The organism is Mycobacterium sp. DL99, from assembly GCF_004762045.1.
Classification (GTDB): domain Bacteria; phylum Actinomycetota; class Actinomycetes; order Mycobacteriales; family Mycobacteriaceae; genus Mycobacterium.
This window is the reverse complement of sequence record NZ_SJOM01000007.1, coordinates 5073798-5129675: the sequence shown is the minus strand read 5'-3', so window position 1 is coordinate 5129675 and position 55878 is coordinate 5073798. Positions and strand designations below refer to the sequence as shown.

54 protein-coding genes and 1 pseudogene (1 of these 55 cut by a window edge) are annotated in these 55878 nt (G+C 65.8%); 27 read left to right on the top strand and 28 right to left on the bottom strand.

What is annotated here, in order from left to right; genetic code table 11:
- The 9 genes and pseudogenes from EYZ64_RS25030 to EYZ64_RS24985 all read right to left on the bottom strand — a co-directional run.
- Nucleotides 1-122: the start of a hypothetical protein gene (locus EYZ64_RS25030; protein WP_135457701.1), read on the bottom strand. 892 nt of this gene lie to the left of the window's left edge; the window shows 122 of its 1014 coding nt (coding positions 1-122); its start codon is at nucleotides 120-122; its stop codon lies beyond the left edge, outside the window.
- A gap of 8 nt (nucleotides 123-130) precedes the next feature.
- Nucleotides 131-1456 carry a Dyp-type peroxidase gene (locus tag EYZ64_RS25025; RefSeq protein WP_135457700.1) on the bottom strand — a complete coding sequence of 442 codons (1326 nt, stop codon included), beginning with the start codon at nucleotides 1454-1456 and terminating at the stop codon, nucleotides 131-133.
- Nucleotides 1453-2016, bottom strand: coding sequence for a hypothetical protein (locus tag EYZ64_RS25020; protein WP_135457697.1), 564 nt, complete (start codon nucleotides 2014-2016; stop codon nucleotides 1453-1455). Before EYZ64_RS25020 ends, EYZ64_RS25025 begins: the two co-directional genes overlap by 4 nt.
- Before the next feature lie 127 nt (nucleotides 2017-2143).
- A complete protein-coding gene (locus EYZ64_RS25015; protein ID WP_135457695.1) occupies nucleotides 2144-3385 on the bottom strand; it encodes a YeeE/YedE thiosulfate transporter family protein in 1242 nt (413 codons plus the stop codon).
- Nucleotides 3386-3441: 56 nt separating this feature from the next.
- Nucleotides 3442-3732, bottom strand: a complete 291-nt coding sequence (locus tag EYZ64_RS25010; protein ID WP_135457693.1) for a cupin domain-containing protein — start codon at nucleotides 3730-3732, stop codon at nucleotides 3442-3444.
- Nucleotides 3733-3779: 47 nt separating this feature from the next.
- On the bottom strand, nucleotides 3780-4112 hold the full coding sequence (locus EYZ64_RS25005; RefSeq protein ID WP_135457691.1) for a hypothetical protein: 333 nt from the start codon (nucleotides 4110-4112) through the stop codon (nucleotides 3780-3782).
- A gap of 36 nt (nucleotides 4113-4148) precedes the next feature.
- Entirely contained in the window at nucleotides 4149-4571 is a 423-nt protein-coding gene (locus tag EYZ64_RS25000) for a YybH family protein (RefSeq protein ID WP_135457689.1), read from the bottom strand.
- Nucleotides 4572-4613: 42 nt separating this feature from the next.
- A pseudogene (gene arsB, locus EYZ64_RS24990) lies at nucleotides 4614-6136 on the bottom strand (ACR3 family arsenite efflux transporter).
- Complete coding sequence (locus EYZ64_RS24985) at nucleotides 6109-6561, bottom strand: ArsI/CadI family heavy metal resistance metalloenzyme (protein WP_135457684.1); 453 nt, start codon at nucleotides 6559-6561, stop codon at nucleotides 6109-6111. Before EYZ64_RS24985 ends, arsB begins: the two are co-directional and overlap by 28 nt.
- A gap of 100 nt (nucleotides 6562-6661) precedes the next feature.
- On the opposite strand from EYZ64_RS24985, the gene EYZ64_RS24980 reads away from it, so the two are divergent.
- Nucleotides 6662-7021: an Rv2640c family ArsR-like transcriptional regulator gene (locus tag EYZ64_RS24980; RefSeq protein WP_044519995.1), complete on the top strand. Its 360-nt coding sequence runs from the start codon at nucleotides 6662-6664 to the stop codon at nucleotides 7019-7021.
- A 36-nt stretch (nucleotides 7022-7057) separates the two neighbouring features.
- Here EYZ64_RS24980 and EYZ64_RS24975 read toward each other — a convergent pair whose 3' ends face one another.
- Entirely contained in the window at nucleotides 7058-7351 is a 294-nt protein-coding gene (locus tag EYZ64_RS24975; RefSeq protein ID WP_135457682.1) for a DUF4193 domain-containing protein, read from the bottom strand.
- A 137-nt stretch (nucleotides 7352-7488) separates the two neighbouring features.
- Here EYZ64_RS24975 and EYZ64_RS24970 point away from each other — a divergent pair, with 137 nt between their 5' ends.
- Nucleotides 7489-7824 (top strand): hypothetical protein, encoded by a 336-nt coding sequence (locus tag EYZ64_RS24970; RefSeq protein WP_135457680.1) that lies wholly within the window; start codon nucleotides 7489-7491, stop codon nucleotides 7822-7824.
- 72 nt (nucleotides 7825-7896) lie between these two features.
- A complete protein-coding gene (locus EYZ64_RS24965; protein WP_135457678.1) occupies nucleotides 7897-8826 on the top strand; it encodes a TauD/TfdA dioxygenase family protein in 930 nt (309 codons plus the stop codon).
- A gap of 10 nt (nucleotides 8827-8836) precedes the next feature.
- Here the strand turns inward: EYZ64_RS24965 and EYZ64_RS24960 are convergent, their stop codons facing one another.
- Nucleotides 8837-9130: a hypothetical protein gene (locus tag EYZ64_RS24960; protein WP_135457676.1), complete on the bottom strand. Its 294-nt coding sequence runs from the start codon at nucleotides 9128-9130 to the stop codon at nucleotides 8837-8839.
- Nucleotides 9131-10067: 937 nt separating this feature from the next.
- Here EYZ64_RS24960 and EYZ64_RS24955 point away from each other — a divergent pair.
- On the top strand, nucleotides 10068-11483 hold the full coding sequence (locus EYZ64_RS24955; protein ID WP_135460235.1) for an amino acid ABC transporter substrate-binding protein/permease: 1416 nt from the start codon (nucleotides 10068-10070) through the stop codon (nucleotides 11481-11483).
- On the top strand, nucleotides 11480-12253 hold the full coding sequence (locus EYZ64_RS24950) for an amino acid ABC transporter ATP-binding protein (protein ID WP_090427717.1): 774 nt from the start codon (nucleotides 11480-11482) through the stop codon (nucleotides 12251-12253). The genes EYZ64_RS24955 and EYZ64_RS24950 overlap by 4 nt, the downstream gene beginning before the upstream one ends.
- A 3-nt stretch (nucleotides 12254-12256) precedes the next feature.
- Here EYZ64_RS24950 and EYZ64_RS24945 read toward each other — a convergent pair whose 3' ends face one another.
- Nucleotides 12257-12952 (bottom strand): DUF3060 domain-containing protein, encoded by a 696-nt coding sequence (locus EYZ64_RS24945; RefSeq protein ID WP_210115572.1) that lies wholly within the window; start codon nucleotides 12950-12952, stop codon nucleotides 12257-12259.
- Nucleotides 12953-13196: 244 nt separating this feature from the next.
- Between EYZ64_RS24945 and EYZ64_RS24940 the strand changes: the two genes are divergently transcribed.
- Both EYZ64_RS24940 and EYZ64_RS24935 read left to right on the top strand, forming a co-directional pair.
- Complete coding sequence (locus EYZ64_RS24940) at nucleotides 13197-14036, top strand: peptidoglycan recognition protein family protein (protein WP_135457671.1); 840 nt, start codon at nucleotides 13197-13199, stop codon at nucleotides 14034-14036.
- 457 nt (nucleotides 14037-14493) lie between these two features.
- A complete protein-coding gene (locus tag EYZ64_RS24935; RefSeq protein ID WP_286175119.1) occupies nucleotides 14494-15591 on the top strand; it encodes an MmpL3/TtfA transport complex stabilizer in 1098 nt (365 codons plus the stop codon).
- A 1-nt stretch (nucleotide 15592) separates the two neighbouring features.
- On the opposite strand, the gene EYZ64_RS24930 is transcribed toward EYZ64_RS24935, so the two are convergent.
- Both EYZ64_RS24930 and EYZ64_RS24925 read right to left on the bottom strand, forming a co-directional pair.
- Entirely contained in the window at nucleotides 15593-16282 is a 690-nt protein-coding gene (locus EYZ64_RS24930; RefSeq protein WP_135460233.1) for a response regulator, read from the bottom strand.
- 29 nt (nucleotides 16283-16311) lie between these two features.
- Complete coding sequence (locus tag EYZ64_RS24925) at nucleotides 16312-17871, bottom strand: sensor histidine kinase (protein WP_135457669.1); 1560 nt, start codon at nucleotides 17869-17871, stop codon at nucleotides 16312-16314.
- Between the two features lie 205 nt (nucleotides 17872-18076).
- Here EYZ64_RS24925 and EYZ64_RS24920 point away from each other — a divergent pair, with 205 nt between their 5' ends.
- The 3 genes from EYZ64_RS24920 to EYZ64_RS24910 all read left to right on the top strand — a co-directional run bounded on the left by EYZ64_RS24920 (nucleotide 18077) and on the right by EYZ64_RS24910 (nucleotide 20305).
- The gene (locus EYZ64_RS24920; protein WP_286175118.1) at nucleotides 18077-18325 is read left to right on the top strand and encodes a hypothetical protein; all 249 of its coding nucleotides are present in this window, start codon (nucleotides 18077-18079) and stop codon (nucleotides 18323-18325) included.
- A gap of 171 nt (nucleotides 18326-18496) precedes the next feature.
- A complete protein-coding gene (locus EYZ64_RS24915; RefSeq protein ID WP_135457665.1) occupies nucleotides 18497-19858 on the top strand; it encodes a cation:dicarboxylate symporter family transporter in 1362 nt (453 codons plus the stop codon).
- Nucleotides 19859-19990: 132 nt separating this feature from the next.
- Nucleotides 19991-20305, top strand: coding sequence for a hypothetical protein (locus EYZ64_RS24910; protein ID WP_135457663.1), 315 nt, complete (start codon nucleotides 19991-19993; stop codon nucleotides 20303-20305).
- 3 nt (nucleotides 20306-20308) lie between these two features.
- On the opposite strand, the gene EYZ64_RS24905 is transcribed toward EYZ64_RS24910, so the two are convergent.
- Nucleotides 20309-20620, bottom strand: coding sequence for a hypothetical protein (locus EYZ64_RS24905; protein WP_135457661.1), 312 nt, complete (start codon nucleotides 20618-20620; stop codon nucleotides 20309-20311).
- Nucleotides 20621-20727: 107 nt separating this feature from the next.
- On the opposite strand from EYZ64_RS24905, the gene EYZ64_RS24900 reads away from it, so the two are divergent.
- Complete coding sequence (locus EYZ64_RS24900) at nucleotides 20728-22350, top strand: fatty acid--CoA ligase (RefSeq protein ID WP_167857957.1); 1623 nt, start codon at nucleotides 20728-20730, stop codon at nucleotides 22348-22350.
- 31 nt (nucleotides 22351-22381) lie between these two features.
- On the opposite strand, the gene EYZ64_RS24895 is transcribed toward EYZ64_RS24900, so the two are convergent.
- The gene (locus EYZ64_RS24895) at nucleotides 22382-23563 is read right to left on the bottom strand and encodes a PucR family transcriptional regulator (RefSeq protein WP_135457659.1); all 1182 of its coding nucleotides are present in this window, start codon (nucleotides 23561-23563) and stop codon (nucleotides 22382-22384) included.
- Nucleotides 23564-23745: 182 nt separating this feature from the next.
- On the opposite strand from EYZ64_RS24895, the gene EYZ64_RS24890 reads away from it, so the two are divergent.
- Genes EYZ64_RS24890 through EYZ64_RS24870 form a run of 5 tightly spaced genes read left to right on the top strand, consistent with a single transcriptional unit; the run spans nucleotide 23746 to nucleotide 30179 of the window.
- Complete coding sequence (locus EYZ64_RS24890; RefSeq protein ID WP_167857956.1) at nucleotides 23746-24822, top strand: phosphotransferase; 1077 nt, start codon at nucleotides 23746-23748, stop codon at nucleotides 24820-24822.
- Nucleotides 24823-24842: 20 nt separating this feature from the next.
- On the top strand, nucleotides 24843-26171 hold the full coding sequence (locus tag EYZ64_RS24885) for an aspartate aminotransferase family protein (RefSeq protein ID WP_135457654.1): 1329 nt from the start codon (nucleotides 24843-24845) through the stop codon (nucleotides 26169-26171).
- An 8-nt stretch (nucleotides 26172-26179) separates the two neighbouring features.
- On the top strand, nucleotides 26180-27286 hold the full coding sequence (locus tag EYZ64_RS24880; RefSeq protein WP_135457652.1) for a zinc-binding dehydrogenase: 1107 nt from the start codon (nucleotides 26180-26182) through the stop codon (nucleotides 27284-27286).
- A gap of 34 nt (nucleotides 27287-27320) precedes the next feature.
- Nucleotides 27321-28766 carry an APC family permease gene (locus tag EYZ64_RS24875; RefSeq protein ID WP_210115571.1) on the top strand — a complete coding sequence of 482 codons (1446 nt, stop codon included), beginning with the start codon at nucleotides 27321-27323 and terminating at the stop codon, nucleotides 28764-28766.
- Between the two features lie 33 nt (nucleotides 28767-28799).
- Nucleotides 28800-30179, top strand: coding sequence for an NAD-dependent succinate-semialdehyde dehydrogenase (locus EYZ64_RS24870; protein WP_135457650.1), 1380 nt, complete (start codon nucleotides 28800-28802; stop codon nucleotides 30177-30179).
- A 60-nt stretch (nucleotides 30180-30239) separates the two neighbouring features.
- Here the strand turns inward: EYZ64_RS24870 and EYZ64_RS24865 are convergent, their stop codons facing one another.
- From EYZ64_RS24865 to EYZ64_RS24850, 4 genes are all read right to left on the bottom strand, one after another.
- Complete coding sequence (locus tag EYZ64_RS24865; protein ID WP_135457647.1) at nucleotides 30240-32003, bottom strand: hypothetical protein; 1764 nt, start codon at nucleotides 32001-32003, stop codon at nucleotides 30240-30242.
- Nucleotides 32004-32205: 202 nt separating this feature from the next.
- Nucleotides 32206-33396 carry a lipid-transfer protein gene (locus EYZ64_RS24860; RefSeq protein ID WP_090428904.1) on the bottom strand — a complete coding sequence of 397 codons (1191 nt, stop codon included), beginning with the start codon at nucleotides 33394-33396 and terminating at the stop codon, nucleotides 32206-32208.
- Between the two features lie 1104 nt (nucleotides 33397-34500).
- The gene (locus EYZ64_RS24855) at nucleotides 34501-34950 is read right to left on the bottom strand and encodes a hypothetical protein (protein ID WP_135457643.1); all 450 of its coding nucleotides are present in this window, start codon (nucleotides 34948-34950) and stop codon (nucleotides 34501-34503) included.
- A gap of 93 nt (nucleotides 34951-35043) precedes the next feature.
- Nucleotides 35044-35313, bottom strand: coding sequence for a hypothetical protein (locus tag EYZ64_RS24850; RefSeq protein WP_135457641.1), 270 nt, complete (start codon nucleotides 35311-35313; stop codon nucleotides 35044-35046).
- A 372-nt stretch (nucleotides 35314-35685) separates the two neighbouring features.
- Here EYZ64_RS24850 and EYZ64_RS24845 point away from each other — a divergent pair, with 372 nt between their 5' ends.
- Together EYZ64_RS24845 and EYZ64_RS24840 are read left to right on the top strand one after the other, a co-directional pair.
- Nucleotides 35686-36600 carry a trypsin-like serine protease gene (locus EYZ64_RS24845; protein WP_135457639.1) on the top strand — a complete coding sequence of 305 codons (915 nt, stop codon included), beginning with the start codon at nucleotides 35686-35688 and terminating at the stop codon, nucleotides 36598-36600.
- Nucleotides 36601-36677: 77 nt separating this feature from the next.
- Nucleotides 36678-37727, top strand: coding sequence for an NAD(P)H-dependent amine dehydrogenase family protein (locus EYZ64_RS24840; protein ID WP_135457637.1), 1050 nt, complete (start codon nucleotides 36678-36680; stop codon nucleotides 37725-37727).
- A gap of 4 nt (nucleotides 37728-37731) precedes the next feature.
- On the opposite strand, the gene EYZ64_RS24835 is transcribed toward EYZ64_RS24840, so the two are convergent.
- Nucleotides 37732-38787, bottom strand: coding sequence for a zinc-binding dehydrogenase (locus EYZ64_RS24835; protein WP_135457635.1), 1056 nt, complete (start codon nucleotides 38785-38787; stop codon nucleotides 37732-37734).
- Nucleotides 38788-38859: 72 nt separating this feature from the next.
- Here EYZ64_RS24835 and EYZ64_RS24830 point away from each other — a divergent pair, with 72 nt between their 5' ends.
- A complete protein-coding gene (locus EYZ64_RS24830; protein ID WP_135457633.1) occupies nucleotides 38860-39714 on the top strand; it encodes a class II glutamine amidotransferase in 855 nt (284 codons plus the stop codon).
- 35 nt (nucleotides 39715-39749) lie between these two features.
- On the top strand, nucleotides 39750-40607 hold the full coding sequence (locus tag EYZ64_RS24825; RefSeq protein ID WP_135457631.1) for a patatin-like phospholipase family protein: 858 nt from the start codon (nucleotides 39750-39752) through the stop codon (nucleotides 40605-40607).
- Between the two features lie 83 nt (nucleotides 40608-40690).
- Here the strand turns inward: EYZ64_RS24825 and EYZ64_RS24820 are convergent, their stop codons facing one another.
- On the bottom strand, nucleotides 40691-41665 hold the full coding sequence (locus tag EYZ64_RS24820) for a patatin-like phospholipase family protein (protein WP_210115570.1): 975 nt from the start codon (nucleotides 41663-41665) through the stop codon (nucleotides 40691-40693).
- Nucleotides 41666-41731: 66 nt separating this feature from the next.
- On the opposite strand from EYZ64_RS24820, the gene EYZ64_RS24815 reads away from it, so the two are divergent.
- Nucleotides 41732-43441 carry a SulP family inorganic anion transporter gene (locus tag EYZ64_RS24815; protein ID WP_135457627.1) on the top strand — a complete coding sequence of 570 codons (1710 nt, stop codon included), beginning with the start codon at nucleotides 41732-41734 and terminating at the stop codon, nucleotides 43439-43441.
- On the opposite strand, the gene lpqV is transcribed toward EYZ64_RS24815, so the two are convergent.
- Nucleotides 43438-43896: a lipoprotein LpqV gene (gene lpqV, locus EYZ64_RS24810; RefSeq protein ID WP_135457624.1), complete on the bottom strand. Its 459-nt coding sequence runs from the start codon at nucleotides 43894-43896 to the stop codon at nucleotides 43438-43440. The two genes, EYZ64_RS24815 and lpqV, sit on opposite strands and share 4 nt — an antisense overlap.
- Before the next feature lie 118 nt (nucleotides 43897-44014).
- Between lpqV and EYZ64_RS24805 the strand changes: the two genes are divergently transcribed.
- Nucleotides 44015-44539 (top strand): cysteine dioxygenase, encoded by a 525-nt coding sequence (locus EYZ64_RS24805; RefSeq protein ID WP_135457622.1) that lies wholly within the window; start codon nucleotides 44015-44017, stop codon nucleotides 44537-44539.
- Nucleotides 44540-44541: 2 nt separating this feature from the next.
- Nucleotides 44542-44910 carry a rhodanese-like domain-containing protein gene (locus EYZ64_RS24800; protein ID WP_135457620.1) on the top strand — a complete coding sequence of 123 codons (369 nt, stop codon included), beginning with the start codon at nucleotides 44542-44544 and terminating at the stop codon, nucleotides 44908-44910.
- Between the two features lie 11 nt (nucleotides 44911-44921).
- On the opposite strand, the gene EYZ64_RS24795 is transcribed toward EYZ64_RS24800, so the two are convergent.
- The 3 genes from EYZ64_RS24795 to EYZ64_RS24785 form a co-directional block, all read right to left on the bottom strand.
- The gene (locus EYZ64_RS24795; RefSeq protein WP_135460230.1) at nucleotides 44922-46580 is read right to left on the bottom strand and encodes an alpha/beta hydrolase; all 1659 of its coding nucleotides are present in this window, start codon (nucleotides 46578-46580) and stop codon (nucleotides 44922-44924) included.
- An 81-nt stretch (nucleotides 46581-46661) separates the two neighbouring features.
- Nucleotides 46662-47438 (bottom strand): enoyl-CoA hydratase, encoded by a 777-nt coding sequence (locus EYZ64_RS24790; RefSeq protein ID WP_135457617.1) that lies wholly within the window; start codon nucleotides 47436-47438, stop codon nucleotides 46662-46664.
- Complete coding sequence (locus tag EYZ64_RS24785) at nucleotides 47435-48484, bottom strand: enoyl-CoA hydratase/isomerase family protein (protein WP_135457615.1); 1050 nt, start codon at nucleotides 48482-48484, stop codon at nucleotides 47435-47437. The genes EYZ64_RS24790 and EYZ64_RS24785 overlap by 4 nt, the downstream gene beginning before the upstream one ends.
- 176 nt (nucleotides 48485-48660) lie before the next feature.
- Between EYZ64_RS24785 and EYZ64_RS24780 the strand changes: the two genes are divergently transcribed.
- Together EYZ64_RS24780 and EYZ64_RS24775 are read left to right on the top strand one after the other, a co-directional pair.
- Nucleotides 48661-49509 carry a Bax inhibitor-1/YccA family protein gene (locus EYZ64_RS24780; RefSeq protein WP_135457614.1) on the top strand — a complete coding sequence of 283 codons (849 nt, stop codon included), beginning with the start codon at nucleotides 48661-48663 and terminating at the stop codon, nucleotides 49507-49509.
- Nucleotides 49510-49775: 266 nt separating this feature from the next.
- Nucleotides 49776-50630: a hypothetical protein gene (locus EYZ64_RS24775; protein ID WP_286175331.1), complete on the top strand. Its 855-nt coding sequence runs from the start codon at nucleotides 49776-49778 to the stop codon at nucleotides 50628-50630.
- 97 nt (nucleotides 50631-50727) lie between these two features.
- On the opposite strand, the gene EYZ64_RS24770 is transcribed toward EYZ64_RS24775, so the two are convergent.
- Together EYZ64_RS24770 and EYZ64_RS24765 are read right to left on the bottom strand one after the other, a co-directional pair.
- Nucleotides 50728-51945: an acetyl-CoA C-acetyltransferase gene (locus EYZ64_RS24770; protein WP_135457610.1), complete on the bottom strand. Its 1218-nt coding sequence runs from the start codon at nucleotides 51943-51945 to the stop codon at nucleotides 50728-50730.
- A gap of 44 nt (nucleotides 51946-51989) precedes the next feature.
- Nucleotides 51990-52964 carry an SGNH/GDSL hydrolase family protein gene (locus EYZ64_RS24765; RefSeq protein WP_502702988.1) on the bottom strand — a complete coding sequence of 325 codons (975 nt, stop codon included), beginning with the start codon at nucleotides 52962-52964 and terminating at the stop codon, nucleotides 51990-51992.
- 192 nt (nucleotides 52965-53156) lie between these two features.
- On the opposite strand from EYZ64_RS24765, the gene EYZ64_RS24760 reads away from it, so the two are divergent.
- On the top strand, nucleotides 53157-54194 hold the full coding sequence (locus EYZ64_RS24760; RefSeq protein ID WP_135457608.1) for an alpha/beta hydrolase: 1038 nt from the start codon (nucleotides 53157-53159) through the stop codon (nucleotides 54192-54194).
- Nucleotides 54195-54223: 29 nt separating this feature from the next.
- Entirely contained in the window at nucleotides 54224-55618 is a 1395-nt protein-coding gene (locus EYZ64_RS24755; protein WP_135457606.1) for a cystathionine beta-synthase, read from the top strand.
- Nucleotides 55619-55878: the final 260 nt, after the last annotated feature.

Genomic DNA, 55878 nt, shown 5'->3' with positions numbered 1-55878 from the left:
GGGTCGCGCTGGACCTCCCACGGGTAGCTCCACGACCAGTAGATGCTGACGCGTCGTTTGCCGTTGCGCGGCCGGGCGATGTGGGCCTGGTTGTAGGTGCGGGCGTATGACTGTGTAGCCATGGTGTCTCCTAGTGTTTGAGGTCTGTGAGGTAACGCAGTGCGCTCAGGCCGGGCAGGAAGAAGTACGCCCCGCCGCGCAGCGTCGTGAATGCCGGTAACCCCTTGTGTACCTTGCGGATCGGCCGCTTCGGAATCTTGAAGTCCAGCGTGCCGTCCTGCGTGCCGCAGATGGGGTCGTGTTCGTTGCCCAAATCTTGGAACGATGCGTCGTTGATCCAGACGTTCTGGGCGAACTCGAACTGACGGACCAGGCTGGCGCAGATCAGGAACATCCCGATACCGCGTTCGACGCCGTCGTCTGGGACGCCTGCGGGCAACGCCGCCCCGTAGGTACCGCTGCGCCGGATCATCCTGCGCCGATTCGGATTCGGCTCGGTATCGCGTGGGTTCAGCCTGCGGGCATGGGCGCCGATCGGGCAGGCATAGCCGTGCGGATCCATCGTTCCGTAATCGAAATCGTTGTTACGCATCGGATCCGCACCCAGTTCCGGATCGTCATGTTCGGGTGCGAGCACCAACGGTGCACCGCTGCGCCACCGGCCCATGAACTTGGCGGCCAGCAGCTCCTCGCCCTCGGCGCCCTCGGCATTCTGCTTCAGGTAGTCGCGGAAGACCCCGACATGTTCCTCCAGCCGGCGGTACGCCATGAAGCTGCCGTTGCGCGAAAGCACCTCGGGGGTGGGCTGGTTCGCGACCAACCCCTCTTCGTCCGGATAGCCGAGGATGAACTCGCCCGCTGCCAGCGCCCCGCCCGAGCCGGGCAGCAACACCTCACCGGAACCCTTCATCTGCGGCTGGGACACCGGATCGCGGTACCCGAAGTGATCGTGGTCGTACTCGAACGGTGCGGTGGCGGCCAGATCCAGATGCGACAGTGACCGCACCCCCGGGCAGCGGGCCAGCAGTGCGTCGTGTTCGCCGACGCACCGCAGGCGTTCCTCCTCGTCCCGGGCGAACAGGATCACGATCGCGTGCAGATCGTCGCTCGCCAGCTCGCCCACCCAGTGTTCGGGTGCGGCCGCCCCGGTGTCCCCGAGGATGTCGGCCCGCGACGCCATGCCCTCCCGGAACTCGTCCGGGAATGTCGCCAGCGTCTCCTCGTCCAGGCCCAATGCGCGCAACCCGTTCCAGGTGAAGGCCAGGTTGACCCAACGCTTGAACACGTTGACCGTCTCGCGGACATCGGTGGCCGACTGCACGAGGGGCACCATCTCGGCCAGCCAGGCTTGCCCTGCTTCGGGGGTGTCGAAGGACAGGAACTCGTACCGACCGGTCAAGTGGGGTGTCCCGGTCAGCATGATGTGCTGGATATCGTCGAATTCGAGATCGGTCATTGCATTTGGTCCAGCATCTCGGAGAACGCGGCCTTGAGCCGCAACGCCTTCTTGACCTCCTCGGACGTGACGTACGGGTATTCGCCATACTCCAGGAAGCTGGGCACCTGGTGGTTGCGAACGAACATGATGAACGCCTCGGGGTTCGTCTTCCAGTCCTCCGGGAAGCCCTCAAGGTTGACGAAGGCGGTGGTGATGCCCGTCGAGCTGAACAATTTGACGGCGTCCTCGGTGTACTTGTCGAAGTCGGTGTCGAAGATGCCCTGGTACTGGAAATGCAGACCGGAGCCGACGTCGAACAGATTCCACCGCAGGTAATGCAGCTTCAGCGGGGCCAGCACGTCGGGCTGCGCGGCGACCGCCGCTTCGAGCTGCTTGCCGTAGGCGCGGATCGCGTCCTCGCGGCCCTCCTTCACCTTGGCGATGATGTTGAAGCCGTAGCAGGCGGGGGTGCGGGGAAACACCGGGCCATAGCGCCCCCGGGTCAGTTCGAAGTAGCCCTCCTTGGGGATGGCAAGAGCTGCTGGTTGGGTCCAATCATTGTTTCCGTTGTTCGCCATGGCACCGAGATTATGGGCGCGGGGAGCTCACGTCGTCCCCCGATTCGGGGGAACTTCTCCCAGCAGGAGTGGTGCTGTCGGCAAACCCGCAAGAACGCTCGCCGACATCTCGTGATCGAGACGGCCTTTACAGCTCGGGCTTCGCCGGCTCGACCTGCCAGCTGCAATGGCCGTAGACGAAGCGGGCGGTGAGCAGCATCCCACCGAGCAAAGCCGCAGTAAAAAGCCATGCACTGACCGCCAACTGGATACCGCCGCTGAGGGTGTGCCCGCTGGTGCATCCACCGGCCATCCGGGCCCCGAAGATCACGAAAAAGGATCCCGCAAAGCATGCCGCTGCCCGCCTGGCGCGGCTGGGGCCGAATCGGTTGCGCCATGAGGGCGGTACGACGGGGCGGAACGCATTGAAGCGACCCGTGATGAACAGTGCCGAGAACAGAGATCCGAGCAGGACGCCGAGAACCACAAGGGGCTCCCAGCCGATCGTGGCGAAGACCTGTCGGCTGTAGTCGAAGCCCGCCATGAAAAGGTGCCCCACCACCCAGGAGTAGGTGGTCGACATGCCGAAGGGCTGACGAAGGAACAGCGACAGAACCACGAGCGCGGCGACGAACGTGGCCGCCATGGCGGTGGTCCGTGCGAAGAATGTCGTGCTTGGCGCCCGCTGTGAGGCCCGCGGGGAAAGCAGGGTGGTCCAGGCCGGCGCGGTTGCACCTTCGGCGAGGTAGGCGGAGGTATCCGCGGCAAAGGCCCGATCATGTTCATCGACCGGGGCGGTGGTCGTGCGTAGGTGCTGAAAACAACTGTGCCTGCCCCCTGCATATCGCGGCAAGTAATACAACAGCGTCAACGCGGCTGCCGCGTAAGCGATTGCGATTGCGAGCATGGGGATGGGTCGGATATCGGCGATGTTCCCGGTAGCAACCAGGTCACCGAGGTCTGCGGTGTGCACCAGCCAGCGGCCTACATCGGTCTGGTACAGCGCGGTCCACGCGGCGGCGCCGAGAAGTCCGCCGGGCAGCGCTGCCAGGACGTCTCGGCGCCCCTCCCCGAGGGCGATCATTTCAGTGCCGGGAAAGTAGCCGCTCACCGCTGCTCCGGCGCCGAACATGATCCCGCCGACGGTGACGCCGATCAAGTACGTCGGCCTCGGTGAGAAGTGCATCGAGAATCCCAGCGCGTAAAGCCCATACAGCAATACCGAACCGATCGCGGTGACAAACAGAAAGCAGCCGAGGAGGAGCCGATCAACCAGCCTGGCAGTCCGGATGATCGTTTCCGGGTTGCCTATTCCCCAGATCGAGGCGGGCACACTGAATGCGGCACCGATCAGCAGGCCTACCCATAACGGGGCAGTGACGCTGACCATGTGCACCTCCTGCGGCAGCCGGCTTTGCGTACTGGCGATCCGGTATCGCCTCGACGTCAGGCCAGACGTTCCACTTCGACGAAGATGATCGGGTCGCGGTCACCGCGATTCTCGACGGTGTGCTCGGAGCCTGCCGGTCGTGAATAGCTTTGTCCGGCTACGAGTTCCGCGACGATCTCGATGCCGTCGGCAGTGACGACGTGCATGGTGCCGGTGACCACCGGGACAACCACGTACTCGTAGTCGTGCCGGTGCATCGGGATGGCGCCACCCGGATCGATCGTCCACCGAGTCACACGGAACCAGTCATTTTCGAGCTGGATCTCCCAGTGGGATCCGGTTGTCATGTTCGACATCGGAATACCTCCCCACCGGCCGGGCTGATGACCGGCCGTCAGAAGTCGGGCGTGCTCACGTCTTCGAGTGCCTGCTCAGGGCCCGTCGGTGCGACCGGCGCAGTGGGAGTGGCCTGGACCTCTGCCGAACCGCATTCAGTGCCACTGACTCCGGGCGGGCACAGGTTGTTGCTGCTGGGGAGGTTCCGTGAGTTCGGCACCAGGTAGGGCACACAGGTGCCGGTGTAGGTATCGGGGTCCTCGCCGTTCGGGCAGGCCGCCAGCACGCTCGACGGAGCGGGAACTGCGGCGACCGCAGTCGCCGCTGCCACCACGGCGACCGCGGACCAAGCGGAGATGACCAGGTGGCGTGGGGTGATCAGGGTTCTCATGTCCTCATGCTTCCAGTTGATGGCGGTTCGGGGGGATCACGGCGTCAGATTCAGGACAGCCTTGCCGTATTCGAGGTCGGCGGGCACCGAGACATGGTCATGGGTGACCATCCAGACGCCGTCGACGCAACGCAGGCACGCTGTCCACCGCACCCACATGTCGATGTCGCGGCCACTGGACAGGGTGCCGCGGACATGGTTGAGGCTGTGCACGAACGCGAGGTCACCCTCGGTGGTGACGGTCAACTCGTGCACGTCGTAGCCGATCGGGCCGGTGTACGCGGTGAAGACTTCCTGCCAGGCCCGTCGCTTGTTGTCGTCTCCGGCGTAGCGCAGCGGTGCCCCGATGTCGAAGGACACGACGTCGGGTGCATACAGGGCGGTGAGCGTGTCGAGGTCGCGCGCACGGATCGCATTCACACCATCGGCGATGCGCTGTCGAATGGCGGCTTCAGTCATGCTCGTCACGGTAGGCGACCACCGCCGCCGGGCACCGGAGAATCAGTGGGCGGGGCCGAGTCCGAGTTCGACGAGTAGAACGCGAACGCGCCGCTCGATGTCGTCGCGAATCGGACGGACCGCTTCGACCCCGAGGCCGGCCGGATCGGCCAATTCCCAGTTCTCGTAGCGCTTGCCGGGGAAGTACGGGCAGGTATCCCCGCATCCCATCGTGACGACGACGTCGGCCGCCTCGACGATGTCGTCGGTCCATCGCCGAGGTTGTTCGTGTGCGATGTCGATACCGACTTCGGCCATCGCCGCCACGGCCGCCGCGTTGACCTTGTCCGCCGGCTCCGAGCCTCCCGAGAACACGGATGCCCGGTCCCCGGCGAGGTGGGTGAAAAAGCCCATCGCCATCTGGGACCGGCCGGCATTGTGCGTGCAGAGGAACAACACGCTGGGCCGGTGCTGCTGTGAGGTCATCGGCTGCCCGGTATCGGTGCCGGGGTGGCAGTCGCCTGGGTGAACCGGCGTCGCAACGCCAGTGACACGTAGACCAGCGCCACCAAGACGGGCACTTCGATCAGCGGGCCGACCACACCTGCCAGGGCTTGGCCGGATGTTGCGCCGTACGTCGCGATTGCCACCGCGATGGCCAGTTCGAAGTTGTTGCCCGCGGCCGTGAACGCGAGGGTGGTGGTGCGCTCGTAGCCGAGCCCCAGGATTGCTCCCAGTGCGTAGCCGCCACCCCACATGATCGCGAAGTACGCCAGCAGCGGCACCGCGATGCGAGCGACGTCCCACGGGCGGGTGGCGATCTGGTCGCCCTGGAGTGCAAACAGCACGACGATGGTGAACAGCAGGCCGTACAGGGCCCAAGGGCCGATACGCGGCAGGAACGTCGATTCGTACCAGTCCCTGCCCTTTGCGGATTCACCGATGCGGCGCGACAGATAGCCGGCCAGCAGTGGGATACCCAGGAAGATCAGTACCGACTTGGCGATCTGCCACGGCGATGTGTCGATGCGGGCCTGCTCAAGGCCGAGCCAGCCGGGAAGCACCGACAGGTAGAACCAGCCGAGTACGGCGAACATGAGCACTTGAAAGATCGAATTGAGGGCGACCAGCACCGCGGCGGCCTCGCGGTCGCCGCAGGCCAGGTCGTTCCAGATGATGACCATGGCGATGCACCGGGCCAGCCCGACGATGATCAGACCTGTCCGGTACTCGGGCAGATCGGGCAGAAAGAGCCAGGCCAGCGCGAACATCAGGGCGGGACCCAGCACCCAGTTGAGGATCAGCGAGCTGATCAGCAGCTTGCGATCACCGGTCACGCGGTCGAGGCGGTCGTAGCGCACCTTGGCCAGGACCGGGTACATCATGATCAGCAGGCCCAGCGCGATCGGGAGCGAGATGCCGTCGACCTGAACGCGATTCAGAGCGTTGTTGACCCCGGGAACAAGCCTGCCCAGCAGCAGGCCGCCGGCCATCGCCGCGGCGATCCAGACGGGCAGCAGCCGATCCAGGGTGGAAAGTCTGGTTGAAGCGGGTGGGTTCACGCTGATGTCTCGGGTGCGCTCGATGTGCAGCACCCGCTCTCGGCGGCAGCGGCATCGAGTGCAGGCGAGTTGGTGCCGAAGGATTCCGAGTCGGCGAGAACTGTGTAGACCTCCCACTTTTCGCCGGCGGGACCGCTCACCCACACCTTGTCCTGGGTGGCGAAGCAACAGGTGGTGCCGATCTCCTCCTCGGTGAACAGGCCTTCGTCCGTGAGGCGGGCGATCTCTGCGTGCACCTGGTCGCTGGACTCGACCTCGATACCGAGATGGTTGAGTGTTCCGCCGTGTCCGGGGTTTTCGATCAGCACCAACTTCAGCGGGGGAGCGGTGATGGCGAAGTTGGCGTAGCCCGGCTTGACCTTCGCCGGTGCCGTGTTGAACAGCTTCGAGTAGAACGTGATGGCCTCGTCGAGATCGTCGACGTTCAAGGCGAGTTGTGCGCGGGACATGACAGGCTCCCAACCTCTGCGACATATGTCGAATTATTCGGACGGCATTGATGATGCCACCTCTTCGACGTATGTCAATATCCTCTGGCAGAATGGCTGCATGCCCAAGGCGTTGCCGGTGGTCGACACCTCTGAACCGGTCTGCTGCTCACCTGTGGCGGCCGGCCCGATCGATGACGACGGGGCGCTGGAGATTGCGCTGCGGCTGAAAGCGCTGGCCGACCCCGTGCGGGTCAAGCTCGTGTCGCTGTTGTTCAGCGCCGAGGCCGGAGAAGTCTGTGGGTGTGATCTGGCGGCTGCGGTCGGCCTGGCCGAATCAACGGTCAGCCACCACCTGTCACAGTTGCGGCGGGCCGGGATGGTGGAGTCCGAACGGCGCGGCATGAACGTCTACCACCGCCCGCGCCGGGACTCACTCGTCGCGTTGTGCACCGTGCTCGACCCGAACTGCTGTCGCTGAGCGCGACGGCCGTCGGGCCTTGAATCGTCGACTGCGTCAGACGCAGTCGACGCAGAGCTGCTGGTCGCCCTTCTGCAAGGCCATCCGGTTGCGGTGCTGCACCAGGAAACAGCTCGAACAGGTGAACTCGTCAGCCTGCTTGGGGATGACCCGCACGCTCAGTTCCTCGCCGGAGATATCGGCGTCGGGCAGGTCGAAGGAGTCGACCACCTCGTCCTCGTCGATGACTGCCGTGTCGGCTGCGGTGCGCCGCGTGGCCAGCTGTTCCAGCGACTCCTCAGCGGGCTCGTCGGTCTCCTTGACGCGCGGGGCGTCGTAATCGGTAGCCATAAATGATCCTCCTAAGTTCAAGACCAATGTTTCTCGCCAACGCCACAGCGGGACATCTTGTTCCCCGGGCGAATAGCCTGTAAACGTCGGATGCACGTTAGCGGTTCAATCCGCCGGGGTCTGCATCGGTGGACGTGATGCTGAGTACAGTCGTCGGCGTGCATGACGATGTCAGAGGTTCGGACGCCGAGATCTTCGATGACGCCGAGCTTGATGGGTACCTCGATGACGACGATGCGGACCTGGAGGATCTGGACTCCAACGGTCAGCTGATATCGATCCGTCGCGCCAATGGCGAGGAGATCCTCACCATCGTCGCCCAGGACGACGAGTGGAACGTCGACCTGCAGCCCGGGGGCTCCGTGCAGAGCGCGTTCCTCGGTTCGCGACGCGACACCCCGGTGTGGATCAACGCCCTCGACGGACAGATCGAGCGCGACGACGACGGCACCTACGTCATCCGGATCGACTGACCTTCGCGGCTCGTTGCGCTCGTGGTGAGCGCAACTGTGGTGCTCAGGCGCCCTGTTGCCGATGGTGACGGGGTGTCCTCCCTACGTGTAGTGAAGCTAGGTGCCCACATCGGGGCTCGCATCGATGGAATCGACGTCAGCGGCACTCTTGACCCGGCCACGGCGTCGGCGATCAACGATGCCCTTCTCGAGCACAAGGTCATCTTCTTCCGCGGGCAACACCATCTCGACGACGACGGTCAGTTGGCTTTCGCGCGGCTGCTCGGTACCCCGACGAGAGCGCACCCGACCGTCACCTCGCGCGGCGAGCGGATCCTGCCCATCGACTCGCGGTATGACAAGGCCAACAGTTGGCACACCGATGTGACGTTCGTCGACCGCATCCCGAAAGCCTCGTTGCTCAGGGCGGTGACGCTGCCGAACTACGGCGGGACCACGACATGGGCATCGACCGAGGCGGCCTACGACGCGCTGCCCGGGCCGCTCCGCGCGCTGGTCGAGAACCTGTGGGCGGTGCACACCAACCAGTACGACTACGCCACCGGAGACCGGTTCGACGACGAAGGGCGCCCGGTTCTCGCCGACGCCGAGCGGCAATACCGCGAGGAATTCGTGTCGGAGTACTACGAAACCGAGCACCCCGTGGTGCGGGTCCATCCCGAGACCGGTAAGCGGGTACTACTGCTGGGGCACTTCATCAAACAGTTCGTCGGCCTCGGCCCCGCCGAGTCGGCCACCGTGTTCCGGCTACTCCAAGATCGGGTCATCAAGTTGGAGAACACGATTCGTTGGAGCTGGGAGCCCGGAGACCTGGCGATCTGGGACAACCGGGCCACCCAGCACTACGCGGTGGCCGACTACGACGACCAGTACCGCCGGCTGAGCCGGATCACCCTGGCCGGAGATGTCCCGGTCGATGTCCACGGCCGACGCAGCCGGACCATCGCCGGCGACGCGTCGCGGTACTCCGAGGTGGTCGCGCCGGTCGCGCTGGCCGGCTGACCCGGGGCGGTCAGAGTCGATCCATCTCCCGAGCCATCAGGCTGTGCTCGAGATAGCTGCACCGTGGCGGGTAGTAGGTGGCGCGCCGCCGGTTAGCGCGGGCATGCCAGTGTTCTGCCACCGACGACACCGCATGTGACACCATCGCCACGACGTTGTGATGGGTGGGCGTGCCCGCTGCTGCGGCGGTACTGAACAGCACCTGCTGTTCGGTGATGAGCACCGGTTCGTGTGAATGCAGGACCGGTGCGTTCTGTCGTGAGGCTTCGCGCTTGACCACGGAAACCGGATGGAAAACGCTCATGTCGAAACTTCCTCTGGACCAAGCGCCGTACTTTCCAGCGCTCTCATGCAGAAAACATACGGCCGCCCATATCCATTCCTCACGCGTAGTGCACTACCTCTTTATGTGACGTCTCGGACCGAACATCCATTTACAGCCGGGCTTCCCGAGGCTGCGAGGTGGACAGGTTGAGTGATTTGTAAAGGCGGACACGCAGTTTGCCACTGGCTGATGGCGCGACGGGTCGGACCTTTCCTGCGCAACTATCTTGTTCCCGCGCAGTGCAATTGGATGGATCCTCGGGTTGGCGGCGCGCTCACCGATCGGTAAAGCTGTGGTTAACGGGGGATGACAGGGGGGGGCCGATGAGTGCGCAACAACAACAGAAGCGCGACGCGCTTTGTGTGCTCGACAACGCCCTGACCATCAGAATCGCTATGGCGCAAGCGGACTGGGCTGCGGTATCCGCACCGCGGATCGATCAACAGTGAAACGCCGTGTATTCGGCCAGATTTCGGCAAGTGTCAGCGACACAGTGAGGAACGGGCCGACGCTCTGCTGCGATCGCATTACCTGACCCTGAACAATGCGATCCAGGACCCGTCCTTCGTTCGGCTACCGCTCGGCTACCGCTTGCTGAGGATCGCCGGCCCCGTATTACATGCAAGTGACAGCCTGACCACGGCCCAGGGCCACAAGTACCTCCAGACCTGCGCCGGCCGACACCGACCATGCCGAGGAGTTCGCGGTCGTGCCCTCGGCGTCAGTCCCGGCCGACTTCGACTCCAGCGGCTGAGCCGGTGCTGCCTCTCGGACCCTCGGAAATACCGCCCTAATCGGTGTCGCGACGATAGCGTGGGGACTCGTCGTTTCTACCTGGATAGGAGAGTGGACGATGAGAGCCGAATCCGCGTCGGGCGAGGGCATCGCCGGAGTCATCCGGTCCCCGCAACGGCTGATGGCCGCCGTCGTGGCGTTGCTGGTCGGCCTGTTCGGGGCCGCGATGCTGGCCCCGGCCCGCGCCGTCGCCGACGGTGAGACCTATATTGTCGCCACCGACATTACCTTTGCGCCGTTCGAATTCCAGGACGTGGACGGCAAATTCGTCGGCATCGACATCGATCTCATCAACGAGATCGCGGCGAACCAGAAGTTCAACATCACGATCAAACCGCTGGGCTTCGACGCCGCGCTCCAGGCAGTTCAGGCCAATCAGGCCGACGGGGTGATCGCCGGCATGTCGATCACCGATGAGCGCAAGAAGGTCTTCGACTTCTCCGACCCCTATTTCGAATCCGGCGTGCAGATGGCCGTGCTGGCCGGCAACGAGGACATCAAGTCCTACGCCGACCTCAAGGGCAAGCGGGTCGCGGTCAAGAACGGCACCCAGGGCGCCGAGTTCGCCGAGTCGATCAAGGACAAGTACGGATTCCAGATCGTCTCGTTCGCTGATTCCGCGTCGATGTTCGAGGAAGTCAAGACGGGTAACTCCGTGGCCGTCTTCGAGGACTACCCGGTGCTCGCCTACGGCATCCAACAGGGCAACGGGTTCAAGACCGTGACGCCGAAGGAGAAGGGCTCCAGCTACGGCTTCGCGGTGAACAAGGGCCGCAACGCCGAACTGCTGAGCAAGTTCAACGCGGGTCTCAAGGAACTCAAGGATTCCGGGCGCTACGACCAGATCGTCGAGAAGTACCTCGGTGAGGGTGCCGCCGAGGCCGACAACTCGTTCGTCGGTCTGGTCAAGAGCACCTTCCCGTTCCTGATGGCCGGTCTGAAGATGACGATCATCCTGACGGTGGTGTCGATCGCCATCGCCCTGGTACTCGGCGTCATCTTCGGTCTCTTCCGGGTATCGCGGTCGATCGTGCTGCGGGCCATCGGCACCACGTATGTCGACATCTTCCGTGGCACACCACTTCTGGTGCAGGCCTTCTTCATCTACTTCGGTATCCCGACCGCGCTGGGGTTCCAGATGACGGCGCTGACGGCGGGCATCATCACGCTGTCGCTCAACGCCGGCGCCTACATGACCGAGATCGTCCGCGGCGGAATCCAGGCGGTGGACAAGGGGCAGATGGAGGCAGCCCGCAGCCTCGGTATCGGATATCTGCCGACGATGCGCAAAGTCATTCTGCCGCAGGCGGTTCGCACCATGATCCCGTCGTACGTCAACCAGTTCGTCATCACCCTCAAGGACACCTCGATCCTGTCGGTGATCGGCATCGCCGAGTTGACGCAGACCGGACGACTGATCATCGCGCGCAACTACCAGTCGTTCACCATGTGGCTGATCATCGGCATCATCTACTTCATCGTCATCATGGCGCTGACGAAACTCTCCGACCGGCTCGAAAAGAGGATGGTGAAATGACCCAGCTGGTACCGGAAGCCGCGGCCGCCGAGCCCGAGGGCACCGTCAAGATCCGCATTGAGGGCCTCAAGAAGTCATTCGGCGATCTGGTCGTGCTTGACGGCATCGACACCACGGTCAGCAAGGGCGAGGTGGTCTGCGTCATCGGACCGTCGGGGTCCGGTAAGTCCACCTTCCTGCGGTGCCTCAACAAGTTGGAGGACATCACCGCGGGCAAGGTCACCGTCGATGGATTCGACCTCACCGACAGAAAAGTGAACCTGGACAAGGTCCGTCAACACATCGGTATGGTGTTCCAGCACTTCAACCTGTTCCCGCACATGACGGTGATCGACAATGTGACGCTGGCGCCGCTGCTGACCAAGAAGATGGACAAGGCCGCCGCAGAGAAGCGGGCGATGGAGTTGCTGACCCAGGTGGGCCTGGCGGAGAAGGCCAACGTCAAGCCTGCCACATTGTCCGGCGGCCAGAAGCAGCGTGTCGCGATCGCCCGGGCGCTGGCGATGAACCCCTCGATCATGTTGTTCGACGAGGCCACCAGCGCCTTGGATCCAGAGATGGTCGGCGATGTACTGCAGGTGCTGCGGGACCTGGCCGAGGGCGGCATGACGATGGTCGTCGTCACCCACGAGATGGGTTTCGCCCGAGAGGTGGCCTCCCGGGTGATCTTCATGGCAGACGGCAACATCGTCGAGGACGACACTCCGTCCGAGGTGTTCGACAGCCCCAAACACCCTCGGCTGCAAGAGTTTCTGTCGAAGGTGCTGTAGCGGCTAGCCCTGTTCGACCACGTTGGACTCACCGGAGTTCGACACGTCGGGTTGCCCGGTGCGGTAGGTGACCCGGTTGTCGAATCCGGATACCCCGATGGTCTCGACGGATTCGACGGTGATGACGTTCTCGACGCCCGACACGGTCACGGCAATGCAGTGGCCGGTGATCTCCAGCTCGTTCTGGATGCCGCTGACGATCACGGTGTTTTCCCGGCATTCGACGGTCCGGTGCTCGTTGATCCCTGAGACGATCACCGTCTCTCCTGCCGGAACCTGTGTCGGTGCAACGGATCCGGGCAGTGGCACGCCGCTGATCGTGGTCTGCCGGATGGTCGTCGACTGGCTGTCGGTGACCGTGCCGGCGTCGGTGTCTCCTGCGTCGGTCTTATTGACCATGAGATAGGCCGTCACGAGGCCGCCGACCACCAGGGCCAGCACGAATCCGCCGAACACCAGGAACAGGTGCGTGCTGCCCGTGCTGCGCGGCGGTTGCGGCGGTGCCGGATACGGTTCATAGCCCGGCCACGGTGCGGGTGGTCCCTGGGGCGGTGGCGGGAAGCTGTTCGCCTGCGTCCAGGGCTGGGTCGGTGGCGGAGCGGCGGAGGCGCCGGTCCCGAGTTCCGAGGTGCGAGCGGCGTCAGCCAGTGGGCGCTCGAGTTCCCGGATGCGGGCCTCGGGATCGTCCTGCGGGTCCATGCGCAGATGCTCGCACATTCGGGCGCAGATGCGTATGGAAGGCGCCGCCGGCACCGTGAGCGACTATTTGCTGATTGGTGCTTTCGCGAACAGCGCCCGGCATCGGGTTCCAGGTGAGGCGATATCGAGCAAAGTAGTTGATGCATAACCTGTCTCGCCGCCCTCGTGTGTTCGGGACGGTGTCGGTGGTCCCGCGTAGGCTTGTTCTCGCAGGCAGTTTGCTGCGTAGGGAGGACGAATCTCAGTGCCTCAGACAGGGCAATGGACCGGTGACCCCGTTTGGCTGGCCGATGTGCTTCGGGCGGAAGGCATCGACCTCGTCGAGTATCCCGGGTGGCGGACGCGGGGGCACGGCGATTTCAAGGACATCCGCGGGGTGATGGTGCACCACACCGGGTCGGACACGGCAACCGCCGCGTCGATCGCCGGCGGCCGCCCGGATCTTCCCGGCCCGTTGTCGCAGCTGCATATCGCGCGCGACGGCACGGTCACCGTGGTGGCCCTCGGGGTGGCCTGGCACGCCGGTGTCGGCATGTATCCGTGGTTGCCGACGAATATGGGCAATTGGCACATGATCGGCATCGAGTGCGCCAACAGCGGTACCAGCCCCACCGCGCCGCATCGCAAGAACTGGCCTGACGCACAGTATTTCGCGCTGGTGCGGTGCTGCGCCGCGATCAATCGCCGGCTGGCCCAGACTTCTGAGCGCACCATCGGGCACAAGGAGTATGCGGGCCGCGCGCAAGGTAAGTGGGATCCGGGCGCCATCGACATGGACATCCTGCGCGCGGACATCCAGGCGCAGATCGGCGATATCGCGAAACCGGCGCCCACGCCCCGGCCACCGGTACCCGAGGGTCAGTACACCGAGACCCTGCTGTTCCGGCCCATGGAAGGCCCTCAGGTCGCCCACTTGCAGAGCCGGCTCAAGTCGGCCTACTCGGCGTATGCGGGGGACCTCGAGGTCGACGGTGTGTTCGGCCCGCAGACCGAGGCCGCGGTCAGGGAGTTCCAGCGTCGCACGCGCGGGCTCAAGGTCGACGGCATCGTCGGTCCGGCCACCGCCGCCGCGCTGCGGCTCTAACCGGTGTCGGGGGCATTGCTGTGGGCAGCGAACTTACGATCCGGCACGGCTCATCTTTCACAGCCGTAACACATTTCCCGCGTCTCTGCCCGCTTCCGCGAGTTGACGCCCAAGAAAGTTTGCTGGCGTGTCGCGATGTGATCTACCGCTCACTTTTGCCGGTGATGGTAAGAATTGTTATTGACGGCCCCGCTGCTCGTGAAATGCGACACGTCCAGGCGGTGCTGGGAAGTCCCTGGTAACAGGCATTTAATCGAATGCGACCAAAAGGTAACGAGTCGATAACGAAGAATTTCTTAAGCGCATTCTGAGAGAGTGTCGGCGACTGCCGTGTATTCGCTACGAACTCGTCCAGGACCTGTCGGTTTCGTCGCTAGACTCAATGCAAACGCGCCACTCCCGGCGCAGATGGACCTGGAATCTAGAGCCGGTGAAAGCCTTGCCGGCGGAGGTGCCGATGACGATGGCAAACAACTTTCTGCGCGCGCTCGCTGAAGCGATGCGCCCCGGCCGCAATGAACGCGCCATCGACGATACGTCTGCCCGCAGCGTCGCATTCGACGGTGCCCTCGACGACATCGACGTGGCCGGACTGGCCGAGGTCGGACGCGGGCCGATCGGCGACATCGCCGTCGACCCCGACCGGGACACCGTGGTGGTCACCAACACCGCGGCGCAGAGCCTGACCGTGATCAACCCTCAGACCATGGGCGTGGTGGGTTCGGTCCGTCTCGCAGGAGACCCTTTCGCCGTCGTCGTGGCCGATGACCGTGCCTACGTCAGCGTCTCCACCGCCGGGCATGACTCGATCGCGACGGTCGACACCATCACCGGCGCCGTGCTCAACGAGTACCCGCTGGCCTTCAGCGTCACCGCCCTGGCCATCAGCCCGGACGGCAAGCGCGTGTTCGCCGGCCGCGCCGGCCAGGAGCGCATCGACATCGCCGTCATCGACACCACCGCCGAGCGGGTGGGCACGATCGACATCGCCACCGGCGCGGGCGTCAACCTGGACGCCCTGGAGGTCGACTCGACCGGCAAGCGCCTGTACGTCGCCACCTCCGACTTCCGCGGCAGCCGGCTGGTCGTCGTGAACACCGAAACCGCCCAGGCGCAGGCCACGGTGTGGATCGGCGCCCCGATCCGCGACATCGCGATCGGCGACGGCGTCGCCTACGTGCTGACCTCCGATCTTGAACATCGCGGTGTCGTGCACACCGTCGACCTGTCCGCCGGGACCGTGGTGGACGCCGTCGAGGTCGGCGGGGCGCCGACCCAGCTGGTGCTGAGCTCCGACGCCACCCGCGCCTACGTGGTCGACTACGACCGCGTCATCGTGTGGTGCGCGCTGACCAGCCAGATCCAGGGCAGCGTCGACGTCCACGCACAGCCCGCTGCAGTCGCCATGTCCGACAGCGGCACCAGGCTGTACATCGCCGACTACGCCGGCCAGGTCAACGTCTTCGACGTCGCCGAGTCCCTGTACTCGCAGCTGGTCTCGGCGGACGCGGTCGAGATGCACCAGTTGCCCGCCCTCCAGGCGGCCGGCGCCTGATTCAGCGCCACCGATAGCGGGTACGCGGCCGCCCGGCCTTGCCGTACTCCGTCGTGCGGATGACGATGCCGTCATCGGCCAGACGCTCGAGGTAGCGCCACGCCGTCACCCGGGACACTCCGACTTGTTTGGCCGCCTCATCGGCGGTCAACCCGTCAGGCTCGTCGCGCACCGCGGCAGCGATCTCCTCGGTGGTCTGCGGCGCCGCACCTTTGGGCGCGGTGGATTTGTCTGTGGCAATGCGTAATTCGGCCAAGGCCCGGTCGACTTCAGCCTGGCTGGCGGCATCGGTTCCAGACGGCAGCGCCGAACGGTAGCGGCGGTAGCGCTCCAGCCGGTCGCGGAATGCCGCGAACGCGAAGGGCTTGAGCAGATAGGTCAGCGCGCCGTGGGCCACCGCCGCGCGCACCATCTCCAGGTCGCGCTCGGAGGTGATGGCGATGATGTCCGGTGCAGGCCGCAGCCCCGAAAGGCCGGACGCCAACGAGATGCCGCTGGCGTCGGGCAGACCGATGTCCAGCAGCACCAGATCGATGGGTTGCTCGGATGCGGCGGCCGCGGCCGCCGCCCGCATCGCGTCGCGGGCGGTGTGCGCCACCGCCGACACCGAAAACCCTTCGAGGCGGCCGAGATAGGCCTGATGGGCTTCGGCGATCAATGGATCGTCCTCCACGATGAGGACGCTGATCATCTGTTCCCCTGTGCTCTTCGCGTAAGCGTTCATGGCCGCGGCACCGTTGCGGTGACCACTGAACCGTAGGTGACGTCGGCGCGCAGCGTCCCGCCGTGCTTGCGGATCACCTGGGCCACCAGCGCCAGCCCCAGCCCGTGGCCGGCCGTGTCGGCTGATTTCGTGGAATAGCCACGCTGCATGGCCTTTTCGAAGGTGTCCGGGTCCATACCGGGGCCGCTGTCGGCCACCCGGATCAACAACTCTTGATCGTCCTGGGTCACCGTGACCTCGATCCACGGATCCTCACGGTCACAGGCATCCATCGCATTGTCGATCAGATTTCCCAGCACCGTCACCATCTCCTGCCCGGAGAGCACGGTGTCGGTGGACAACTGGGTGTCCTCGGTGACGGTCAGGGTGATCCCGCGTTCGTCGGCCTGAGCGGTCTTGCCGAGGAGCAGGGCCACCAGGGCCGGTTCCCCGACGATCAGTGACAACCGGTCCACGAGCCGCTGCGACAGCTCCAACTCACTGGTGGCGAAGCGGACCGCCTCCTCGGGCCGGCCCATCTCAACCATGGTGACCACGGTGTGCAACTTGTTGGCCGACTCGTGTGCCTGTGCCCGCAGCGAGTCGGCCAGGACCTGTAGTGAGCTGAGTTCGCCCAGGGCGCCCTGTAATTCTGTGCGATCCCGGATCGTGACGACCTCCGAACCGGAGTCCGCGACGCGGGCCCGGCCGACCACCAGCACCCGGTCTGCGGTGACGTGCAGCTCGTCGCGCACCCCGGGATCAGCGCTGCGCAGAAACTCCGGGAGATCCTCCACACGTACCGGTCCGGCCGCCAGGCCCAGCAGCCGGCGCGCTTCATCATTGGCCAGCGCCACGCCGTCACGATCGAGCACGATGAGCCCCTCGGACACCGAATGCAGGATCGCGTCATGGTGGTCGTACATGACCCGTAGTTCATCGGGCCGCAGACCCCGGGTCTGGCGGAGCAGCCGGCGCCGGATGGCCCAACCCCCGATCAGCGAAGCCCCCAGTGCGGCAGCGGTTACCGCAGCGATCACGGGAATCTGCGCGCGCCAGCGCTGGCCCAACGTCTGCTGGGTGATCCCCGCCGACACCAGGCCGACGATGCGCCCGTCGGCGCTACGCACCGGTGCGATCGCGCGCACCGACGGCCCCAGGGTCCCGGTATAGACCTCGCTGAATGTCTCGCCGCGCAACGCGGGTTCGACGGTGCCCAGGTAGTGCCCGCCGATCTGGCTGGGATCGGTGTGGGTGAACCGGACTCCGTCCGGCGCCATGATCGTGATGAACGCGATGTTGGTGCCGGTTCGCACAGCCTCGGTCACCGGCTGTAAAACCTGTGTCGCAGTGCCGGATTCGATGGCCGCCGCAGTCGAGGGGGAATCGGCCAGCGCCGTGGCGATGCCGATCACCTGTTGCCGGGCCGCATCCTCGCCGTCGCGGCGGGCATCGAGCAGGGCCAGCGCCGTGCCGGCCAGCACCACCAGCGCGACCACCAGGACCTGCAGCGCGATAGCCTGTCCGGCCAGCGAGCGCGGCCAGGCCAGCCCCGACAGCCGCCGCCAGTGCGTCACAGCACCTCCGATTGTGAAGGCAATGATCTTTCAACATAGTGGCCCGGATATCCGCTGGTAGCGGGTTCGCGCCGGTGACCCTTGCGACCTTCGCGCCCGTCAATTCGGGGCTGCTGTTCGCGGGGGCTGAGTCGTAGAATCTGACAATAAGCAGGGTCGAGGGTAGATCCAAGGGAGACCTGCGATGAGCTGTGCAATTCATCGCTTGACAACCATCATCATGGCCGCGGGCGCGTCACTGGCAGTGGTGACGGCCATTTCTCCGGCGGTCGGCAACGCCACCGAGTGCGGAGTGGGCACCGTATACGATCCGCCCTCGAACACCTGCGTGGCAGCCCCGTTGCCGCCGCCTCCACCGCCCCCGCCGCCGGCGTGGAACGGCGACATCACGCCCTACTTCTCCGTCGGCATCTGCGCACCGATTCCGTTTGTCTCGCTCTGCGCAGGTATCTGAGCGATCGATTGTTGATCCGGTCCCGAAGTCGCCCGCCTCGGGGCCAGATCGCTGCGTGAACGTAATGAACAAAAACGTGACCTGGCTCACCCTATGGTCGAAGGTACTGGTACAGCGACATCGGCAGATGAACCGAACTGTCGAACCGGACCCGAAACTGGAGGTGGACCGATGACCGTGTCCATAGACCCGCAATCAGAGCCGGCGCCCCCGCAGCGTCGCGACCGCACGCACTGGCTCTACATCGCGGTCATTGCGGCCGTCGTCGTCGGCGTGGTGGTCGGGCTCGTGGCACCCGAGGTGGGCAAGAGCGTCGGTGTGCTCGGCACCATGTTCGTCAACCTGATCAAGATGATGATCGGCCCCATCATCTTCTGCACGATCGTGTTGGGGATCGGCTCGGTACGCAAGGCCGCCACCGTCGGCAAGGTCGGTGGCCTGGCTTTCGGCTACTTCCTGGCGATGTCCACGGTCGCGCTGACCATCGGTCTGGTTGTCGGCAACCTGATCCACCCGGGCAGCGGCATGCACCTGTCGGAGAGCGCGGCGGGCAAGGGCGCCGAACTCGCGGAGAAGGCACATGAGTCCGGCGGACTCATGGACTTCGTCCAGGGCATCATCCCGGAGACGCTGTTCTCCTCGCTGACGGCGGGCAGCGTGCTTCAGGCCTTGTTTGTGGCGCTGTTGGTCGGGTTCGCGCTGCAGGGCATGGGCAGCGCCGGTGAACCGATCCTGCGCGGCATCGAGCACCTGCAGAAACTCGTGTTCAAGGTGCTGATCATGATCCTGTGGCTGGCGCCCATCGGTGCTTTCGGCGCGATCGCCAACGTCGTCGGGCAGACCGGCTGGACCGCCGTCACCCAGCTGCTGACACTGATGCTGGGCTTCTATGTGACGTGCGTAGTGTTCGTGTTCGGCGTGCTCGGCATACTGCTGCGTGCGGTGTCGGGGGTGTCCATCTTCAAGCTGGTGCGGTACCTGGCCCGTGAGTACCTGCTGATCTTCTCGACGTCCTCGTCAGAATCGGCGCTGCCGCGGCTGATCGCCAAGATGGAGCACCTGGGCGTCGAACGCAGCACCGTCGGTGTCGTTGTGCCGACCGGATATTCGTTCAACCTCGACGGCACCGCGATCTACCTGACCATGGCGGCGCTGTTCATCGCCGACGCGCTGAGCGCCCCGATGTCCGTCGGGCAGCAGATCGGTCTGCTGGTCTTCATGATCGTCGCGTCGAAGGGAGCCGCCGGCGTCACCGGCGCCGGATTGGCCACGCTGGCCGGCGGCCTGCAGGCCCATCGCCCCGATCTGCTCGACGGGGTCGGACTGATCGTCGGGATCGACCGGTTCATGTCCGAAGCCCGCGCGGTGACCAACTTCTCGGGCAATGCGGTGGCCACCCTGCTCGTCGGCTCGTGGACACACACCGTGGACAAGGCCAAGGTCGATGCGGTGCTGCGCGGTGACGATCCGTTCGACGAACTCACCATGGTCGACGACCATGCCAACCGCACCGCCGAACCTGCGCACGCCTGACAGGTAGCTACAGGCCCGGCCGGTACCGCCCGGCCGGGCCTCGTCGTGATTGAACCATTACCTATGCCTGGCTCGTAACAAAGGTGAACCGCGCACCGAAAAGGTATGCGAGAGGGTAAGGATGGCACGGCCATGTACGCATCGATCATCATGGTGGCCGCGTCGGGGGCGGCGTTGGGAACTATTTTGGCGCCCGCCGGGACGGCATTTGCCGACTCGGCGATCGAGACCATCGGACTGCTGGAAGCCGAGGGTTTCTACGTCAACATCGATCGGGTAGGCAGCGCCCCACTCGATCAGTGCACCGTCACCAGCATCCGCAACCCACAGACCCAGACCCGGCTCATCCGGGTGGAACGGTTCGGCAAGGACGGCGAGAGGGATTTCGACCTCGTACCCGTGGTGGTGCGACGCACCATCACGGTGTCGCTGAACTGTTCGAGGTAGATCTCAGCGCTGGCAGTTGAGCGACACCGACACGGTCCGGCTGGTGATCGATGGGACCAGGATCCGATCGCCGCCGAGGCCCGGCCCGACGTAAGGCACCAGCTGGGTGACCTGCTGGGGGTTGCGCACGCTGGTGACCGTGCACTGCTCCAGCGGCGCGGTGCCGATCTTGTCGATGGTGACGGTGTACCCCTCGGACTGCAGGCGGCTGATCACCTGCTGAGCGGTTTCCTCGGCCGAAGCCACCGCGGACGATGCGCCGATCACCCCGAACACAGCCATTGCGACTGCCGCCAGGGACCATTTCATGCGCATCGGGCCGTCCTTCCGTCGTTACCAGCTCATCTTCCCTTACGTACATCGTTCGGGAAATTCGATTCGTTCCCGCCGGTGTCGAACGGCAAGCGCATACCATCGCGCCCGTGAAGAGCACGATGCAGAACTGGCCGTTGACGATCACCGCGATCCTGCGACATTCCTGCGGCGTCAACGGCGACCGGACCGTGACCACCGCAGGTGGGCAGGGCCGATACCGCACGATCAGCTATCGCGAGCTGGGCGGGCAGGCGGCCCGACTGGCCCATGCCCTGCGCGGGCTCGGGGTCGATGGTGACCAGCGGGTCGGCACGTTCATGTGGAACAACACCGAACACCTCGCCGCCTATCTGGCCGTGCCTTCGATGGGCGCGGTGCTGCACACCCTGAACATCCGGCTGTCGCCCGAGCAGATCGCCTACATCGCCAACGAGGCCGCCGACAGCGTGGTGATCGCCGACGGATCCCTGGTGCCGTTGCTGGCCCCGGTGCTGCCCCTGCTGGAGACCGTGCACACGGTGATCGTGGTCGGTGACGGCGATACCAGCGCCCTGGCCGGAAAGACCGTGCTGCGCTGGGACGAGCTGCTGGCCGCGCAGCCCGCTGAGTTCGACTGGCCCGAGATCGACGAAAACTCCGCGGCAGCAATGTGTTACACGAGCGGCACCACCGGAAACCCGAAAGGTGTGGTGTACAGCCACCGGTCGAGCTACCTGCATGCGTTGAACACCTGCACGGCCAACGCGCTCGACGTCAGTTGCAGTGACTCGGTGCTGCCGATCGTGCCGATGTTCCACGCCAACGCGTGGGGGTTGCCGTACGCCGCCCTGATGGCCGGCGCCAATCTGGTGATGCCCGACCGGTTCATGGACGGTGCCTCGTTGCTCGACCTGATCGAATCGCAGCGCCCCACGCTGGCCGGTGCCGTGCCGACCATCTGGAACGACGTCATGCATCGGCTGGAAAAGGAACCGGGGCACGACGTTTCATCGCTGCGACTGGTCGCCTGCGGTGGTTCGGCAGTGCCCTTGTCCCTGATGCAGACGTTCCAGGAACGCTACGGCGTGTACATCCAGCAGGCGTGGGGGATGACTGAAACCTCACCTCTGGCCACGGTGGCCAAGCCGCTGCCCGGGGTGTCCGAGGAACGTCAGTGGGAGATGCGGGTCAGCCAGGGCCGGCCGATGTGCGGCGTGGAGGTGCGCGTCGTCGACGACGAGGGTGTACCCCTGCCCGACGACGGCGACGCGGTCGGCGAACTGGAAGTGCGCGGGCCGTGGATCACCGGCTCTTACTACCTGGGCCGCGATGCCGAGAAGTTCGACACCGGGTGGCTGTGCACCGGAGACGTCGGTTCGATCGACCAGCAGGGATATGTGACGCTGACCGACCGGGCCAAGGACGTGATCAAGTCCGGCGGGGAGTGGATCTCCTCGGTGGAGTTGGAGAACCATCTGATCGGCCACCCCGCGGTGTTGGAGGCCGCCGTGGTCGGGGTGCCCGACGAGCGCTGGCAGGAACGCCCGCTGGCTGTCGTAGTGCTGCACGACGGTGCCTCAGCGGAGCCGGCCGAACTGCGGGAATTCCTGGCGGACAAGGTGGTTCGGTGGTGGCTGCCCGAGCGCTGGACGTTCATCGAGCAGGTGCCGCGTACCAGCGTGGGCAAGTACGACAAGAAGACGATCCGGGCGCGCCACGCGGACGGTGCCTACGAGGTCATCACCCTCTAGTTCTCCCGCGAGCAGACGCGCCGTCGAGAGATCAACCCGTCGCCTTCATGTTGGCGTCGATCATGAACGCGATGGTGACGGTGGCGAGGTCATTCGTCTTGGTCAGGTCGAAGCCGGTGAGCTCAGTGAACGCGCGCAGTCGTCCGCGCACGGTGTTCCGGTGCCGATATGTTCGCTCGGCGATGTTGGCGATGGTTCCGCCATTGGCGGTGAGGTCGCCGACCGTCTCGGTCAGACCGTGGCGTTCGCTCTCGCTCAGCCTGTTCAGCGGGCCGAAGACAGCTGAGTGGATCTCCTCGGACAACTCCTGGTTCGCCGCGACGACGGCATGGAGCCAGTTGTCCTGCAGTCGTTCGACTCCGACGTCGGAGCGACCATGGACGGCCATCCGCGCCAGGCGGATGGCGCGTGCCACCGAATCGAGCCCGGCGGCCGTCACTACCGAGCATGTCTGCCCGCTCAACGCTGCCAATTCCCCGGCGATGTCGAAGGAATCGTCGGAGGCGTGGACCACTCCGCGTAGCTCCCGGGCCCACCAGCTGAAGTAGAAAGCCCGGCCAGATGCCTGCAGGGCCGCACTGCATTCAGCCAGGACTTCGGGCCGCGGAATCGGGAAGGAGCCGACGAGGCAGTGGTAACTGCCCTCGGTGGGCAACCCCAGTACGCGAGCCGCATCTTCGACTGCGCTCGGTTCGAGCCCGCCATCCGTGAGCAGCTGATCGAATGCGGCTGAACGAATTTCATCCAGACTGTCCTGGGTGGTCTGATACCCGCGGACGACGTGCTCAGTGTTGAGTTCGACGGCCTCCCACACCATCAGCGACGAGCGTTCGAGGAAGTCGGCCCGCACATCCGCGCCCACCGCGCGACCCTCGTCGATCAGCGCTTCCCACAACGACTTCAGATCGATCCGGAACGCGTGCAACACGCTGGACAGCGGAACACCTTGGCGAGCACGGATTTTGCCGAGCTCCAGCGCGACGGACTCGAGATCGGCCGGGATGTCGTCGCCGGCCAGTCGCGAGAGCGCCAACCGCATCGTCCGATCCATGTGGTACCGGAGGTCCGTTCGACTGACCGGACCGCCGGTGTAGGTGGGCTCGTCCTCGATGGTGCGGGCCACGGTGCGTTCCACGATCTCGTCGAGGTGGACGTCGAGTAGCCGGCGGGCGGTCGTCCTGATCAGCTGCGTGGTGGTGTCCAGCTGTTCCATGGGTCGTTCCCGCTCTCTCGGCGCCTGCGGTCACAGGATCTGAAATGTGCAATGCGCACAGTTTATGGGCGAAATGCGCGCCAATTATGGCATTGACCGCATCGCTTTGAACTCATTGAATGTGTGCTGCCCCACATTCACGTGCTGCGTCCGGCGACACCCGGCCAGCGGAAGGACGATCAATGCCGCAATCGCGAGGTGCACTGCCCGTCACCGATGACTCCTGGGGGTCGACGCTGACAGACCTCCTCGGCGAGGAGTACGGACTGTCGATTGTCGACCTGACGTTTCTGGGCGGCGAATTCGACCGCAACTACCGGGCCACTGCCGATTCCGGCGAGTGCTTTCTGGCGAAGCTGCAGATTCGTGGCGAAGGCCACCTCGAACAGAGCTGGCAGGAAGACATTCTCGTACACATGGCGGGTAGAGACCCCGGAGTCGCGGTTCCCACCATCGTGCCGCCGGCCAGCGGTGGCCGGCACGTCCGACTCGACGGCGGAAACGAAGTGCTGACCGTGTTCAACTGGGTGCACGGCGTCGAATGGGCCAAGGTGGACCGGCATTCGGATGCCCTCCTGGTCCAGTTGGGTGCGACGGCCGCGCGCATCACCGCGGCCCTCGAAGGATTTCCGCCGGAATCTCTGCGCGCCACACATCACTGGGATGTGACCCGGGCCCGGACCGCGATCGCGTCCTGCCTGGCCGATGCCCCCGAGCTCGCCGAGATGGACTATGTGCAAACCGCTTTGCGGTGGTTCGACGATGTCGAACCGACCCTGTCGGCACTGCCGCGCGCGGTAGTGCACAACGACCTGAACGACAACAACGTCCTGGTCGATGTCGAGCGGGACCAAGTCTCGGGGGTACTGGATTTCAACGACGCCCTCTACAGCGTGCGGGTCGCCGAGCCGACGATCGCAGGTGCCTACGCCATGATGCGTCAGGCCGAGCCGCTCCGCGCGCTCGGCCAGGTGATCGGCGGGTACCACTCCGTGACGCCGCTGACCGACGACGAGCTGGCTGTCGTCTATCCGTTGGCGGCTTCCAGATTGTGTGTGCAGGCGCTGACGTGGACCTCGCGAGCGAGCACGAACCCAACTGCCTACGGCAGCATGCGGATGCGGTTCACGTTGCCGACGCTGCACCGCGTTCTGGCCATCAGCCCAGAAGAGGCTGCGGCACAACTGCATTCAGTCTGTGAGAAACCCACCGCCTCCGCGCTGGACGACCGGAAGCCCGGGCAGAGCGGTAACCGATGATGAACCTTCACCGCACTTTCATGGCGAACGCGTTCGACGGCAACGACGAGTCGCTCGAACCTGAGGCCAGAGAACTCATCCGGCGCCGCTCCGCGGTTCTCGCACCCAGCTACCGGCTGTTCTACCGGGCCCCGGTCAGCGTCGTCCGTGCCGACGGCGTCTGGCTCTATGACGCCGAAGGCCGGCGTTACCTCGACGCCTACAACAACGTTCCGGCGGTCGGGCACAGCCATCCGCACGTTCGGCGGCGGGTGGACGAACAGATGCGTGTGCTCAACACCCACACCAGATATCTGACCGAGCCGCTGATCGCCTACTCGGAGCGGCTGCTTGCGCTCTTCCCGCCCGAGTTGTCGAAGATCGTCTACACCTGCACCGGCAGCGAAGCCGTCGACCTGGCGCTGCGGGTGGCCCGGTACGAGACCGGTGCGCGCGGCATCATCTGCACCAGTCACGCCTACCACGGCACGACGGCCGCCGCCGCCGAGATTTCGCCCAGCCTGGGGCCCAACAACCCCATCGGTCCGGAAGTGATCCTGGTCGACGTACCCGACTCGTACCGGGACGATCCCGCGGCAGCCGCCGAGATCTTCGCCGCCCGGGTACAGGCGGCCATCGCGACGCTCGGCCAACGCGGTGTCGGCCTGGCCGCGATGATCGTCGACTCGGTGCTGTCCAGCGATGGTGTGCAGACCGACCCCGCGGGGTGGCTGGCCCCGGCCGCCGATGCCGTGCACGAGGCCGGCGGGATGTGGATTGCCGACGAGGTCCAGCCAGGTTTCGGCCGGCTGGGGACCGGCTGGTGGGGTTTCGCCCGGCATGGGCTGAAACCGGATCTGGTGGTCCTCGGGAAACCGATGGGCAATGGAATCCCCATCGCCGCCGTGGTCGGAACCGACGCCGCGATGGACAGATTCGGTCGAGACATTCGCTATTTCAACACATTTGGTGGAAACCCCGTCAGCATCGCCGCCGCGAACGCGGTGCTCGACGTCATCGAGGATGACGACCTGATCGCCAACGCGAGCGCCGTCGGCGCACGACTGCGGTCTGGACTCGAGGAGGTGGCCCGACGGCACCCCGTGATCGGGCACGTCCGCGGCTGTGGCCTTTTCGTGGCCGCGGAGTTCGTCGTCGACCCCGTCAGCCGCGAGCCGGACGCCGCGACGGCCTCGGCAGTGGTCAATGAGTTGCGTGACCGGGGCATCCTGATCAGCGCATCCGGCCGATCCGAGAACGTGCTGAAAATCCGTCCCCCCTTGCCGTTTCAAGCCGAACACGCCGACCACGTGGTGACGGTCCTCGACGAGGTCATGACAGCAGCCACCACCATGAAGAAATCGAACTAGGAGCGAAAATGCGCGCAGTGTTGTTCTCCGGAAACGCCGGAAAAGTCGAGGTAGCCGACGTCGACCTGGCCAAGCCCGGACCGGGTGAGGTACGAGTCAAGATCGCGGCGACGGGTGTCTGTCATTCCGATCTGCACATCATCCGCAACGAATGGCCGCTACCGGTGCCCATGGTGCTCGGCCATGAGGGCAGCGGGGTGGTCACCGAGTTGGGGCCCGGTGTAACCGATCTGGAGATCGGCGATCACGTCGTACTGTCCTGGGTCGCCCCGTGCTACGAGTGCCGGTACTGCCAATCGGGTCATGAGGCCCGCTGCACTGTCGCGATGAACCTCGTCGCCCCCGGCGGCGTGCTGTACGACGGCAGCTCACGGATCAGCCGCGACGGCGAGACGATCTACCACTACCAGGGTGTCTCTTCGTTCGCCGAGGAGGCGATCGTGCCGGCCAGCGGAGCCATCCGCGTTCGCAAGGACGCCCCGCTCGACGTCATCTGTCTGATCGGATGTGCGATCGCCACCGGTGTCGGCGCGGTCACCAACACGGCGAAGGTCGAAGAAGGTGCGACCGTAGCCGTGATCGGTTGCGGCGGAGTCGGTTTGTCGGTCGTGCAAGGCGCCCGGATCGCGGGTGCGAGCCGGATCGTCGCCGTCGACATCCAGCCCGAGAAGACCGCGTTGGCGCTCACCCTCGGTGCGACCGACACGATCGACGCCGCGAACACCGATCCGGTCGCGGCGCTTCGCGAACTGCTTCCCGACGGTGCCGACTACGTGTTCGACGCGATCGGCAAGATCGCCACCACCGAGCAGGCCATCGGCATGCTGGGCCTGGGTGGAGCGGCCGTCGTCGTCGGACTTCCGGCAGCCGGCGCAAAGGCGTCCTTCGAGCCGCTTGCCCTGGCCGAGGCCGATCAGCGCATCCTGGGCTCCAACTACGGCAGCGTCCGTCCCGCGATCGACATCCCCAAGCTGGTCGACCGCTACATGGACGGCGAACTCAAGATCGACGAAATGGTGAGCGCCCGTCGCCCGCTCGAGGAGGCCGCCGCCGCCCTCGACGAACTCGCTACCGGCGCCTCGCTGCGCACCCTGCTCATTCCCGGTCAGAACTGACCCGCGAGATCGAACACCGAAGGACAACCCACACATGACCACAGGCTCTCAGTCAGCATCCGCGGATGCGACGAGTACTCGCGCCGACGCGGCCGGGACATCGCTGCTCAGCCGTAACCTCGGCGTCGGCCCGATCGTCTTCATGGTCGTCGCCGCGGCGGCACCCCTGGCAGTGGTGGCCGCCAACCTGCCGGTTCTGATCGCGCAGAGCGCCAACGCGGGAGCGCCCTACTACTTCCTGGTGTGTACCGCGCTGCTCGCCGTGTTCTCTGTCGGGTTCACCCTGATGAGCCGATACGTGCCGAACGCCGGCGCGTTCTACTCCTACATCCAGGCGGGCCTGGGCCGGATCACCGGAACCGGCGCCGCCGCGGTCGCGATCTGTGCGTACTCGATGATGCTGCTGGGCGTGACCGCGTATTTCGGTGTCGCGGCCCGCAATCTGATCGGGACCGATGTTCCGTGGTGGGTGTTCTCCCTGATGCTGGTAGCCCTGGTGGGGTTGCTCGGCTATCGCGACATCGAGCTGAGTTCGAAGGTTCTGTTGATCGCCCTGGCGTTGGAGACCGTCGTCGTCATCGTGATGAACATCGGGGTATTCGCCACCAATGGCGGTGCGGGCCATTCGCTTTCGGTTCCGTTGAGCACGCTGGGGGAGGGGGTGCCTGCGCTCGGCGTCATGTTCGCCTTCTACAGCTTCATCGGGTTCGAGGCCACCGCGGTGTTCCGTAACGAAGCCCGCGACCCGAACCGCACCATTCCGCGCGCAACCTACATCGCTGTCTTCGTCATCGGCCTGTTCTCGGCCTTCTCCGCGTGGTGTGTGGTCGCAGGGGTCGGCGTCGGCGACGTGGTGCAACGCTCGGCCGACGATCCCGAGAACGTCGTGCTCGACCTGATGCACACGGTGGCGGGCCCGATTCTCGGTGACCTGGCCCGGGTCTTGCTGGTCACGAGCTTCTTCGCGTGCGCGCTGTCCTTCCACAACATCGTCACCCGGTATGTGTTCGTCCTGGCGCAGAAAGCTGTCCTGCCCTCGCGGCTGGGCGAGGTCAGCACCAAGCATCACGCGCCGTCGCGTGCCTCCCTGGTCGTGAGCATCATGATCGGCGTGTTCGTGCTGGCCTCGATCATCGCCCAGCTCGATCCGGTGTCTGTCGTGTTCACCCTCGCCGGTGCCGCCTCCTCATTGGGAGTGGTGATCCTCATGACGCTGGTCAGCGTCGCGATGCTGGTGTTCTTCCGGCGGGTCGCCACCGGTAAAGGCATCTGGCACACATTGATTGCCCCGATCATCTCCACCATCGGGCTGGCGGTGATCCTGCTGTTGGTGGTCACGAACTTCAGCCTGCTCACCGGCACACAGGGTCAGGCCTACGGCGTAATGGGCTTCGTGGTCGCCTCCTTTGTCGTGGGATCGGTGAGCGCGGTGGTGATCCGTCGTCGCCGTCCCGACGTATACGACCAACTCGACGCCTGATCCCATCCGTTCACGAGCACCTGGAGCGCAGCAATGTCAACCCCGATTCCATTTCAAGTGGTCAACCCCGCCACCGGTGAGACCGGCGAGCAGCGGCCGTTCATCGACGACGCCGCCCTGGCCGGCGTGATCGCCGATGCGCAAGCGGCGCAACGTTCTTGGCGAAACATCTCGCTTGCTGAGCGCACCACCGCGCTCAAGCGGGTCGCCGAGCTGCACCGCGAACAACTCGACGATCTCGCCCGAACCGCGGTGCGCGAAATGGGGAAGCCGATCAGCCAGGCGCGTGCCGAAGTCGAGTTCAGTGCCGACATCTACGACTACTACGCCGGTGCAGCCGAGGCTTTCCTCGCCGAGGATTCGATCGACCTGCAGTCGGGAACCGGTAGCGCGGTGCTCCGGAAACAACCCCTCGGCGTGATCCTCGGGATCATGCCGTGGAACTTCCCCTACTACCAGGTCGCGCGGTTCGCCGCGCCGAGTCTCGCCGCCGGGAACGCGGTACTGCTCAAACCGGCCCCGCAGTGCCCGGAGTCCGCGCTGAAGATTCAGCGGATCTTTACCGAGGCAGGTTTTCCGGAAGCGGTGTTCACCACCATCTTTGCCGCCGAGGAGCAGATCGCCGAAACCATCGCCGATCCGCGCGTGGCCGGAGTCAGTTTCACCGGGTCCGAGCGGGCAGGCGCGGTGGTCGGCCGGCTCGCCGGCGGCGCGGTGAAGAAGTCGGTCCTCGAACTCGGTGGTTCCGACCCGTTCCTGGTGCTGGATGTCGCGAGCCTCTCCGCAGCCGTGGAGGCTGCGGTCGAGGCGCGGCTCGACAACAGCGGGCAGTCGTGCAACGGCGCCAAGCGGATCATCATCCTGGACCGGCACTTCGATGAATTCGTCGAGCTTTTCGTCGGCAAGCTGGCCGAAGTGGCGCCCGGCGATCCGATGAGCGAGGAGACCGTGCTCGGCCCGCTCTCGTCGGAGCGGGCGGCGAAAAACCTGGAATCCCAGGTTCGGCGGGCGGTCGACGCCGGCGCCAAGGCGCTGCTGCCGAGTTCGCGGCAAGGTGCGTTTCACACCTGCGGCGTGCTGGCCGATGTGGCCGAGGACAACCCGATTCATCACGAGGAACTGTTCGGACCAGTCGCGATCGTCTACCGGGCAGCCGACGAGGCACACGCCGTGCGCATCGCCAACGACACACCGTTCGGCCTGGGCTCGTATGTGTTCACCGATGACGCGGCACAGGCGGACCGGGTGGCCGACGCCCTGGACACCGGGATGGTCTACGTCAACGGTGTCGGCCTGGATGCGGTGGAACTACCGTTCGGCGGTACCAAACGCTCCGGTGTCGGCCGCGAGCTCGGATCCCTCGGGATCCGGGAGTTCGTGAACTACAAGCTGGTTCGCGCGGCGTCGGAGTGAGACCGCGTGAATCAGCTGGTTCGCCGGGGCGGTCCTAGCGCTCGGCGCGCCGGTAGGCGGTCACGACGGCCGCGTTGGGGGGACGTCGACGAGATCGCCCCGGATATCTACCGGCTGTTGTCTCGACGCTTCGGTTACCTTGGCGCACAGTAGGACACTCAATGGCACGCCGAACAGCAGCATCGCGAGTGTCGGGTCGCCGGCCGAAATGTCCGGAAGGCAGGTGACGATCGCCGCGGCCGCGGCGACCAGCAACAGCTGCGCTGACACCGTCAGGACGCCGCCGGTGTGTTCGTCGTCGCGGTCGGCTGCCGGAAACGCCCACAACAGCGCAAACAACGCGGCGGTGACTGCGATGATCGGTGTCAACGGGACGGCGATGACGTTCGGCAGCCAGGATGCGCCACTGACGATCAGCAGTGGGATGAGCACCAGCCGGTTCGCCATCTCCGACGATATGGGTGTTGATTTGCCGAGTAGGCCGAAGATCGTTGCGACACAACCGATGATGGCCAGGCAAATGGCAACTTGCGGAGCCTTCGCCCAAAAGGCGACGGGCCAGTGGTAACCCAGTTGGTCGCCCAACACCCCGATGTACACGGGGACCAGGAACAGCAGTCCCACTCTCGCAACCGACTGTCCGACCGTGCCGTCCCACCGCTCACGCAGCGCTATGGGGATCAACGCGGCGAGGCCCAGCCAGGCGATCAGGAGAACGAGGCCTTCCGGCGGTGTAATGGTGTCTGCCCGCGGTCCGGTGACCGCATTCGCGACCAGATTCACGATCAGCATGAGGGCGATCAGGATGTGGACGGCGAGGGCGCTGACGCCGATGGCCAATGTCGCGGCCACGTCGCCGCGCTGCACCAACGGTGTCCTGAACGAGCGCTGGGTCACGTAGGCGATCGCCACCGCGACGAGGATGGCGTGTGGCCATGTCCAAGGGTGGCCAAGCCCCCAGTAGTTCTCGATGAAGCCCGAGGAGATTCCCGCGACACCGGACACCTCGAGCACGATGACGGCGGCTGCGACGGCACAGATGAATGCGGTGAGCCGCCAGCCGCCACGGTGCGCAGAGATCTGCTGGGCGACGGCCGACCGGGAGTGCGCGGCCAGTGCAACGCCTGCGGTGGCCATGGCCCCGACGAAGGCGAGCGCGATGCCGGGAACGTAGGTCCGGGTCGAGACATCGGCGATGAACATTTCGAGCAGTTCGCCGTCAGGCGGTGGCTTGGCGGCGTTCAGGGCGAGCCCGAATCGGAGATTCGCATGGATGGCGGGGATCCATGGCGCCGCGACAAGGCAGGCGAGGACGAGCCCCACCCACGGCCGGGGAGCCCGATGGCGCACGTGCAGACAGGTGATCACCACCGCGGCGCCGGCGAGCCACGCGACGGCAGAGGGAATAGTCTGCCGGTCTCGGTTGATTGCGAGCATGAGGACGGGGATCAGCGGGACCCACACCCCGGCACACCACGCCAGCACCGCGTGGTGCCGCGGGGCGTCCGGGCCGGTGGCGGTGACGACGTAGCCGGCGGCCGCCGCGCCCGAACCGATGGCGATGCCGCACAGCAGCGGCCAGAACGGCGAGTAGAGGAATACGAGTTCGCCGCCGTAAAGGCTGCCGTTCTTCGACTCGAACAGGTCCGGGATGAAGCCGAACGCCAGCATGATCGCGGAGCCGACCCAGGTAAGGACGGCGAGGATGCGTAGGGGTACCGCGATGCGGCCGGGGCCGAGGCGCGCCGGCCGGTGCCTGGCTTGCTGCCACACGGGGTCCCACAGGCGTTGCGACAAGGGCACTTGCTCACGTGTCTGGTCCACCGCGGCATCGTTGCCGAGCGCACTTGGTGATTTCTTGGATGGCCGGCCGGGCCTCCGACCGAGAACCGGCCTCGTCGCAATCAGCCAATCAGCGCCGCAGGAAACCGGGTGGCCATTGCCTGCCCCCGGCCCCCGCAGCGACCCTCACCTTCAGTCCCAGCTCCTCGACCGCTTCCTTCGTCTAGCGCGTCTGTTCGCGGTCCTAGCGCTCGGCGCGCTGGTACGCGGTCACGACGGCCGCGCCGCCGAGGCCGATGTTGTGCTGCAGGGCCGCATTGACGCCGTCGACCTGTCGCTTGTCGGCGGTGCCGCGCAACTGCCAGGTCAGCTCCGAGCACTGGGCCAGGCCGGTCGCGCCGAGCGGGTGGCCCTTGGAGATCAGCCCGCCGGAGGGGTTGACCACCCAGCGTCCGCCGTAGGTGGTGTCGTTGTTGTCGATCAGCCGCGGCGCCTCGCCCTCGCCGCACAGGCCAAGGGCTTCGTACAGCAGCAGTTCGTTGGCGGAGAAGCAATCGTGCAGCTCGATGACCTGGAAGTCCTCGGGCCCGAGACCGGACTGTGCGTAAACCTGCTGGGCGGCTTGCACATTCATGTCGTAGCCGATGATGTTGGCGGCGCTGCCGTCGAAGGTCGACGCGAAGTCGGTGGTCATCGCCTGCCCGACGATCTCGACAGCCTGACCGGCCAGACCGTGCTTGTCGACGAAGGCCTCGCTGGCCACGATCGCCGCGCCCGACCCGTCGGAGGTGGGGGAGCACTGCAGCTTGGTCAGCGGATCGGAGATCATCTTGGCGGCCAGGATGTCGTCGAGGGTGTACTCGTCCTGGAACTGGGCATACGGGTTGTTGACCGAATGCTTGTGGTTCTTGTAGCCGATCTTCGCGAAATGCTCGGCGGTGGTGCCGTACTTCTTCATGTGCTCACGGCCGGCGGCGCCGAACATCCACGGTGCGACGGGGAAGGCGAACTCATCGATCTCGGCCAGGGCCTTGACGTGCTTGCCCAGCGGGGACTCGCGGTCCTGCGCGCCGCCGCCCAGCGAACCGGGCTGCATCTTCTCGAAACCCAGCGCGATCGTGCAGTCCGCCAGACCGCCGCGAATCGCCTGTGCGGCAAGGAAGAGCGCGGTCGACCCGGTGGAACAGTTGTTGTTGACATTGACGATCGGGATGCCCGTCATGCCCAGCTCGTACAGGGCGCGCTGGCCCGAGGTGGAATCCCCCGAGCAGTACCCGACGTAGCCCTGCTGCACCTGGTCATACGAGATGCCCGCGTCCTCGAGCGCCTTGGTGCCGGACTCGCGCGCCATGTCCGGGTAGTCCCAACCTTCACGCCGACCGGGCTTCTCGAACTTCGTCATCCCCACGCCGACGACAAACACTTTGTTAGCCATGCAACGGAACATACTTCATCGCGAAATCGGGGCAACCGTCTTCAACTGGAGTTGACGCAAGCGCACCGTCAGCGCCGCCGCGGCCAGTAGGGAGAACACTCCGAGCCGCCACCAGTTCGCCGGATTGCCGCCGTCGCGGTCGAGGCAATGATTGACCGCGTGTAGGGGTCTCGCCGACCGCGCGTCGTGTCGAATTCAGGATGTTTGAAAGCCCGATCGCCCGCCCGCAGAAGAGGGAGGTCATCGGGCGATCGGGCCACACGTTAGCGCCGCCTATTGCGCAGCGTGCGCCAGGAGTGTAGCCAGGGCATTGACCTGAACGCTTCCAAATTTCCCTGGGCTTGCAGCAAACGGGTGGCCGAACGTGACTGCCCGCCTTCGGAGTGCGAACCCGATCATGTTTGTTGACGGGTGCGCGGGAATGGAGAGCTGTTCGGCGGCCTGATTGCCCACGGCCTATGTGGCCTTGGACCGTTCGTTCGCCCGCTCGAAATGGTGGTCGTCCTCGCCGAGTAGGCGATCGCTACGAACGCTGGGAGTGCCTCGCTCTGTGAACGAATCGATGAGATGCAACCGCATCGATTCGTTGAGCGCCGCGGCGAGCAGCTGCGCGGTCCCGTCGGTTCGTGGTGCGAGTTGTCGCATTCGCTCGATGAGCTGGAGCGTGAACGAATGACGAGGCCGTACGATCGGTAGGTCTGGCCCAGCGAACAATGTTGTTGGTAGGGCGATTTCGCAATGCTCGACGACCGGTCCGTATGTGCCGGCAGCTGGACGCTCCGTCGTAGGCAATACCCACAGATCGGCCCCATTCAGCGGCACCAACGTGGGGGCATCTCCCTGCGAGGGCCGCAACGATCCGATGCTCGCACACAGTGTGATTCGGTGCGGCGCGTGGACCTCCCAGTCTGGGTGTTCGAGGAAGGGAGCGGCACCCAAGGTTGCGACAAACCAGGTGCGGAATCCTCGGCGGCGGTTCTCCTTGGGCGGTCCGCCGGTCACATTCCGGCGCGCGTCTCCCATTACCAACACTCCGGCGGTGATGGCGGACTTCGTCTCATGCTGGGAGGATAGCCGTTGCCCTTCAGCGCATTTCGCGAAGAATTACATCTGGCCGAGGGCGTTGACATCGGTGACGCTGACCCAGAATCCCTCGTTGCTGCGGTTGTTGGTGAACCGCGTGCCGTCGCTGAACGCCTCAACCGCCCAACCGTTGGCGATGTAGGTCTGGTCGTAACGGATGGTGTGGAGCGGGTCCGTCACGCCGAGGTCGGCAGCCAGATACGTGAATTTTCCGTTCTGGTCGAGCGTCACCGAATTGGCGACGTCACCCGATGCCGTCAGCGGCGGATTCACGAACTGCACCGTGCAGTTCACCGCGTCTCCTTGGATGCCGCACAATGTCCGTCCCGACTCGGTGCGGATGTAGGTGACCCCGCCCGCCCCCGTCGGCAGGATCTCGTCAGCTGCGGCGATACCCGGTAGCGCAAGCGATCCGCCGAGGATCGCACCCGCTGCGGCAGTGCCGATCAGAACCCGACGACCAAAATCCATGCGTGCTCCTCGCTTTCGCCGCCAGAGTCCCGCGCTGCGGTGCCGCCTCGTCGGTGTTCCGGCCGCGGACCCCTCGGCCGCGCCCGCACCGAACTAGTTGGGATTGTCGGAATTCCAGAGGTACCAGTGCTCGGTGTCACCGCGGTCATCACCGATTCGGCAGTACCAGTACGGGTATGAGTGGTCGTTGATCTGCAGATGAACGGTCGGCCCGTCTTCTCGGCACTCCGCTTCGGTGTAGTAGAACTCCTCCACGCCGTCGTAACCCACCACCAGTATGTCGTCGGCGTGGGCGATGCCTGTCGTGTTGGCCAACGCGGCGCCCATTGCCAACGCGCCGACAACAGCAATCCTCTTCAGCACAGAGATTTCCTCCCACTCGAGGTCGGGACCGTCCCGAGCAAACCGAGTGGACAGTACCTGGCGAACGTACAAGATGCTTCCAGAAAATTCACAGGGTTTCAATAAACGGCCGGTGCGGCGACGGTCCATCTCTTACACGTGGGGCATCAGGACATTTCGATACCGAAGGCATCGGCAACCGCCGCAGTCTAGGTATTTCGGGGACGTGCTCGGCGGATAGAGAGTTCGCCGAGGCAACGCCGAAATTGCTCCTCAGCAACTCAGTACCGAACCGGTTCGTAGGATACGGTGACGACCGTTGATCCATCCAACGGGAGTCGATATGACAACGAGAGACATCTCCGGAGCCGATCTCTGCTTGGTCGGCCTGGCATGAGCGACGTTTTCGATCCGGATGGGTCCACGGCTTATCCGCCGGCGCCACCGGTCAAACCGCCCCGCCGGGCGTTGCGCCGCATCCTGTTGACCGTTGTGGGGCTCGTCGTCGTCATCGTGGTGGCGTTCGTGGTCCTGATCCTGTGGCCCAACCCGACGGTGCCGGCAGATCAGCCCAACATGACTCCGGTCGCTACCGGGACGAACAACGACTGGCTGTCCTTCGACGACTTCGTGCCGGGCACCGCAATTGCCACCGACAGCGTCGACGCCACCACCGATGAAGTCGACTCCCACGAGTGCACGTTGGCGTTTCTCGGCCGCGATGCGACCGATACCGCGATCGCGTTCACCGCCGGCCACTGTCGCAAAGAGGGATTCGGTGATCGCCCGTACTTCACCCGAGCAACTGATCCGGACACCCACGTCGAATTGGGAGAGTTCACAACCAGTCAGACCGGGGCCGAACCGAGCAAGGTCGTGCAGACCGGTAAGGATGATTGGGCGGACTTCGCGGTGATCGCCGTCGATCCTGATCTGGCAGAAGATGTCTCGCCGAACGCGCGGATCGCGGGCGTGTACAGGGTGACCAAGGTTCTCGATCATCACTATCTGTTGAACAACAACGTGACCCTCTGCAAGTTCGGCTTTGTCTCCGGTGAGACGTGCGGAAAGGTCGAAGTGGTGACCGGCACGCAAGTGCAGGCGGACGTCTACTCCGCCGAGGGTGATTCGGGTTCGCCGGCTTATGTGAAGCTCGGGAATGACGAGGTCGCCGCCGTCGGGATTCTTCGTGGGTCCCCCGAGGGGGAGGACGACTACAGCGAGTTCACGCTGATCGCGCCCGTGCTCGATGCGACCCGTGCCACTTTGGTCTGCGACCCGGCTTGTGAAACAGGTCAGGCCAACTGATCGATCGTGCTTCCGCTGACGACCACGGTGGTGTAGACCTGAAGTAGAACGTGTTCTAGTTCTGCCGAGGAGGGTCTGTGACGTTACGCGTCGTGCAGTGGGCAACCGGTGGGGTCGGCGTGGCCGCGATCAAGGGCGTGCTCGAACATCCTGACCTGGAACTGGTCGGCTGTTGGGTGCACTCGGACGCCAAGAACGGCAAGGACGTCGGCGAGATCATCGGCACCGACCCGATCGGCGTCATCGCCACCAACAGCGCCGAGGACATCCTGGCGCTGGACGCCGACGCGGTGATCTACTCGCCGCTCATCCCCAACCCCGACGAGGTCGCCGCGCTGCTGCGCTCGGGCAAGAACGTCATCACCCCCGTCGGCTGGCTGTACCCCAGCGAGAAGCAGGCCGCGCCGATGCGGGCCGCCGCGCTGGAGGGCAACGCCACGCTGCACGGCACCGGGATCGCTCCCGGCGGGATCAGCGAGAAGTTCCCGCTGGTGTTGTCCGCGATGGCCACCGGGGTGAACTTCGTTCGCGCCGAGGAGTTTTCCGACCTGCGCACCTACGACGCGCCCGATGTGGTGCGCCACGTCATGGGATTCGGCGGCACCCCCGACACCGCGCTGAGCGGACCGATGCAGAAGATGCTCGACGGTGGATTCATCCAGGCCGTCAAGATGGTCGTGGATCACGTCGGGTTCAAGATCGATCCGCGGATCCGGGCCACCCAGGAGATCGCCGTGGCCACCGCACCCATCGACTCGCCGATCGGCGTGATCGAACCCGGTCAGGTGGCCGGCCGCAAGTTCCACTGGGAGGCCCTCGTCGACGGCGAGCCCGTCGTGCGCGTCACGGTGAACTGGCTGATGGGTGAGGAAAACCTGGACCCCGCATGGACTTTCGGCCCGGCCGGGCAGCGCTACGAGATGGAGGTCCGCGGCAACCCGGACTTCACCGTGATCATCAAGGGCTTTCAATCCGAGGCCGGCGAGGAAGGCCCGGAGTCCGGTGTCGTCGCCACCGCCGCGCACTGCGTCAACTCGGTGCCCGCGGTATGCGCCGCGGCACCCGGGGTGGTGACCTACCCGGACCTGCCGCTCATCAGCGGGAAGGCCGCGCCCGGGTTGCGCTGAAACCCTAGGGCCGCACCAGGATCCGGATCGGATTACCCTCCTGGCGCTCCAGCTTGTCGATGCCCACCGCCACATCCTCCAAGGAGACGATCTCGCTGACCGAACGGGACAGATCCAGTCGGCCCAGTGATACCAGCGTCGCCAGCGTGGAGATGTCGACGTTCTGGTACCCCAGATGGCCGAGCACCTGCTTCTGAGTCAGGCCGAACATCGACGTCGGGCCGACGGTCGGTTCCTGGGCGCTCATCCCGACGGCGACCAGCCGCCCCCCGACGGTCAGCTGGCTCAGCGCCTGCTCGAACGTCGACTTGAGCCCCACCGCATCGAACGCCACATCCAGCCCCCGACCCCCGGTGACCTCGGCGATCTTTTCGCCGAGCCGCTCGTCACCGGCGTCGAACGCATAGTCGGCGCCGAGTTCCAACGCGCGCTCCAGCACCTCTGGTTTGATGTCGACGGCCACCACCGGCACCGCACCGACCAGCCGGGCCAGCTGCGCGATGTGGGTGCCGACCCCGCCCAGGCCCCACACCCCGACCGACTCGCCGATACCGACCTTGCCCGTGCGCACCACCGCCCCGTACGGCGTCGACACCGCATCGGCCAGGATCGCCGCCTGCTCCAGCGGCACGTTGTCCGGCACCCGCGTGAGCCCGACCGCCTGAGCCAACGTGTACTCGGCCCACGCCCCGTCATAGGCGAAGGCCATCAACCGGATTCGCAAGCAGTTGGCGATATCGCCGCGCCGGCAATTGGCGCATTCCATGCAGGGCCGGCCCGCCGCGATGATCACGCGGTCGCCCTCGGCCCAACCCGTGACATCCGGGCCCAGCTTGGCGATGGTGCCCGAGGCTTCATGGCCCTGCGTCACCACCGGCGCCTGGGCCGGGAAGGTGCCGTTGATCAGGCTCAGGTCGGAATGGCAGATCCCGCAGAACGCCACCTTGACCAGCACCTCGCCCGGGCCCGGTTCCGGAATCGGAACATCTTCCACCACAACTCTTTTGGTGTCGGCGTAGAAGCGCTCCGCCCGCATGGTCGGCCTGAGATCGGATGTCATCGCATCCTCCCTTCTTGTCTTCTACCCGGCTACTATCGAAAATCATGGCACTTCATCGGGTGGGCTGAGGCCATGTGCCGATTGTTCGGTCTGCACGCCGGCCGCCGGCTGGTGCCGGCGACCTTCTGGCTGCTGGACGCGCCGGATAATCTCGCCGAGCAGAGCAGGCGCAACCCCGACGGCACCGGGCTGGGCGTATTCGGCGCCGACGGCGTCGCAGAGCTGCACAAGGAACCCGTCGCGGCGTGGCAGGACTCCGAATTCGCCACCGAGGCACACGATGTCACCGCGACAACCTTCATCGCGCACGTCCGCTACGCCTCGACCGGCGCGCTTGACGTGGTGAACACCCATCCCTTTCTCCAGGATGGCCGGATCTTCGCGCACAACGGTGTGGTCGAAGGGCTGGGCGGCCTCGACGACCGGCTCCGTGAGCTGAGGGTGGCGGACCTCGTGAAAGGTCAGACCGACTCCGAACGCGTCTTCGCGCTCATCACCGCGGCCGCCCGGGCACGTGACGGCGATGTGGGCGCGGGCGTCGTCGATGCCATCGGCTGGCTGGCCGACAATGTCCCGATCTACGCCGTCAACATCCTGCTCAGCACGGCCACCGACATGTGGGCTCTTCGCTACCCGGACACGCACGACCTGTACATGCTCGACCGCAGGCACCCCGATGAGCGGCGCCTGCGGCTGCGCAGCGCGCGGATCCGTGCCGAATCCGAGCTTCTGACGTCGCAGCCGTCGGTGGTCTTCGCGAGTGAGGCGATGGACGACGAGGAGTGGCAGTCCATCGCCCCGGGCGAGCTGGTGCACATCGATGCGGACCTGCGGATCAGCACCCGGGTCGCATTTCCGGACCCACCGCGGCATCTGCTGCGCCGCGACGACCTGTCCGCGCAGGCGGCCGCGTCGCAGCACGCTTAGCTCCGGCTTTCGGGGCCCTGGCACACTCGACCTTCGTGACTTCCAAACGTGCACTGGTGCTCGCCGGCGGCGGTATCGCGGGGATTGCCTGGGAGACCGGCATCCTGCAGGGCATTGCCGACGAATCTCCCCAAACCGCTGACGCGCTACTCGCCTCGGACGTGCTGGTGGGCACGTCAGCAGGTTCGACGGTGTCCGCGCAGCTCGGCAGCGGGCTGCGTCTGGAAGAGCTGTTCGAGCGCCAGATCGGTGCCGAATCAGCCGAGCTCGACCCCGGGGTGAGCATCGACACCGTCACCGACCTGTTCGTCAAGGCCGTACTGACAGCCAACACCACCAAGGCGCAGAAGCTGCAGCAGATCGGTGCCGTGGCGCTCAACACCGCCACCATGGACCCGGCGGTCCGGCGCAAGGTGATCGAAGCGCGGCTGCCCTCGCACGACTGGCCCGACCGGGAGCTGCGGATCTCAGCCGTCGACATCGACACCGGCGAGCTGGTGACCCTTGACCGGAACTCCGGGGTGTCCCTGGTTGACGCCGTCACCGCCAGTTGCGCGGTGCCCGCGGTGTGGCCGGTCGTGACGATCGCCGGCCGCCGGTTCATGGACGGCGGGATCGGAAGTGCGGTCAACACGGTGCTGGCCGCCGACTGCGACACCCTGGTGGCGCTGGTGCCGCAGGGCCGTTCGACACCATCACCGTTCGGCACCGGCGCGGCGCAGGAGGTCGACGGCTTCGACGGACGGTCACTGGGGATCTTCGCCGACGACGACGCCCTGGCCGCCTTCGGGACGAACCCGCTCGACCCGGACTGCCGGGTGCCGTCGGCGCAGGCCGGACGTGCGCAGGGCCGGCGGGTGGCGGCTGAGGTCGCCGCGTTCTTGGCGGGCTAGCTCCGCCGAAACTGCATTCCAACAGGCGGCTTCTCGTACTTTTCCTGCTGGAATGCCATTTCGGCGAGTGAAGTGAGGTGGACTCAGCCGTCGAGCGCTCGCGCGGCCAACTCCTGCCCGGCGGCGATCACCTCGGCCGCGCGGTTGAACTCCAGGCTGCGACACACCGTGCGGGGAACCTCGATCAGCAGGTCAGGCGGGTACGCCGCGAGTGTGTGCCGGGCCAGCGCTGCCTGGGCGATGTCGATGGTGCGGTACATGACCTCGAAGCTGCCCAGTCGCGGAGTATCGGCGGGTTGCGGCCCGCCCGAATCTTCTGCGTCGGCTGAGTCCTCATCGGCGTCGGGTACCGAGGAGCCAAACCGGCTGAGGACGGCCCGGGCCGTCGGCCGGTCGAGCACGCTGCGCACCGAGGCCGTGTCGAGTACCGCCGAGGTGCTGCGCATCATGCGGTTGAGCCATTCGGTGCTGGGCCGCGGCTCGGGGTCGGCGACGGGTATCGCAGCTGTTCCAGGATCCCCGCCGGACAAGCTGACCGCGATTGTGAGGTCCGCGTTGACCGCGGCGATCGGCGCCATGGGCAGCGGGTCGAGGATGCCGCCGTCACCGAGCAGCCGGCCGTTGAGTACGTGCGGCGCGATCACACCGGGGATGGCAATCGACGCCCGGATCGCCGAGTCCAGCGGGCCGCGTTGCAGCCACACCGATTTGCCGGCGATCAGGTCGGTCGCCACGGCCGTGTACGGGATCGGCAGTTCCTCTATCGTGGCGTCGCCGATGATGTCGCGGACCGCGTCGAGAATCTTCTCGGCACGCAGGATTCCAGCCGCGGTGATCGACGGATCCAACAGCCGCAGGACCGCCCGCTGAGTCAAAGTCCGTGCCCAGTCGGCGAACTCGTCTAGCTTGCCCGCCGCATGCAGGCCACCGACCAGCGCGCCCATCGATGACCCGGACACCCCTACGACCTCGAAACCACGGTCGTGCAGTTCGTTGATCACCCCGATGTGTGCGTAGCCGCGAGCCCCACCACTGCCGAGGGCCAGAGCAACACGCATACGTCCATTGTGGTGCAACCGGTGAAGTGCCGCCCCAGACGACCCCGTTCGTGACAGGGTTGCCCCGTGGGTGCGCCAACATTCGCTCGGAAGCTGGGCCGTCCCAAGCCCCGTGATGTCGTCGCCGGACTGGTCACGGGCCTGTTCTCCATACCCGAGGGCATGGCCTATGCCAGCATCGGCGGGTTCAACCCGGTCACCGGCATCTACGCCGGCATCATGCCCGGCATCATCGGGTCACTGTTCGCCCGGACGGTGCTGATGGTGACGACGCTGACGAGTGCGATCGCACTCACGTCGCGCAGTGTGCTCAAGGAGGCCGGGCTGGATCCGCAGGATCCGGCCAACGTAGCCGCGCTGGCTCTCGTCGTCGGTGCCGTGATGCTGCTGTTCGGTCTGCTGCGGTTCGGCTCGATCATGAACTTCGTCTCCAACGCTGTGATGACCGGCTTCTCCACCGGCATCGCCCTGCAGATCGTGGCCGGTGTCCTCGGCGACGCCACCGGTTACAAACCGCAGAGCGGCAACACCATTGGCAAGTTCATCGACTCGCTGGCACACATCGGCCTGTGGCATCCGGCTGCCGTCGCGGTGGCGCTGGGCACCGTCGCGGTGTGGGCGGTCTTCCACTTCATCAAGCCTCTCGAATCTTTCGCGACGCTGCTGGCGCTCGTCGTGGTGACAGCGGTGGTGGCCGTCGCGCACATCGACGTCGAAACCGTCGGCGACATCGCGTCGATCGCGAATGCGCTTCCCCCGGTGACGGTTCCGAACTTCGCTGCGATGCCCGAGCTGATCGTCGGCGGTGTGGCGGTGGCACTCGTCGCGCTGGCTCAAGCCGCGGGAATCTCTGCGGCCGTACCGAACCCGGACGGCAGCCGCACCAACATGAACGGAGATTTCCTGGCCCAGGGCGCGGCGAACGTGGCGGGCGGACTGTTCGGTGCGCTGCCGGCCGGCGGCTCGCTGTCACGCACCGGGGTGGCGACCTCGGCGGGCGCCCAGACCCGGTGGGCCGGCATCTTCGCCGGGCTCTGGCTTGCCGTGCTGGTGCTCGTCGCCGGCTCGGCCGCAGAGATCATCCCGATGCCCGTGATCGGCGGGCTGATCCTGGTGATCGGCGCCGAACTCGTCGTCGGCCGGCTGCCCGACATCAAGCTGGTGCTGCGGGTCGCGCCGCTGTCGGCGGTGGCGATGCTCGTCACCTTCGCCGCCACCACCCAGCTGCCACTGCACACCGCGATCGTCATCGGCGTGATCACCTCGCTGGTGCTCTACTGCGCCAAGGCGGCCGAGGCCGCGCAACTGGTCGCGCTCACACCGGCGCCGGACGGCGGCTGGCAGCAGGCCCCCGTGCCCGAGCGGTGCGCCAGCAACGACGTCACCGTGCTGCACTACGCCGGGGTGGGGCTGTTCGCCGAGGTGGCCCGGATCGACGAAACCTGGCCCCGGGCCGAAGGGACCGCCAACGCCGTCGTGGTGCTCAGCCTGCGGGCGCTGCCCGACGTGCCGTCGTCGGTGACGATCAAGGCGCTGCGCCGATGGGCCGGCCAACTGACGGCCAACAACGGCAGGCTGATCATCTCCGGGGTCAACCCCGGCACGGCGGAGGTGCTGCGGCGCGGCGGCCTCGATGACCTGCTGGGGAACGACGGTGTCGTGCCCGCTTCAGACCGCATCTTCGGCGCGCTCGACGAGGCCGTCGAGCGGGGCCGCGCCTGGGTGGCCACCCAGGGCGGCGAATCGGGGGATTTGCCGCAGCGTGATTCGAACTAGCTGCAGAGCTCGTCGGCCGCTGCCTGCGCCGCGACGATGACGGCAGCCTGACGGCCCGGTTCGAGCTGGGCCCAGGCCACGTTGTAGGTGCCCGGTCCTGGTGCTGCGTCGGGTGCCTGCACGCTCGCCAGGTACGGCTCGATCTGCGCTTTCAGATCCCCGCCCTTCGCTTGCATCCAGAGCTTGGCGACGTGACAGGCCTGGAAGTACTCCTCCTCGGTGGACTGTGCGTCGGCGCCGATGGCGGTTGTGACCCCGGCGGGGGACGTCGCGATCTCGCCGGGCTTGAGCTTCGGAGTCGGCGATTCGGTGGTCGTCGTCGCCTGTGGGGAAGGTGCCGTGGATGCCCCGGACTGGTCCTTGCCGGCCTCCGTCGAGCATCCGATCAGCAGGCTCAGGCCGGCTGCTGCTGCGGCTCCGGCGGTCAGGCGTGTGGTCCACGTGTAACGGCGCATGCCGCCAATCTATGCAACACTGGCGGCCGTGACGGAAAGGACCGGATTCCAGGAGTGTTGTCGGGCTTGCTAGCGCGCCCGTCTGCCCTGTTCCGCCGCCGTCCTTGGAGTTCCTCTGATGCTGTCCACACTCGCGCCCGTCCCTGCTGTCTCCGCGCCCACCCGGCTGCGACTGCCCGACCTGCTGCACGCCACCGACCGCGCCGCCGACGAGGTGTTGTCCGGCCGTTACGACCGGCTGCTGCGGGGCCTGCCGAAGGAGGACCGGTGGTACACCCGGTTGTCCGGTGACGACGAAATCGACGTCTGGCTGATCAGCTGGGTGCCCGACAAGTCGACCGAACTGCACGACCACGGCGGATCCCTGGGTGCCCTGACCGTGGTGTCCGGTTCGTTGCGCGAAACCCGTTGGGACGGTGAGTTGTTGCGGCAGCGCCGGCTCTCGGCGGGGGATCAGGCGGCGTTCCCGCTGGGTTGGGTTCACGACGTGGTGCATGCACCCGGGCCGGTGACGGTGTCGGGGCCGACGCTGAGCGTGCACGCCTACTCGCCGCCACTGACCGCGATGTCCTACTACGAGGTCACACCGCAGAACACGTTGCGGCGCAACCGCACCGAACTCACCGACGCGCCGGAGGGATAGCGATGAGCCGCATCGACACCGCGCTGGAGCAGGCCCGCACCCGGCTGCGTCGGCTGCCCGCTTCAGAGCTTCCGGAGGCGCTGAATTCCGGTGCCGTGCTGGTCGACATCCGCCCGGCCGCTCAGCGTGCCGCCGAGGGCTCGGTGCCCGGAGCACTGGTCATCGAGCGCAATGTGCTGGAGTGGCGCTGCGATCCGACCAGTGACGCGCGGATCCCGCAGGCCGTCGACGACGACGTCTACTGGGTGATCCTGTGCTCGGAGGGCTACACCTCGAGCCTGGCCGCCGCCTCGCTGGTCGACCTCGGTCTGCACCGGTCCACCGACGTCGTCGGCGGCTATCACGCGTTGGTTGCTGTCGGCCAGGTGTAAACCGCGGTCGCTCAGGCGTTCTCGTTGCTGCTCAGCATGGGGCGCAGCTTTGCGGTCATCTCCGGGGTCCAGCCCGGCGGCTGCAGTACTGCGGCCCACGCATCGGCCACGTTCTGCACGTAGACGTGGCCGTGTCCGTCGGGAACGTCCACGGCCACTGCCATGTCCGCTGACACCTGAAGGAACGTCACCACCGGAATCCACTCCATGCGGCGGGACACGTCATACCCACGGGGTTCTCGCAGCCAGTCCGGCTTGGCGAACAGCAGATCGGGCGTCCACCAGGAGATCGGGTCGGACGCGTGCTGCAGATACACCGCGCGGGGATGGGACCAAGGCGCGTCGGGCCGGTTCAGATTCTCGTCTTTCGCGACGAATCGGACGTTCTCGCCGTTGTCGTAGATGGGCAGCCACTCCGGTGAACCGGCGTCGCGATCTCGGGTGAGCGTCGTCCAGATGGTGTTCTTGAACGTCGGGCCCGAGAACAGCGCGCCGTCGGTGCGGGCGACCAGATTGTTCAGCGACAGGAACGGGGCCTCGCCGCCGAACGATCCCAGGCTTTCCCCGAACACCACCAACTTCGGGCGCTTGTCCTCGGGCATCGCACGGACCAACGCGTCGACGGCCTCGAACAGCGCCTGTCCGGCCTGGCGCGCGTTCTCCTGGTCGACCAGGAACGACAGCCAACTCGGCAGGAACGAGTACTGCATCGAGACGATCGCGGTGTTGCCGTTGTACATGTACTCCAGCGCCGAGGCCTCGGCCTCATTGATCCAGCCCGTGCCCGTCGTGGTGGCCACTGCGATCACTGCGCGGTTCAGCCCGCCGGTACGCTGTAATTCCTTGGCCGCCAAGGCCGCGGTGGCCTTGATGCCATCAGCGGAATGCAGGCCCGCGTAGGCCCGGATCGGTTCGACCGCGGGTTTGCCGCTGAACCGCGAAAGTTGTTGCACGGTAGGGCCGGCCGAGACGAAAACCCGGCCCTGATGGCCCAGCGATTCCCAGCTGGCCAGCGATTGCGGGCCGCCTGAGCGTAGCGGTGACATCGGGGCGGGGAAGTCAGGATCGTTCTCGTCGTTGACGGCCGCAAACGTGCGGTTGATGGTGTCCATCGCGACCCGGACCACCACACCGTTCAGCAGTGCGATGCTCAAAGCCAGCAGCAACGCCACCACCACAACGGCCGAAACCCGTGGCGGCAGAAAGCGATCCAGCTTGCGATCCAGGAAACGCACCAGCTTGCCGATCAGCTGGCCCACCTCGACGAACGCGAACAACACCACGAGCGACAGCACCGCCGTCAACGGGTGATCCCAGAACTTCAGCCGGGGCACACCCATGAAGTCACGGATCTCGTCCTGCCAGACGTGAAAGTAGACGATCATCAGGACCTGGCCGATGACACCGACGACCAGCAGCGACAGCCAGGCCCACTTCGGCGCCCGCGGGCTGGTTTCCGCCGAACGCATGTAGCGCACCAGCCACACCCCGAAAACGCCGATCCCGTAACCGGTCGCGCCGGCCGCCCCGCTGACCAGGCCCTGGAAGAGCGGGCCGCGGGGCAGCAGCGACGGCGTCAGCGAGAACCAGACGAACACCAGACCCAGCGCGGTGCCGAAGAACGTGTAGTGGCGTGACCACCACACCGGTTGGGGCGCCGGCCCGGCCATCGGTTCAGTAGGAGGCTTGGGCGGAGCCTCGGCGGTCTCGGTGGCCGGAGTGGGTGAGTCGGTGTCGGTCACCCGTCGACTTTAGCGATGCGTGAAGTTGGCGGCGCGCTTCTCGGAGAACGCCGCCATGCCTTCCTTCTGATCGGCAGTAGCGAACGCCGAGTGGAACAACCTGCGCTCGTAGAGCAATCCCTCGGCCAGGGTGGACTCGAAGGCGCGGTTGACCGCTTCCTTGGCCATCCGAGAGGCCGACAGTGACATCCCGGCGATGGTCTCGGCCACGGCAAGGGCCTCGTCGATCAGTGAGTCCGCGGGCACCAGGCGGGAAACCAGGCCGGCGCGCTCGGCTTCCACGGCGTCGATGGTGCGGCCGGTGAGGATCAGATCCATCGCCTTGGCCTTGCCGATCGCCCGCGTCAGCCGCTGCGAACCTCCCATGCCGGGCAGTACCCCCAGCTTGATCTCGGGCTGACCGAACTTCGCCGAATCCGCGGCGATCAGGATGTCGCACATCATCGCCAGCTCGCAGCCGCCGCCCAGCGCGTACCCGGCGACCGCGGCGATCGTCGGGGTGCGGGTGGCCGCGAACTTCGACCACAGCTCGAAGAAATCGGTCGAGTACACGTCGGCGAACGACAGCTCGGCCATCTCCTTGATGTCTGCACCGGCGGCGAAGGCCTTCTCGTTGCCGGTGACGATGATGGCGCCGACGCTTGGGTCACGGTCGAGTTCGGCTGCGGCGGTGGTCACCTCGGTCATCACCTGGGTGTTGAGCGCGTTGAGCGCCTTGGGCCGGTTGAGGGTGATGGTGGCGACCCGATCGGTGCGGGTCACCAGGATGGTCTCGAACTCACTCATTTGTTCTCCTCCTGGAAGGTCAGGTCGGGGTCTGCCGGAACGAAGTACGCCTCGACGTCAGCGGGGGTGACCGCTGCGATCGAGGAAGGTGACCACTGCGGGTTGCGGTCCTTGTCGACGAGCTGAGCCCGGATGCCCTCGACGAAATCATGGGACTTCACCGATGCGCACGAGGTCCGGTATTCCTGGCGCAGCACGTCCTCCAGTGTCTCCAGCTTGGCCGCCCGGCGCACCGCTTCGAGCGTGACGGCCAGCGCAACGGGGGAGCGGGTGGCGATGAGGTCGGCGGCATCGCCGGCTGGTCCTGCGCCGTGACCGCGCAGTGCGGCGATGATGTCTGCCACGGATTCGCCGGCATAGCACTCGTCGATCCAGCTGCGCTGCTCGAGCAGTGGGCTGGCGGGCGGTTCGATGGCATAGGTAGCCAGCGCGTTCTGGACGCCGTCGGCGATGACGGACTCGATGAAGTCGGCCAACTTGTCATGGGGCACGTAGTGATCGGCGAAACCCATGGCGATCGCGTCGGCACCGGAGAACGGTGCACCGGTGAGCGCGGCGTGCAATCCGAGCGCGCCGGGAGCCCGCGACAACAGGTACGTGCCACCGACGTCGGGGATGAAGCCGATGCCGACCTCGGGCATCGCCATCTTGGTGGTGTCGGTGGCCACCCGAACGGTCCCGTGCGCGGCCACACCCACGCCGCCGCCCATCACGATGCCATCCATCAACGCCACGTACGGCTTGGGATAGCTGCCGATGTAGGCGTTCAGCAGGTACTCGTCGTACCAGAACCGGCGCGCGTCGGCGCCGCCCTCCCGGGCGCTGTGATAGAGCGCCACGACGTCTCCGCCCGCGCACAGGCCGCGTTCGCCAGAGCCGGTCAGCAGCACGGTGTGAACGGAGTCGTCGTTCTCCCAGGCGTGGAGTGCCTCGGACATGCCCGCGACCATCGCATCGTTGAGCGAGTTGATCGCCTTGGGCCGGTTCAGCGTAAGGATCCCGACGCCGTTGCGGACACTTACTAGGACGTCCTCGTTTTCTGTCACGAGATGCAATCTAGTTCGGCCTCCCAGGGACGGTGCGCTACGGGTAGGGTTTGCCTCAAGATCAAACCTGGAAGTTTCCTGAGAGTCTTTTTGGCCTCGACGGGAACCCGCCAGGGACATCGATCGTTGAGCCAGATAGTTCGTTACCGAACATCTCATAGGAGAGGAACCCGACGGTGCGCGAAACCAGCAACCCGGTATTCCGCAGCCTGCCGAAGCAGCAGGGCGGATACGCACAATTCGGTACCGGAGCCGCCGGCTTCGGTACACAGCAGGTGCATGCGCAGCCCTACGCGCAGGAGTACCTGGAGCAGCCCCAGACTGGTGTTTCTCGGCCGCTGACCATCGATGACGTCGTCACCAAGACCGGCATCACGCTGGCCGTCGTGTCGGCCGTCGCGGTCGTGTCCTACTTCCTGGTGGCCGGAAACACGGCCCTGATGATGCCGTTCACCATGATCGGTGGCCTCGGCGGTCTGGTCATGGTGCTGATCGCCACCTTCGGCCGCAAGCAGGACAACCCGGCCATCGTGCTGACGTACGCGGCGCTGGAGGGTCTGTTCCTCGGCGCGGCGTCGTTCCTCTTCGCCAACCTGGTGTCCAGCGGCGGGCCCAGCATGATCTTCCAGGCCGTGGTGGCCTCGATCGGTGTGTTCATCGGCATGCTCGTGGTCTACAAGACCGGCGCCATCCGCGTGACGCCCAAGTTCACCCGGATGATCGTCGCCGCGATGTTCGGCGTGCTGGCACTGGTTCTGGTCAACTTCGTGCTCGCAATGTTCGGTGTTGGCGGCGGTGAAGGCCTGGGCCTGCGTTCGGGCGGTGGCCTGTCCATCGCGTTCTCGCTGTTCGTCATTGCCCTGGCTGCGTTCAGCTTCCTGATCGACTTCGACGCAGCGGACCAGATGATCCGCGCCGGTGCTCCGGAGAAGGCCGCATGGGGCATCGCCCTGGGCCTGACCGTCACCCTGGTCTGGCTGTACATCGAGATCCTGCGGTTGCTGTCGTACTTCAACAACGACTAGCAACCCTGCCCCGAGAAAGGCGTCTGCGATTGCGGGCGCCTTTTTCTTTTGCCTTTTTCGGGCAAGCGCCGAATCTGCGCTGAGGGTGCCGAGTCTGCGCCGAGGGTGCCGAGTCTGCGTTGAGAGCGTGAAATCGCGCGAAACCGTGCTCTGAGCGCAGGCTCGGAGGCCTGTACACAGAGTCGATTTCATCCACAGCCGTGGCTCGCCGACGCCTGCACGAATGGTGGCTGTCGGGGATGCCTCGCACCGTAGGCGCCGTGAGCATCTTCGACAGTCCGTTCATCGGCTCAGAAGCGTTGCGGGCCGGTCTGATCCGCAAGCACCAGTTGCGTGCCAACTTCCTCGCCGTCTTCCCTGATGTCTATGTGGCCCGGGACTTCAGCCCGGGGCTGGTTGATCGGGCCAGGGCGGCATGGCTGTGGTCGCACCGCCAGGGAGTGCTGGCAGGTATCACCGCGGCGGCCTTGCACGGGGCGAAATGGGTCGACGATTCCGCACCGATCGAGTTGAGGTGGGTCAATGCCCGGTGCCCGCTCGGCGTGCGGACATCCGCAATGTGCTTGCAGCCGACCGAGATCGGACAGGCCCACGAGCTTCCCGTGACGACACCGGAGCGGACTGCCTTCGACATCGGCCGCACCCCGGGGATCGGTCGCGCGGTGGCCCGGCTCGATTCCCTCGTCAGGGCAACAGGATTCAAGGTTCGCGATGTCGAAGAAGTGGCTGCACGGCATCACGGAGCCCGCGGACTGCGCCAACTTGAGAGGGTGCTTCCGATGCTCGATGCAGGGGCCCAATCTCCGAAGGAGACCTGGCTGCGCCTGCTCCTCATCGACGACGGTCTACCGCGCCCGCAGACTCAGATCCCCGTGGTGGGGGCAAATGGCTATCCGTTCGCCTACCTCGATATGGGTTGGGCCGAATGGATGGTCGCGGTGGAGTACGACGGCGACCAACATCGCAGTGATCGCATGCAGTACGTGAAGGACATCCGCCGGATCGCCGAGCTGGAGCGGATGGGCTGGATCATCATCAGAGTGGTGGCAGAGGACCGGCCGTCCGAGATCCTGCGGCGGGTCCGCGACGCACTCGCTGGTAGGCAAGTCACCCTGCCGTGAGTGCAACGAGTCTGCGTACAGATCGCGAAATCGGGTGAAATCGCGATCTGTACGCAGACTCGGCAAAGGTGCAAAGGTGCAAAGGTGCAAAGGCGAACTAGCTCAGGCGCTCCACAACCATCGCCATACCCTGGCCGCCACCGACACACATGGTCTCGATGCCGAAGGTCTTGTCGTAGGTCTGCAGGTTGTTCAGCAGCGTCGCGGTGATACGGGCACCGGTCATGCCGAACGGGTGGCCCAGCGCGATCGCGCCGCCCGAGACGTTCAGCCTGTCCTCGTCCATGCCGAGTGCGCGGGCCGAACCGAGGACCTGCACCGCGAACGCCTCGTTGATCTCGTAGAGGTCGATGTCGGAGAGTTCCATCTTCGCGTTCCCGAGCGCCTGCTTGACGGCGTCGATCGGGCCGAGGCCCATGATCTCCGGCGACAGGCCGGAAACGCCGGTGGACACGATGCGGGCCAGCGGGGTCAGGCCCAGTTCCTTGGCCTTGGTGTCGCTCATGATCACCACGGCGGCCGCGCCGTCGTTCAGGGGGCAGGCATTGCCGGCGGTGATGGTGCCGTTGGGCCGGAACACCGGCTTGAGCTGGCTGATCTTCTCGTAGGTGGTGCCGGCACGCGGGCCGTCATCGGTGGAGACCACGGTGCCGTCGGGCAACGTCACGGGAACGATCTCGCGCTCGAAGAAGCCGTTCTTGATGGCCTCTTCGGCCTTGTTCTGCGACCGCACGCCCCAGTGGTCCTGGTCCTCGCGGCTGATGCCGGTGTGTAGCGCGACGTTCTCGCCGGTCTGGCCCATCGCGATGTAGACGTCGGGCAGCAGGTCGTTCTCGCGCGGGTCGGTCCAGGAGTCGGCGCCCTCGGCTTGCTTGGCGGTTCGTTCCTGGGCGTCGGCGAACAACGCGTTCTTGCTGTTCGGGGCACCGTCAGCGGCTCCGACGCCGAAGCGCGACACGGTCTCGACGCCGGCAGAGATGAACACGTCGCCCTCGCCGGCCTTGATCGCGTGGAACGCCATCCGGGTGGTCTGCAGCGACGAGGAACAGTAGCGGTTGACGGTGGTGCCCGGCATGAAGTCATAGCCGAGCTCGACGGCCACGGCGCGGGCGATGTTGTAGCCGGCCTCACCGGCAGGCTGTGCGCAGCCCATCATCAGGTCGACGACGTCGCGCGGATCCAGTGCGGGCACCTTGTCGAGAACGGCCTTGACCATCTGCGCGGCCAGGTCGTCGGGACGCATGGTGGCCAGTGAGCCCTTGACGGCCCGGCCGATCGGCGAGCGGGCAGTGGCAACGATGACGGCTTCAGGCATGACGGCTCCTGCTAATCGAATGGCTTAGAAAACTCAGGTTGAAACTAGCCCGCGTGCACCACGATGGGTGCGGGCACCCCGGTTGAGCGGCGCCACAGCCTGCTGACTCCGCCGAGCCGGGTCAACAGTGTCCGGGTGTCGGCGGCTCCGGATTCCAGCGCCGCGTCACCGTCCCACTCGCCGAGGACAGTGCACAGCGCAGGCAGCAACTGCTTGGCCGCCAGTGCATAACCGGCCGCCGACGGATGGAACATGTCCTCGGAGAACAGCAGGTCAGGGGCCTTGTGGAAGTCCCGGGCCAGGAGATCGGAGAACGGCACGGGTATGCCGCCGGCCGCTCGCACGGCGCCGGCCTGGGCGCGGGCAAGGCGCAGGCCGAGGTTGCGCGCGACGGTGCGCAACGGTTGAGGGATGGCGGTGATCACCCCGAAGTCGGGGCAGGTGCCGACCACGACGACGGCTCCCGCCGCCCGTAGCCGGCGCACGGCGTCGCCGACCCGTCGCGCCGACGGCCCGATGCCGTTGGGTTTGGTGATGTCGTTGGCGCCGATCATGATCACAGCGGCATCCGGCGGTGGGCCGGCGACGAACATGGCATCGATCTGGCCGGACAACCCCTTGGATGTGGCGCCGACAATCGCCTTGGTGCTCAAGCGGACTCGTTTGCCGAACTGCTCGGCCACACCGCGCGCGATCAGCACTCCCGGCACCTCGTCGGGCACGCGGCAGCCGTATCCGGTGGCCGTGGAGTCGCCGAAGATCATCAGGTGCAGGTCGAACGGGACTCCGCGTTCCCACTTCTCGACCGGCCCGCCGCCGGGGAGATACACGCCATCGGCGCGGGGTGGGATGTCCCAGGACTTGGGGATGACCTGACGGGCCTTGTCAGCCTGCCCACTGAGCAGGTTGCGTGCTCCGATATAAGCCGATCCAGTTGACGCCAGCGTCGCCGCAGCGGCGAGGGCGATGGTCGAACGGCGCGGGACGCGCACGTGAGGAGCACTTCGGCTTGAACCCACGTGACCAGTCTAGGTGGGTCAGACGGGTTCTCCGCGTGGCGCTTCAGCGTGGCGATCACGGTGCTGTATCAAGTCCGGTATCAAATCAGTTTATTTGACTGTTGAACTGTTTACGGATGTCAAGCTAAGTTACCCGGGTTGTCTGAGTGACGAAGCTCACCTAGCACTACAAAGACGTAGGAAGTGGTGACGATGACTGCACCGAGCGAGATATCCAGGTCGCATCATGCCGGCATAAGCCCAGCCAGGGCCCACCGCGGGCGTAGGTTCCCGGTCAGTGACGGCGCGCCCGTCGAGGTGGTCGAGGACGGCCCGAGCCTGGCAGGCCGATTGGTTTCGCTGGCGGCCATGCTGACAATCAAGCCGACCCTGGCAATTGGTAGCCACGTACCGCATCTGCCGTGGCCGTTCGGGTTGGTCAATTTCGCCGCCCGGCTGATCCGCCCGGCGCCCGGGACCATCAAGGCCACCATCGCGCTGCCCAACTGCAAGGCGCAGCTCGTGCGGGCCGACGGCGTCCTTCCCGCCGACGGAAAACGCAGCGTCATCCTCTATCTGCACGGCGGTGCGTTCCTGGCCTGCGGGGCCAATACCCACTCCGGGATCGTCACGGCTCTGTCCGGATACGCCGACAGCCCGGTGCTCGTGGTCGATTACCGCATGCTGCCCAAGCACTCCGTGGGCACCGCGATCGACGACTGTTACGACGCGTACCGCTGGCTGCGGCTGGCCGGCTACCAGCCGGACCAGATCGTGCTGGCCGGCGACTCGGCAGGCGGCTATCTGTCGCTGGCACTGGCCGAGCGCCTGGTCGACGAGGGCGAGATGCCGGCCGCGCTGGTGACGATGTCGCCGCTGTTCGAGATCGACAACGAGTCCCGGGCCAACCACCCGAACATGCACTCGGAGGCGATGTTCCCGGCCAAGGCGTTCGAAGCCCTCGTCGAGCTCATCGAGGCCGCGGCCAGACGCAAGGGTGAGCAGGTCTACGAGCCGCTCGATCATGTCGAGCCCGGTCTGCCGCGCACGCTGATCCACGCGTCGGGCTCGGAGGTTCTGCTCAGCGATGCGCGAAAAGCCGCGCACATGCTGGCCGCGGCGGGGGTTCCCGTCGAGCTCCGGATCTGGCCCGGTCAGATGCATGTCTTCCAGCTCGCGGCGCCTCTGGCGTCGGAAGCGAAGCGCTCGTTGCGTCAGATCGGCGAATACATTCGAGAGGCCACCTGGTGAGCTTTCGGCGGGCCTGAGACCATTGACGTATGCGCATCGCCAGGCACATCAGTGAGCTCATCGGCAATACCCCGCTGGTCCAGCTGAACTCAGTTGTCCCCGAAGGCTCGGGGGTGGTCCTGGCCAAGATCGAGTACCTGAACCCCGGTGGCAGCTCAAAGGACCGCATCGCGGCCAAGATGATCGACGCCGCCGAGGCCAGCGGTGAGCTCAAGCCCGGCGGCACCATCGTCGAACCGACGTCCGGCAACACCGGGGTGGGTCTGGCGCTGGTGGCCCAGACGCGCGGATACAAGTGCATCTTCGTCTGCCCTGACAAGGTCAGCGAGGACAAGCAGAATGTGTTGCGCGCCTACGGTGCCGAGGTCGTGGTGTGCCCGACGGCGGTACCGCCGGACCACCCGGACAGCTACTACAGCGTCTCCAACCGCCTCGTCGAGGAGATCGACGGCGCCTGGAAGCCGGACCAGTACTCCAACCCGATGGGGCCGGAGAGCCACTACGAGACCACGGGCCCGGAGATCTGGGCCGACACCGATGGAACGGTGACGCATTTCGTGGCCGGCGTCGGCACCGGCGGCACCATCACCGGCACCGGCCGGTACCTCAAGGAGGTATCGGACGGGAAGGTGAAGATCATCGGCGCCGATCCGGAAGGCTCGGTCTACTCCGGCGGGACGGGCCGTCCCTACCTGGTGGAAGGCGTCGGCGAGGACTTCTGGCCATCGGCATACGACCCCTCGGTCCCCGACGAGATCATCGCCGTCTCCGACGCCGATTCGTTCGACATGACCCGACGGCTGGCCCGCGAAGAGGCGCTGCTGGTCGGCGGATCCTGCGGCATGGCCGTGGTGGCCGCACTCGAGGTGGCCCGCAAGGCCGGCCCGGGCTCGGTCGTCGTGGTGTTGTTGCCCGACGGCGGACGCGGTTATCTCTCAAAGATTTTCAACGACGCATGGATGTCGTCCTACGGATTCCTGCGCAACCGGCTGGACGGTTCGATCGAGCAGTCGACCGTCGGAGACGTGATGCGCGGCAAGTCCGGCGCGCTGCCCGACCTGGTGCACACCCACCCTTCGGAGACGGTGCGCGACGCGATCGGCATCCTCCGCGAATACGGCGTCTCCCAGATGCCGGTGGTCGGCGCCGAGCCTCCAGTGATGGCGGGTGAGGTCGCGGGCAGCGTGTCAGAGCGGGAACTGCTGTCCGCGGTGTTCGAGGGCCGGGCGAAGTTGGCCGACGCGGTCGCGGAACACATGAGCCCGCCGTTGCCGCTGATCGGTGCGGGGGAGTTGGTTTCCACGGCCGCCAAGACGCTGCGCGAGTGCGACGCGGTGATGGTCGTCGAGGAGGGCAAGCCTGTCGGCGTGCTCACCCGCCACGATCTGCTCGGGTTCCTGTCCGAGGGCGGCGGTCGGCACTAGACACATCGGGGGCATCGCGCCGCGTGGAATACCTTGCCTCCAGCAACTTCTCAGCTAGGGTGAGCTGGCCTAGGGCCGGCAAACTCAGGCACCATCACCGCCCAAAGCGACGAACGTCCTTCTGCACCCAGCGAATGCGCTCGTGTTGACCTGTCCAACTGGGTTGACGGTGCGTAATCTGCCTGTGAAGCAGTCTGTAGATCTAGGTGCTGGCAGAAAGTAGCGTCCATTCGCGGACCGCTATCCGAGATGAGGAGAGC

What these genes read in the sequence shown, in the direction of transcription:
- EYZ64_RS24805 (WP_135457622.1), top strand. Translation starts at nt 44,015, where the DNA reads ATGCTGTCCACACTCGCGCCCGTCCCTGCTGTCTCCGCGCCCACCCGG.
- EYZ64_RS24845 (WP_135457639.1), top strand. Translation starts at nt 35,686, where the DNA reads ATGAGCGACGTTTTCGATCCGGATGGGTCCACGGCTTATCCGCCGGCG.
- EYZ64_RS24975 (WP_135457682.1), bottom strand. Translation starts at nt 7,351, where the DNA reads ATGGCTACCGATTACGACGCCCCGCGCGTCAAGGAGACCGACGAGCCC.
- EYZ64_RS24770 (WP_135457610.1), bottom strand. Translation starts at nt 51,945, where the DNA reads ATGCCTGAAGCCGTCATCGTTGCCACTGCCCGCTCGCCGATCGGCCGG.
- EYZ64_RS24910 (WP_135457663.1), top strand. Translation starts at nt 19,991, where the DNA reads ATGTACGCATCGATCATCATGGTGGCCGCGTCGGGGGCGGCGTTGGGA.
- EYZ64_RS25015 (WP_135457695.1), bottom strand. Translation starts at nt 3,385, where the DNA reads ATGGTCAGCGTCACTGCCCCGTTATGGGTAGGCCTGCTGATCGGTGCC.
- EYZ64_RS24795 (WP_135460230.1), bottom strand. Translation starts at nt 46,580, where the DNA reads ATGGCCGGGCCGGCGCCCCAACCGGTGTGGTGGTCACGCCACTACACG.
- EYZ64_RS24830 (WP_135457633.1), top strand. Translation starts at nt 38,860, where the DNA reads ATGTGCCGATTGTTCGGTCTGCACGCCGGCCGCCGGCTGGTGCCGGCG.
- EYZ64_RS24985 (WP_135457684.1), bottom strand. Translation starts at nt 6,561, where the DNA reads ATGTCCCGCGCACAACTCGCCTTGAACGTCGACGATCTCGACGAGGCC.
- EYZ64_RS24885 (WP_135457654.1), top strand. Translation starts at nt 24,843, where the DNA reads ATGGCGAACGCGTTCGACGGCAACGACGAGTCGCTCGAACCTGAGGCC.
- EYZ64_RS24755 (WP_135457606.1), top strand. Translation starts at nt 54,224, where the DNA reads ATGCGCATCGCCAGGCACATCAGTGAGCTCATCGGCAATACCCCGCTG.
- EYZ64_RS24800 (WP_135457620.1), top strand. Translation starts at nt 44,542, where the DNA reads ATGAGCCGCATCGACACCGCGCTGGAGCAGGCCCGCACCCGGCTGCGT.
- EYZ64_RS24760 (WP_135457608.1), top strand. Translation starts at nt 53,157, where the DNA reads ATGACTGCACCGAGCGAGATATCCAGGTCGCATCATGCCGGCATAAGC.
- EYZ64_RS24835 (WP_135457635.1), bottom strand. Translation starts at nt 38,787, where the DNA reads ATGACATCCGATCTCAGGCCGACCATGCGGGCGGAGCGCTTCTACGCC.
- EYZ64_RS24930 (WP_135460233.1), bottom strand. Translation starts at nt 16,282, where the DNA reads ATGATCAGCGTCCTCATCGTGGAGGACGATCCATTGATCGCCGAAGCC.
- EYZ64_RS25025 (WP_135457700.1), bottom strand. Translation starts at nt 1,456, where the DNA reads ATGACCGATCTCGAATTCGACGATATCCAGCACATCATGCTGACCGGG.
- EYZ64_RS24895 (WP_135457659.1), bottom strand. Translation starts at nt 23,563, where the DNA reads ATGGAACAGCTGGACACCACCACGCAGCTGATCAGGACGACCGCCCGC.
- EYZ64_RS24950 (WP_090427717.1), top strand. Translation starts at nt 11,480, where the DNA reads ATGACCCAGCTGGTACCGGAAGCCGCGGCCGCCGAGCCCGAGGGCACC.
- lpqV (WP_135457624.1), bottom strand. Translation starts at nt 43,896, where the DNA reads ATGCGCCGTTACACGTGGACCACACGCCTGACCGCCGGAGCCGCAGCA.
- EYZ64_RS24955 (WP_135460235.1), top strand. Translation starts at nt 10,068, where the DNA reads ATGGCCGCCGTCGTGGCGTTGCTGGTCGGCCTGTTCGGGGCCGCGATG.
- EYZ64_RS24880 (WP_135457652.1), top strand. Translation starts at nt 26,180, where the DNA reads ATGCGCGCAGTGTTGTTCTCCGGAAACGCCGGAAAAGTCGAGGTAGCC.
- EYZ64_RS24970 (WP_135457680.1), top strand. Translation starts at nt 7,489, where the DNA reads ATGCTGAGTACAGTCGTCGGCGTGCATGACGATGTCAGAGGTTCGGAC.
- EYZ64_RS25000 (WP_135457689.1), bottom strand. Translation starts at nt 4,571, where the DNA reads ATGACTGAAGCCGCCATTCGACAGCGCATCGCCGATGGTGTGAATGCG.
- EYZ64_RS24860 (WP_090428904.1), bottom strand. Translation starts at nt 33,396, where the DNA reads ATGGCTAACAAAGTGTTTGTCGTCGGCGTGGGGATGACGAAGTTCGAG.
- EYZ64_RS24980 (WP_044519995.1), top strand. Translation starts at nt 6,662, where the DNA reads ATGCCCAAGGCGTTGCCGGTGGTCGACACCTCTGAACCGGTCTGCTGC.
- EYZ64_RS24960 (WP_135457676.1), bottom strand. Translation starts at nt 9,130, where the DNA reads ATGAGCGTTTTCCATCCGGTTTCCGTGGTCAAGCGCGAAGCCTCACGA.
- EYZ64_RS25005 (WP_135457691.1), bottom strand. Translation starts at nt 4,112, where the DNA reads ATGAGAACCCTGATCACCCCACGCCACCTGGTCATCTCCGCTTGGTCC.
- EYZ64_RS24915 (WP_135457665.1), top strand. Translation starts at nt 18,497, where the DNA reads ATGACCGTGTCCATAGACCCGCAATCAGAGCCGGCGCCCCCGCAGCGT.
- EYZ64_RS24890 (WP_167857956.1), top strand. Translation starts at nt 23,746, where the DNA reads ATGCCGCAATCGCGAGGTGCACTGCCCGTCACCGATGACTCCTGGGGG.
- EYZ64_RS24935 (WP_286175119.1), top strand. Translation starts at nt 14,494, where the DNA reads ATGACGATGGCAAACAACTTTCTGCGCGCGCTCGCTGAAGCGATGCGC.
- EYZ64_RS24820 (WP_210115570.1), bottom strand. Translation starts at nt 41,665, where the DNA reads ATGCGTGTTGCTCTGGCCCTCGGCAGTGGTGGGGCTCGCGGCTACGCA.
- EYZ64_RS24905 (WP_135457661.1), bottom strand. Translation starts at nt 20,620, where the DNA reads ATGCGCATGAAATGGTCCCTGGCGGCAGTCGCAATGGCTGTGTTCGGG.
- EYZ64_RS24790 (WP_135457617.1), bottom strand. Translation starts at nt 47,438, where the DNA reads ATGAGTGAGTTCGAGACCATCCTGGTGACCCGCACCGATCGGGTCGCC.
- EYZ64_RS24945 (WP_210115572.1), bottom strand. Translation starts at nt 12,952, where the DNA reads ATGGACCCGCAGGACGATCCCGAGGCCCGCATCCGGGAACTCGAGCGC.
- EYZ64_RS25010 (WP_135457693.1), bottom strand. Translation starts at nt 3,732, where the DNA reads ATGACAACCGGATCCCACTGGGAGATCCAGCTCGAAAATGACTGGTTC.
- EYZ64_RS24870 (WP_135457650.1), top strand. Translation starts at nt 28,800, where the DNA reads ATGTCAACCCCGATTCCATTTCAAGTGGTCAACCCCGCCACCGGTGAG.
- EYZ64_RS24875 (WP_210115571.1), top strand. Translation starts at nt 27,321, where the DNA reads ATGACCACAGGCTCTCAGTCAGCATCCGCGGATGCGACGAGTACTCGC.
- EYZ64_RS25020 (WP_135457697.1), bottom strand. Translation starts at nt 2,016, where the DNA reads ATGGCGAACAACGGAAACAATGATTGGACCCAACCAGCAGCTCTTGCC.
- EYZ64_RS24855 (WP_135457643.1), bottom strand. Translation starts at nt 34,950, where the DNA reads ATGGATTTTGGTCGTCGGGTTCTGATCGGCACTGCCGCAGCGGGTGCG.